Origin of the sequence: Nostoc sp., assembly GCF_036918015.1 — a bacterium.
In the GTDB taxonomy this organism is placed as follows: Bacteria; Cyanobacteriota; Cyanobacteriia; order Cyanobacteriales; family Nostocaceae; genus Nostoc.
The window spans coordinates 346,028-403,698 of the sequence record NZ_JBALEO010000098.1; the positions used below are offsets into that span (position 1 = coordinate 346,028).

The following is a 57,671-nucleotide window of genomic DNA, read 5'->3' on the forward strand; positions in this document are numbered from 1 at the left end:
ACATAAGATAGCTGTTTGTAATTTGATGAGATACAACAAGAAATGCGTTGCTTTGGTTTCCAAAGTCATCTTGTTATTAATAACGCACACAACTGTACGTCAATACAACATATTGCATCCAAACTAAAACCGCCATATATGATTTTTTATGATTTGTTAATTTGCGATTTATAGCCTTTTTTATCTATTTGAGACACAATCGACTGTAGGAACGTACATTTGTGTGTCCCTACCCTACGGTTGAATTACCTGAAAATTGCTAGAATTTTTGATTAAATTAGTTTCGATAATTTCAGATTTTACAGCTGACTTTTCACGTTATGTGGAAAAGCGCACGAAAAACCTAACCCCCTTCCCGACGCAGGAAGAGGGAAAATTCAAAGTCTCTCTCCTAAAAGGAGAGAGATTTAGAGAGAGGTTTTCCAGATACCGTGAAAAGTCAGATTTTACAACCACTCCCCACCTCGAAAACGCCAACGAGGGAAGATAATTCGCATCAGGCTTTGGGAACTAATAAAAACTGCTAGCCACACGATGCTATAGTGCAATAAAAAAGCTCCTGGCGAAAGTTCTTCTTTCGGTAAAGGTATTGGCAAGAAGCCAAATAGCTTAACTCCACAAAATATAAATATTAATTCCCATATACCAGCTAAGAGTTGATAAGCTGCGGGCCAATCTCTATCCCAACGGGATTTTTGTAGATAGTCATAAAGTACATCCCAACCTAAGCCAAAGATGGCGACATAAGCAAGTATCCAAAAATAAACCGAGTTAGCACCAGGGCCAATCCAACCCGTTGCAAATGGCAAAGATACGAGTACGCCGACAGTTGCCAGTAATAATAATCGAGTTTGCCAGCGACCAAATAAAGTTGGTGTCATAGGAGTGCTGAGTGCTGAGTTAGGAGTTAGGAGTTAGGAGTTAGGAGTTATGAATAATATAGAGAAATTAGAGTTTTTATAAATAGATTTTGAGTCGCTTCATTAAAAATTCAGGAAGATTTTGGTGCTTTTTGCGAGGATGGCAAATACGAGAATATCGGCTACCCTCAAAGCACCAACACATCTATATTATTAAGATGGTTTTAGGTGATAATCAAATTTAGAATGGTAAGCTGCATTGGCAAAGTCCATTGTTCGCGTAGCATCTGTCTGCGACACGCTGCGCGAACGTAGAGAAGGTATGGCATCCCAATTGATTACATCTTCTAACAAAGCTTGATAACCTAGTGTATTGGGATGGAGTCCATCTTCACTCAAGCGTTTTAGCCGCCAACTTTCACCGCGTTCCATCCATTGTTCAAAAATATCCAAATAGGGAATCTGCCGTTTACTGCAAGCAATTCGAGTTGCTTCTTTGTAGCGGTACTGGTCGGCATGATTATAGTAAAAACAATCTAAAAACGGCATCTTGGCTTCATTCACTGGCACCATACCCACGAATAACACAGGACAAAGTTGCTGTGCTAAATCTAGCAGAGACGCAATTTCCTTTTCAAACAATGTAAAATCTGTGTAACTTTTACCATCAGGGCGCGCCAACCGGGCTGAGTCATTCACGCCTACGGATAAAATAATCAAATCAGGAACACGATTTCGCAGTTCACCCCGGTGGCGAAATTCAACTTCCAGTCTTTGGGCTACTTGTTGCGTGCGATCGCCTCTCACCCCTAAATTATAAAGAATATGACCGGCACTATCCGGCAACATCCACCATCGCCGTAGTTGCTCAATCCAGCCTCCTTTTTCCGGGTCGCCGAATCCATAAATTAAGCTGTCCCCCAGTGCGACAATCTTCATAGGCTGAAAGTGATTTGGTGGTACAGACAGCTGCATTGAGGAAGAAGCGAGAAATGTGTGCATTTAACAACTATATTTTATATCTTTACAAGATTCTATACATTTCTATACCATAGTTGGCGATCTTTAGTATTCAAGTATCTATGGAGTTTTTGCTTGTTGATATAGTTGTAAGGTTAATATTGCGGCAGTTGAGCCTCTGTACGATGGGCTACCGTACTTTAACAATCAGTATGAGAATCGAACCGCTGAGGCGCATTCGCGCAGCGTCTCGTCAGAGAAGGACGCTGAAGAAGAGAAAAGAGGGAGATTCCCACAAAATCGCTGTCAGTCCTCATCTACAAACGGATAAATAGTGCAGGTACATCAATCGCTAAAAGTAATACCAATTTGAAAAATGATTGCGACAGATGGAAAACTGAAACACTTATCTAATGGATGTTTCACAATCCAAAATCTAAAATTTAAAATTCAAAATGGTATAAACACTCACTTATCAATTGGTTTGTCAAAAAAGTTGACACAAGTAATCAACTTGTAATACAGTATATTACAAGAGTAATGAGTTAAATTAAAAAGACTTCCTCGCCACTACAGTGGAAATACAATTACCATTTGTATGCAATTAGTTGATATTACGAGATAAAATTTTTCAAAACTTCCTACTTAACACAAAATAACTTAATTAACGCTGCATAACCGATAAATATGGTTTTTGACTATTTTAGAAGCAACGAAGGTACTCCTACAAATAATACTCGGCAAAGCTTAATTGCTTGCGGTTGGCGACCGTTTAATCGAGAGTTAGACTGGGGATTTTTATGGCAACTGTTGTATAGTGACTCCCGCGAATTAAGTCAAAAAAGTTTGAATTTAGCGAGTAATGTTGCTGATGTTTTAGGACGAAATAATTATGCTTGGTGGGCTAATTTATTAAGTGTTGTATCTGATAATACCCGTTACGAAGTTGAAAAGTTTTGGAATTACATCACACCAGATCCTCAATCACCAGATCATCGCTATAAAGATGTTTTGAGTACGGAAACGCCTATCGTCCAATTTGTCAGTCGTAGTAATATTCCTATTGATTATGTTCTTAATCGACTGCAAGAAATTACTGTAATGCGAGTTTTAGGTGTATTGGGTAATCCTGATATTATTACCCAGTATTTCTCAGAGAGAGATTTTTACTTTCCTATAGATAAATTCGTTAGTTGGGAACGTTTAGACGTTATTAATACTGTTTATGCTTACTGGTCTAAGTATGACGTTTGGTTGCAAATTGATCCCTACGATCGCGGGCGACGACAATATACTTTAATGGCACAAAATCTCGCGCCACTAATTAACAAAGCAACTTACGACTTAGCAGTGATGCTGAGTGGCTATCAAAGTCGTGTAGGCAAGGTTCATAGTCAATTTAACATTCGGACATTTCCCGCAGATATCCAAAACTTTACTGATTCTGTACAGCAAGCGATTCTCAATCAAAACCAGTTAGCGGTTGTTGTACATGGACAACCAGGTACTGGCAAAACAGTCTGGACACAGGCAGTAGCAAAAGAAATTCTTGTACCTTTAGGGTATGTAATTTTTATTTTAGATCATGATGCGATCGCTAATTTTGTCCCCCCGACTTACATAGAGCGTATTTGTATCGTTATTAACGAAGCTGATAATCTAGCGCAAAATCGTGCTTCGGAGGTAGCGCAATACAATAACAAAACAGAACACATTCTGAGTTTGCTGGATGGCACTTTGTATCAGAGTGTAATTGATGACTCTGGTATTCAGATGCAGCAACGGTTAGTTATCTTGATGACTTGTAACACTACTGAAAGATTAGATCCAGCCATGTTACGTAAAGGTAGGGTGGATTTAATATATGAGTTTACACAACTATTTGTTTGAAATCTACTTTCACCACAGTTTCACCTGTTTTTGCGATACAAGCTGATGCTCTCTGCGCCAAGCTTGGGGAGGTAAACCGTGATGTTGGCGAAACTGGCGGGAGAAGTGAGACACATCCTGATAGCCCAATGCTTTCGCTATCTTCTCGACTGTCTCATTATTATTTTGGAGTAAAAAACAAGCTTCTGCCATCCGGCGTTTGACAATCCAGCAGTTTACAGTCTCTCCACTTGTCTCCTTTACTCGGTTAGTTAAGTAAGCCGATGAGTAACCAACAGCAACAGCCACATCACACAAAGTAATTCCTTGATGATAATGAGCTTCAATAAAATCGAAAACTTCTTTTAATTGCGGAATGCAGGGAAAGATTGATTTAGGACGAATGTTGACTTCTTTATCAGAGGCGACGGCAACACCGGAAGCGATCGCTGTAGTATCATCTGTAAATGCTGATGATTTTGGAGCTTTCTCGAATTTCATCGCACACCAGTATTGGAGATTAGCCTGCTTTTCCAAGCGAATAGCGATCGCTTTGAGCAATTCATCTAATGTCGAGGGTTTGGTAAGATAATCATCTGCTCCCAATTCCATAGCTTTGCGAACATCTGCTTTAGTACTACTGCCAGTCAGAAAAATGAAAGGAATAATTGCTGTCAGAGGATCTTGGCGTAGGGTATTTAAAACGCTATAACCATCCATATCGGGCATGGTGATATCGCAAATAACTAAGTCGGGTACATCCTTTTGTGCTTGTTGGATACCAACACGACCGTTTTGAGCGCCTATCATATCAAACCCTTTAGCCTCAAGACCCTTTAAATAAAGATTACGGGTAACGCTATCATCTTCAATGACGAGAATTTTCTTTGACGATTCGTACATGATTTTCTATTACTATAAATGTGAGAGAAGCTACTTACTAGACTCTTTGGTGAGTATCTAAATAAGAATGAAATTTAATTAACTCGTTCCGAGAGTTATGATTGTTAAGTTTTTAGTTAACAACTATCTTCATCTCAATACTCATAACTCTGAACAGGTAAACTCTGATTTGATTAATGGCAGAATTACAGTAAACGTAGTGCCAACATCAACTTCACTTTCTACAGAAACTTGACCATGATGTAAATCTACAAGGGTTTTAAGAATCGATAGTCCTAGTCCAGTACCAGGTATATGATCGATATTACTACCACGGTAAAATGGCTCAAATATTCGTTGTTGATCTACTACTGAAATACCGATACCGTTATCTTTTACTTGAAAAATTAATTTTTCATTTTGGCAAGATAGTTCTAAATTAATTGCCAGATTCGAGGGAGAATACTTAATCGCGTTATCAAGCAAATTTTTCAAAATAGGCTCTAACAGTTTTTTATCTATATAGGCTGTTAGAGAGCTATCTTGACTCACAAAATTAATTGATTTTTGGCTAACAATCATCTGCATTTGTGCAACTAAATCCTGACAAAATTGAACTAACTCAAGTGGTTTTGGTTCAAAATTTAATTTGGCTGATTCTGCTTTAGAGAAGAACAAAATATCATCCAACATCAGACTCAGTTGTTCGGTGGCTTTTTGAATGTGATCGAGTAATGGTTGGATTTTCTTCTGTGTACGTTTGTCTACTTCTTCTTTAAGTAAACTATTAGAAAATGAAACAATATTCAATGGAGTTCGGAATTGATGGCAAACCATAGAAAGAAAACGCGCTCTAAGTTCGCTAAGTTGTTTGGCTTGTTCTAAAGCTTGGTTAAGACCTAATTCTGCATATTTGTAATCGGTAATATCGATACCTGCAATCAGTTCGACTGGGTTTCCCCCAAAATCCAGCCCTCCATCAAGCTTGGCAACTGCACAGGCTAGCCAGCGCTCCGTGCCGTTTTTTGTTAAAATATTCATTTCCTGATATTCAAAGTTAGCGGCTTCATTCGGGTTACGTATTTGCCTGCGTTTTTTGCTCTTAATCAGTCGGCGAAGATCAAAACCTGTTAGTAGTTCTTCTTTTGTATAGCCAGTGAGTTGTTCTACTGCCGGATTTACATAGCAAAGCCGTGTACCTTGAATCAGAAAAGTGCCTGCGTCTGTGGTTTCGGCTAAAGTCCGAAATCTAGTTGCGTTCAGACGTAATGCTTCTTCAGTCTGTTTCGATTCAGTAATGTCCCAAATACTCCACACTCTCCCAATAATTTTACCCTCAAGCAACTGAGGTTTAGAGTGATGTGCAAAAACTCTTCCATCTTTCAATTCCAGAATATCGTAGCTCTCGAAATCAGATTGGCTAGAAACTTCCCAAATCAGCCGACTAAAGGCTTGTGGATCTTTAAGTTGGTTCTCGAAAAATGCTTTGCATCGAGGACATTTTTTAGATAATATTAGGGATTCTGGGATCTGCCACATATCCACAAATTTCTGATTCAAGCTTAGAATATCTCCCTCAAAGTTAACTGCAACAATACCAATGGCAGTAGACTCAAGAGTAGAACGAAGTAAAGAAAGAGATGTTTCTAGTTCTACTTCTTTGGACTTGAGTTGATAAAATTCTTGTTGCAAATTGTCTTTGGCATCTTTTAATCCATCAGTCCATTTTTGCACGCTCAATTCTACTATTTCATCAGTTTTTTCACGAGCAAAGGCACAGCCAAATTCCATATCTTGGTGTTTTACATAGTTCATAGATATTTCTACCAGAAATATCCGACCTCCTTTTGTCCGATAGCGAGATTTAAAGGTAAGGGAACCCTGTGCGCTAATATCTGACCAATTATGCAGCGAAAAATCTACATCTATATCATGCAGCCTCATAGAAAGTAATTCCTCACGGGAATACCCAGTCATCAGACAAGTGGCATCGTTAACGTAAAGAAACTGCGCGTTTGCTCCTAAACAGAAGGCAGCATCTACAGCGTGATTTATTAGAAAGTGAGCAAACTTCATCTCTATTTCTGGTTGTAGTGCCCATTGATTGTTTGATCTAGCTAGTGTATATTCGCCAGAATTCATATTCATACTTCCTCCTGGTAATCAATCAGCACTATTCCCATTAATGAGTTAATAGTCATAACTTACTAAAATCTTTGGTGTACTGTTTGGCTGTGAAAAAATGTGAAAAATAAAATTTATTAGGATATTAAAAATATTACTAATTACCTTAACAAAACTTATCATACCAATAAAATGTAAATTATTGAATCAAATATTCCTAAAAAAACTAAATATTTTCAAAAATTCTTCTTGACTTAAACAGCTTTTTCTAGCAGCACAAGATTTAGGCAAATCAAATCTAGATTAGCCAATCAACCTTATTAGATAAGAGTTCAAAACTCTTAACCTATAAGTAGATAAGATATTTTCAATTTAAACTCGTTCTGCACCAGAACTAATTCATAGACATCTCCACAAATTAATTATGCGTTATCAAGAACTCTTGTAGAGACGTAGCAATACTACGTCTCTACAAGAGTTCATCAACCTAAAATTCCTGGGTTTCCACTGGGGAAAGGTTAAAGTATAAAAATTTTTATCCTTTAACATTTTCCCTACCAAGGACTTTGGCGAACTACTTGTGTAGAATCGTTTGATTTTCAACATAAATGAATTTGCAGTGCTGAACTTGGCTTAAATGAATAAACTTCAACTCATCAACTTATTTTCTTAATTTATCTTAACTTACTCTCTCAGGGATTTAACTATAGAAGAATATGCTTAGTCATCCGTCGCAAGAAGTACATTTGTATTAAAATAATACGTATATTTTGACGTATAGGATTGTGTTTGTTTTATCCTCAAAAAACACTGTATTCTTATACTAAGTATATATCTGCTGTGTATGTGTTATAAAACATACTTAAAAATATTTATATACTGAATACTTTGTCATCCCTCAAAAGAACTATAAAAAGTTGAAAAATGATGTCTTTATCGTTACAAATAATTGACTCAAAAAGTTTTTGCTGGCAATATAAAGACCGCTAAATCTCCTCATGCTTAAATTCGGATAAAAAATTGTGTAAGTTCTAAAGCGAAAGAATTGACACCTACATCAAAAGATTTCCTATTGTAAATTTATTAATGTACCGTTTGTGCAATTGCAGAATATCAATCTTTCAGGTGACTAAGTTGCAAATGTCACAATCATAATTAAAGCGAAAGAATTGACACCTACACCAAAAGATTTTTCATTGTAAATTAGGTTTTCATTGTAGTGGATAAGAACCTCATCAGGGGTTTATTAATTAGATCGGTGCTATTAAAGCTAGCTATATGAAGTTTTCTAAAGATTCTGAGACACCCTTAACTTCAGGTTAATTGCTAGTTTATATATCTTTACACCATTTAGTTTTTCCCCGCTAATCTACTTAAATACTGTAGTCACCACCATAGAAGCGAAAAATTTGACATCTCCATCAAAAGATTTTTGATTGTACAACAGTCTTCATCTCCTTTATTCTGGTCACAAGAAGCACAGCCTCAACTGTTGTATGCTTTCGGTAAAAATTTTTTGGTACTGCGCTCACAAGCATCAATCAGCAGCGATCAGCCATTTCTACTCTTGACCAAGCTAGATCATAGCTGTGAGAAACAACAGAGTTGTTTGTATTAAATATTTCTAGGGCTGTGATTGTAAACTAAAAAGCCTTTGTATAACTTTCTGTAATTAAGTGAAACTAATGAGTCAAAACTATACTGGTTCAAATCCTCTCATCACCACTGAGCCATACAAGGAACTTCCAGCAAACAGATATGTAGAATCTGTGTCTGACTCCCGTCAGCTTGATGAATTAGAGAAGAATGGGGGAATTCAGCCTTTTTTAAACGATGAAATCGCTCCAACGCTCTCAGTTGCGGATGCGATCGCTCAAATGTTGGAAAATTTGGGAGTAGGCTACGCTTTTGGTGTCGCTGGTGGTGCAATGGCCAGCCTTTGGGGTGCGCTATCCAATAGCAGTATAGAGGTGTTGAACTTCCGCCATGAAGCCGGAGCAGCATTTGCAGCCACCGAAGCTTACTTTGCGAATAATCGCCCCACTGTAGTTTTTACCACAGCAGGGCCGGGGATCACCAACGCCCTCACCGGATTGTTTGCGGCTCGTGGGGAAGGTGCAAAGGTGATTTTGTTGTCGGCTTGCACCTCAGCACCGCAGCGTGGACGTTGGGCAATTCAAGAAACCAGTACTTATACATTGCCAAGTGGAGGGATTTTTACCCCAGGAGCGCTATTCAACTATGCAATCACGATTGAATCTGCGGCTCAACTACCGCAGATTTTTCGTAAATTGGCTTTGGCTATGGCGCAACCAGGCGGATTTGTGGCCCATTTGAGCATTCCCACCGCTGTGCAGACAAGTTTAGTTGAGGATATAGCATTACCTCAGCTAGATATTTCTCCCTTTCCGATGACTGCTTCCAAAGAAGCGATCGCTAAATCTGTAGAGTTATTATCATCTGGCCCCTTTGCTATCTGGGTTGGTTTCGGTGCGCGTGATGCAGCAGCCGAAATCCTTGAACTCGCTGAAAAAACTGGAGCAGCCGTTATCTGCTCACCCCGTGGTAAAGGTATCTTCCCTGAAGATCATCCCCAGTTTGTAGGTGTCACAGGTTTAGGCGGTCATGCTTCCGTCTTAACTTATATGGAAGAACAACCTCCACTACGCACACTCGTATTAGGAACCCGTCTTGGCGAACCGACTTCCTTCTGGAGTTCGGCGCTAGTTCCAAAAGAAGGTTTTGTCCATGTAGATATTGACCCGGAAGTGCCAGGTGTAGCCTATCCCCACGTTGAAACTTTCGGAGTTCGGTCTGACATCAAAGCTTTTGTGAAAGAGTTGTTGCAGCAATTGCCGGATGCTCCTGATTCCACAATGCCGCTACCTCGTCCAGAACAAAAAGCAATTGAACCGGCATCAGACGTAGACTATCCAGTACGTCCAGAAGTATTGATGGCAGCAATTCAAAAGATCGTTGTTGAGGGTAGCGATGCTGTAGTGATGGCAGAGTGTGGTAACTCCTTTACTTGGTCAACTCATTTACTGCAATTTGCCGAAGCCAATCGTTACCGAGTCAGCACCGGAGTCGGAGCAATGGGTCACGCCGTCACCGGAGTGTTGGGTGCAGCGTTAGCGAACAATAGTAAGGCTGTGGGTATTGTCGGCGATGGAGCAATGCTGATGAATAACGAAATCAGTACAGCCGTGAAATACAAAATTCCGGCAATCTGGATTGTACTTAACGATGCGCGTTACAACATGTGCCATCAAGGGATGAAAATCTTGGGGTTAAAGGGCGCAGATGCAACACTTCCACCGACGAACTTTGCCATGATTGCTCGTGGGATGGGAGCAGAAGCGATCGTCGTTGTCAGAGAGTCGGATATTGAAGCTGCATTAGAACAAGCGATCGCATCAACCGTTCCCTTTTTAATCGATGTAGTGATTGATGCCGATCGGCCAGCACCTTCTGGTGGACGTAATAAGAGTTTGGCAGCACAAGGAGTTAAATCAAGTGCCGCTAAAAATGCAGTCAAGCAAGTTTCATTTCCAATGGTTTGATTTTCAAAGCTGGGAATCTTATTCGATTGTTATAAACATTACTCTCTTCCGGCTCGAAGATTTTTTTTAACGAACCGCAAAGGACGCAAAGTACGCAAAGGAAGAGATAAGTAATCTTATAGCGGGAAGAGAGTAAAACACGGGAGCATCCCAGTGCAAAAATCCTTTACAGCTTTCTTACCTTTGCGTTCTCTGCGCCCTTTGCGGTTCGTTTCCTCATTCTCTTATTCCAGCGAATAACTACATTCACGAAACTGGAATTTTAAATGTTTATTTGAATACAAAAGTCTCTCTTACTTCATCCAATCCTAATCTTCCAGAGGGTTTTTGTGTCTATCCATTTACATTTTGTAATGTTCATTACTTTCTCTAAGCAATCCCAAACAATATCGAGAGATCAAGATGCTGCTATTTGAAACTGTTAGAGAAATGGGTCACGAACAAGTTCTATTTTGTCATGGTAAAAATCCCGAAATTAAGGCAATTATTGCCATCCATGACACAACCTTGGGCCCGGCGATGGGAGCAACAAGACTCATGCCTTATATCAACGAAGAAGCTGCTTTAAAAGATGCACTTCGTCTGAGTCGTGGAATGACATATAAAGCTGCCTGTGCCAACATTCCGGCTGGTGGAGGAAAAGCAGTAATCATTGCTAATCCTGAAAATAAGACAGATGATTTGTTGAGAGCTTATGGACGTTTTGTTGATAGTTTGAATGGGCGTTTTATTACCGGACAAGATGTCAATATTACTCCTGATGATGTGCGGACAATTAGTCAAGAAACTAAATATGTTGTTGGGGTGTCAGAAAAATCTGGCGGGCCTGCTCCCATAACATCACTAGGAGTTTTTCTCGGAATTAAAGCCGCTGTAGAATCTCGTTGGCAGAGCAAAAGACTTGATGGCATGAAAGTTGCAGTTCAAGGCTTAGGAAATGTTGGGAAAAATCTCTGTCGGCACTTACATGAGCATGATGTCCAGCTTTTTGTTAGTGATGTAGATCCAGTAAAAGCAGAAGAGGTTAAACGGCTTTTTGGTGCAACTGTTGTAGAACCAACCGAAATTTATTCACTTGATGTAGATATTTTTGCTCCTTGCGCTTTAGGAGGAATTTTGAATAGTCATACAATTCCTTTCCTGCAAGCTTCGATTATTGCTGGTGCAGCTAATAATCAATTAGAGAATGAGCAACTACATAGTCAAATGCTTGCTAAAAAAGGGATTATTTATAGTCCAGATTATGTAATTAATGCTGGAGGACTAATCAATGTTTACAACGAAATGATTGGTTATGACGAAGAAAAAGCTTTCAAACAAGTGCATAACATTTATGACACGCTATTAGCAATTTTTGAGATTGCGAAAGAGCAAGGAGTTACTACTAACGATGCTGCTAGACGATTAGCAGAAGACCGGATCAACAATAGTAAGCGAACCAAGAATACAGCGATCGCAGCTTAATTATTATTATCTTTAGGAGTGAAAAATGGAAAAGAATACCTTTGCTACATCAGCATATATTGCTACTTCACCAGAAAGCGCCTTTGACTACCTTTGTAGTTTAAAAAATTTGGATGAATGGACGCTTTATAGCCGGATGAAAGAGCAAATTGACGAAGATACCTGGCTGGGAACTGCATCTGGTTATCACAAAAATCTCTATTATCATGTTAAAAAATTAGAAAATCCACTTTTCTACGGCATTGAGTGGCACTGTGGATTAGAGTATCAGAAATATTTTCAGGTTTATCCTGTCTTGCTATTTCCCACCGACTACATCGAGCCGGGAACAGATGAAAAAGGTGTGTATTTCCACTGGTTGAGCTTTGTCGATCCCAAACGACAGACTCAGATGATTATGCAGGGAATTCACACAGTACACACTTCTGAATGTCGTTCTCTCAAAGGTAATTTAGAACGCAAAGCTGGTCTGACCTCAGCAGCCAAAGGAAGCCACTTTATCGATACAGACACCATTTATGTTGATGCCCCAATTGAAATTGGCATTGAATACTTAAAAGACCTAAAAAACGTAGATGAGTGGGCGCATTTACTGCGACCCAATGGTGATATCACTGCTGAATCAGGTGAATTCAAAGATGAATATGACCAAAAAGTAAAAGTTTCTGTGCGAGTTCATTCTTTAAGTAAATACTACTTGCTTGAACAAGAACATTTTTATCCAGATTACGAATATTATCAGCGTTCTGTAGCGTTACTCATCCCAACCGCTTATGCTTTCGCCGATCCCGAGGCCTCTGGTTTCATTCTGCATCGAATCACATTCTGGAAAACAGATGGAACTGTAACCCACGGCAAACTTCAGATTGAAGACTATGGCGCTGAGAGCATGAACATCAAACGTTTACTCGAAGCCAAAGCTGGCAACCTCAAATCATTTGACCGAGGAATGAGCTATCTACCAAAAATTCAAGAACCTCTAGTTAATAGTCATTAGTCATTGGTCATTGGTCATTAGTCATTAGTCATTGGTGAATTAACAAAAGACAAAGAACAAATGACAAAGGACAAAGGACAAAGGACAAAATATGAAACAGAAGCAACTTACTATTACTTTCCTCGCCTTTTGTGTTGCCGCTTTTTCGGGAATGAAAGCTGCCTCAGCTGCATCCTTTTCAGTAATCGCCGACGGTCTATATAATGCCGGAGGACTAAGCTTTAGCCCTGATGGTAATCTCTATGTTACAGAGGCGGGAATCGGGGGAAGTGGCGGTTGTGTTCCACCAGCAAGCGGTCAAGGTGATTCTTTATGCTATGGCACAAGTGGGGCAGTTACCAAAATTGAGAATGGTAAAACCGAGCGCATACTTACAGGACTTTCTTCCATAGCGTTACCAGATGGTACTGGAGCCGGTGGCCCTCGTGATATCCAATTTGATGCTACAGGTAAACCTTATGTTCTGATTGGGTATGGGGCGAATCCAGCCTTTCGCGATCGCAATTTAGGTTACACTGACTTCGGTAAAATCATTGCTCCCGACTTTAATACCAATTCCTGGACGAGTGTTGCTGATATAGCTAACTATGAACTCGCCAATAATCCCGATGGTGGTGATGTCGGTAGCAATCCCTTGGGTTTTGTCATCGATGGTAATAAGTTAGTTGCAGTTGATGCAGGTGCAAACGACTTACTCAGTGTTAATACTGGTGGTATTAATTTGCAAGCTATTACCACCTTCCCCGAAGACATCTTGACGAATCCTGTCTTTCCACCTTCTGGCTCCCCATCCAATGAACCTGCGCAGGTTCCATCCCAAGGGGAAGTGGTGCGATCGCCTACGGCGGGGCTTGGCCCATCGCAGTTTGCAACTCAACCAGTACCTTCAGGGGTGGCAAAAGGGCCTGATGGTGCTTATTATGTCAGCCAATTTACTGGTTTTCCTTTCCCCGAAGGCGGTGCAAAAATCTATCGAGTCGGTGCTGATGGTAAATCATCAGTCTTCGCCGATGGTTTTACCCAACTCACAGACTTGGAATTCGATCCTGCGGGCAATTTGTATGCTTTGCAGTACGCCAATCAGTCAGCCTGGAAGGGTAATTTTGATGGTTCTGTAATCAAAATAGCTCCCAATGGCACACGCACAACTCTGCTGAGGGGCAATGGATTAGAGTCGCCTAGCGCTCTGACTATTGGTGCTGATGGTGCAGTATACGTCACCAACCGAGGCGATCGCCCAGGACTTGGACAAGTTCTCAGAATTGAAAATACCAAATCTGTTCCTGAACCTGATTCTAATTTAGGCGTATTAGCGATCGCTACCTTGGGCGTTGCTTGGTTGCACAAGAAAAGAATCCCCCAACCTCCCATAAATGAAATTGTGACGCTCAATTAAAAAGTTTCAAACCAATTCTGCGTTCCTCAAAGACTGGGATTCATTGTCTTCAAAACTATGAAGTTTTCCACTTATTTAACTCTCAATCTTTAAAGGTATGAAACTCAAATCATTTACTCTTACACTTTTGACTGTTTGTATTGCTGCCGTATCTGCACCAAAAGCAGCCGAAGCCGCCAGCCTAACAGTAGTTGCCGATGGTCTTAGTAATCCACGCGGAATCGGCTTTGATTCTAGTGGGAATCTTTTTGTGACAGAGAGTGGTTCTGGCGGTGATGGCAAAGATGGAAGATGTATTGCATCACCTAGCGCCGGGTATATTCCTTTATGTGCAGGTCAGAATGGCTCCCTGCTCAAAATTGCTAAGGACGGTACAAAAACAAATATAATTTCCAATCTGACTTCTTTAGCGTTATCTCCCTCTGGAGAACAAGCAGCCGGGCCTGCTGACATCAAATTTGATTCTCTAGGTAACGCTTATCTATTGACCGGTCTTGCAGGAGATCCCACTAACCGCGATACCGTTTTAAAATCGCCTGACCTCGGTAAATTATACAAAGTAGACTTAAACACTGGTGGGTTGACAACTCTTGCCGATTTTGCCGCATACGAAACTGCATTTAATCCTGATGGTACTGATTTGATTTCCAACCCTTATGCTTTTGCCATTAAAGATAAGACTGCTTACATAGTTGATGGGGGCGGAAACAGCATATATTCTGTAGGACTCGATGGCAGTGGTATTAAGAACGTAGCTGGAATCCCTCAGAAACTCATAGATAGAAATAAACTTGAATTTCCCGATCTTGGGCCAAGTGTAGATCCATCTGCGCTACCAATAACCCAACAATCAGTACCGACTGGAATTGCGATCGCTCCAGATGGCAGTTTAACAGTTAGCGAATACACTTATTTTCCTTATCCAGAGAAAGAAGCACGTATCTTTAGCGTTGACCCCAATACCTTGCAATCAAAAGTCATCGAAGATGGCTTTACGCAACTGACTGGCGTAGCTTATGACCCTGACGGCAATTTGTACGCTTTGCAACACATCAATAGTTCAGAATGGAAGGAAATTCAACAGGGCGGTATTATCACTGGTGATATTAGTGGTGCTTTGATCGAGATAGCCACCGATGGAACTCGTAAAACGATTTGGAGTGGTGATGGACTAGAAGCCGCTTCTGGTATCACTTATGGCCCTGATGGTAATTTATATATCGCCAACCGATCCAGACTTGCAGGAACAGGACAAGTTATCAAGATCGATCCGAGAGTTACCAAAGTCCCCGAACCCACCTCTGCAATTGGTCTGATCGCTGCTGGTGCTTTAGGTGCAACTTCAATGCTAAAGCGCAAACGCAGTAAAGAATTAGCCAAAGTAGAGACTGTCTAATTGCTGGTAAAGCTTACAGAATAGGCTGCTGCCTCAGAGAGAAAGTTGCATTTCCAACAAGAGGTAGCAGCCCAAATTTCAGAGTTCCCAAACTAGGACGGGGAACGAAATTAGTCTAGGAACGAGTATAACTCATACAACCAGGACTTAAAACTCATGGGATTAGTCAAAAATTTTTCACTTGCTATTCTCGGTGCTGGATTCACCGTGTTGGCAACATCTGTTGAAGCCAAAGCTGTAACATTAAGCTTCGATCGGACTATTGGTAGCCCTGGCTTTGCTCCTGGTCAGCTTTTTGTTCCCCAAGGGATAACGGTAGACGATTCAGGGAATACCCTCATAAGTAACGGTCGTGGTCTGAACCCGGACGGCACTTTTAACCCAAACATCGGTAACAAGGTTGAAGTATTTAACCCTCAAGGTAATTATATTGGAGCGATCGGTGAAGGCGGCAAAGGGCCTGGACAATTCGACGAGCCATCAGCTTTAGAAATCGATCCGCAGACTGGGAATTTGTATGTCGGTGATGTTTTCAACAACCGCGTTAATGTCTTCGATCGCCAGGGTAAGTTTATTAACTCATTTGGTGAGTTTGGCGGTCTAATACCAGGTAGAGCTTTCTTTGGCCCATCTGGGGTGACATTTGACAAAACGGGCAATGTGTATATTGGTGATTTTAGCGGCGACAAGATCAATAAATACACCAAGGATGGCAAACTAATTAGTAGTATTGGTACTTCTGGCACTCAACCTGGACAGTTTCAAGGCCCAGCAGGTTTAAGAATTTCCCCAGTTAGTGGCAATTTTTATGTGAGTGACCAGTTTAACAACCGCGTCCAAGTACTCGATCCAGAAGGTAATTCTCTGTTCACATTTGGCAAACAAGGCAGTGGAGATGGGGAATTTAATCAGCCCATTGGTTTAGAAGTGGACGAGTTTGAGAATATTTATGTGGCTGATTCTATCAATAGCCGCGTCCAAGTATTCGATAAAAACGGTAAGTTCCTGACAGCTTATGGTAAACCTGCCGCAGCAGCACCTCCCCAACTAGGTCAACCACCCTTTGGCGATCCCCTCGATCTTACACCAGGCACATTTAACTGGACGGGTGGCACAAGTTACAAAGATGGCAAACTTTATGTGGGCGATTTCTTCCAAGGTCGCGTCCAAGTGTTAAATGTAGAGGGCAGAAGGCAAGTACCGGAACCTAATTCAGCATTAGGTTTAGCATTGCTTGGACTTGGGGCTGCTACCGTCACATTGCGGAAACGCGGACAACTAGAGAAAGAATTGCAAAAACAGTGCTAGTAGTCAGGTAAGCAAGTTCGTAGTAAGGACTTTAGTCCTTATTTTTTAAGCACTAAAGTCCTTACTACAAACCTTCAGGACAAATAACTTTCTTTAAATGCAATGGCTATCCAACGAGATTTTCAACCCAAGATACACACAAATATTAGTCTTTAAAAAGCAAAGTTATGGTAGTTGACATCAAGCAAAAAAGTAGATTAATTAATCAACGTGTTTCGGTTACTTTTAACTACGAAGTTTACTTCACCCAAAATTTATTTGAGTTGAAAAATCCCACCTTAGCCCAAGTGATTGGTGCGGATGAAGAGGCAAAGCCGAAGAAATTAGTGGCAGTGATAGATGCAGGAATATTAAAGTATCAACCGGAATTGGTGAAGCAATTAGTTGCGTATACCAAGTTTTATGCAGAGGTACTAGCGATCGCAGCCGAACCAATGATAATTTCGGGAGGAGAAGCTGCTAAAAACGATCGCACTTTATTAGAGCAAATCCAGCAACAGATTGAAGCAGCAGGATTATGTCGCCACTCTTATGTGTTAGCGATCGGGGGTGGGGCGATGTTGGATTTGGTGGGATATGCAGCCGCAACTGCTCACCGAGGAATTCGTCTCATTCGGGTTCCAACAACGGTGTTAGCGCAAAATGATTCTGGGGTAGGTGTCAAAAATGGCATCAATGCTTTTGGTAAAAAGAACTTTCTCGGCACATTTGCACCACCTTATGCAGTTATAAATGATTCTGCCTTTTTGACAACTCTAGACGATCGCGATTGGCGTTCTGGAATTGCAGAAGCAGTGAAAGTGGCGCTGATTAAGGATGCTAGCTTTTTTGATTTTATCTACTCTCACACCGCAGCTTTGAGGCGGCGAGATATGGATACTATGCAACAGGTTATCTATCGTTGCGCTCAGTTGCATTTAGAACATATCGCCAATGGCGGCGATCCTTTTGAAATGGGTTCGTCTCGTCCCCTGGATTTTGGACATTGGGCGGCTCATAAGCTGGAGCATTTAACAAATTATCGCTTGCGTCATGGCGAAGCAGTTGCGATCGGTATTGCTTTGGATAGCACTTATTCTTATTTGGCAGGATTGCTGGATTGTTTGGAGTGGCAACGGATATTAAATACTTTATCGGCGTTGGGTTTCACGTTGTATGTGCCTGAACTGGCTGATAAGTTATCACAATTGGAAGATCCTCGTTGTTTGTTTCGGGGTTTGACTGAATTCCGCGAACATTTGGGGGGGGAATTGACTTTGACGCTGTTGAAAGGGATTGGAAAAAGAATTGAGGTTCATGAGGTGGATTTGTTTTTGTATGGGCAAGCAATATCGCTGTTGGGGGATGTGAGGGGGGAATTTTAAACGCAGAGGTACGCTGAGGGAAGCGCGGAGTAACGCTGAGGTTTTATGAGGTTATTTATTACTTTTGGGGGAGGTGGAGGTTTTAAATTGGTTGTTGGTAAATGTATTAGGAAAGCAGTGTAAAAAGCGAATAAATTGACACCTAATCGAAAAATTATTCAATGTATTATTTGCTTGATGTCTAGTATTATTAAATGAGAGGCGAAAAGTTTTTGATTACATCTTTTAAAAAGAATATGTTGGCTTGGATTGATAGAAAGTTATCTAAGTTTGTTCTAGGTTTGAAAATAATTACTAATAATGATTAATGATTGACTAACAAATATTTTAGAGAAATTACTCATGGTTTTTGATTCACGTTCTTACAATACTCTTGGCGGTGTAAGTGTTTCTCGCTCCATCACTGAAGTTAAGATGGACACTGCTCTCGATGATATTCTGTTCCATTTAAATTCTCAGCGCGGAGGGTTGCTAAGGAGTAGCTACGAATATCCAGGTAGATACAAAAGATGGGCAATCGGATTTGTCAATCCACCGTTAGAGTTGACTACACAGGGTAATGCTTTCACTTTGATAGCGTTGAATGAACGCGGTCAAGTACTTTTGCCATTCCTTTTAGAGAGACTATCTCAGTCAGAACAACTTGAGAATGTCACCCAAGAAAATAACATTGTTGTAGGCTTTATTAAGCCTTCAGAAAAACTATTTACTGAAGAAGAGCGTAGTAAACAGCCTTCATCATTTACCGTTGTTCGCGAAATTCTATATATTTTTTCTAGTCAAGAAGACGAGCATTTAGGCTTGTATGGTGCGTTTGGTTATGACTTAGTTTTTCAGTTTGAACCAATTACCCAACATCTAGAACGTCCTACAGATCAGCGCGATTTGGTGCTTTATTTGCCAGATGAATTGATTGTTGTTGACTATTATCAGCAACGTGCCTTTCGTCTACAATATGATTTTGAAACAGCGCACGGCAAGACGAAGAATCTTCCGAGAACAGGTGAGTCTGTAGATTATCGTGGCAAACATCTTTTACCAAATCAAACTGCTGACCATAAAGTAGGCGAATATGCGAAAAAAGTTGAGGTTGCACTCGATTATTTCCGCAGAGGCGATTTATTTGAAGTTGTTCCTAGTCAAAACTTTTTTGAAGGCTATGAAGATGAACCCAGCAAGCTATTTGAAACTTTAAAAGATATAAATCCTAGTCCTTATGGATTTATTTTTAATTTAGGTGGCGAATATCTGATTGGTGCATCTCCAGAAATGTTTGTGCGGGTTGAAGGTAGGCGGGTAGAAACTTGTCCTATTAGTGGCACTATTAGCCGGGGACAAGATGCTCTTGACGATGCGGTGCAAATTCGTCAGTTACTCAACTCTCACAAAGATGAAGCTGAGTTGACCATGTGTACTGATGTCGATCGCAATGACAAATCCCGAATCTGCGAACCTGGTTCAGTAAGAGTTATTGGTCGTCGCCAAATTGAATTATACAGCCACCTGATCCATACAGTAGATCATGTTGAGGGTACACTGCGATCGCAATTTGATGCTTTAGATGCCTTTCTTTCGCATACATGGGCGGTTACAGTCACCGGCGCACCCAAAAGGGCAGCAATAAATTTTATTGAACAGCACGAAAAGAGCGCCCGACGTTGGTATGGTGGAGCAGTCGGCTATTTAAATTTCAATGGGAATTTAAATACTGGCTTAATTCTGCGGACAATTCGATTAAAAGATTGCATTGCGGAAGTGCGAGTTGGCGCTACTGTCCTTTATGACTCCATACCCCAAGCAGAAGAACAAGAAACAATTACCAAAGCCGCCGCGTTATTTGAAACGATTCGGCGTGTGAAGCAAACGAGTCAGAAAATTGATGAGTCCAGTTCTCTAAAATTAACGAAACTCCTCCCAAGCGCGGCAGCTGGCAAACGTATCTTATTAATAGACTACGAAGACTCATTTGTTCATACCCTAGCCAATTACATTCGCCAAACTGGTGCAAACGTTACTACACTGCGTCATGGTTTCTCAGAATCGCTATTCGATACAGAACGCCCTGACTTAGTTGTATTATCTCCTGGCCCTGGTAGACCAAGTGATTTTGGGGTTTCCGAGACTGTCGGGGCCCTTCTGCATCGCCAAATTCCGATTTTCGGAGTTTGTCTAGGATTGCAAGGCATCGTTGAAGCTTTTGATGGCGAATTGGGAGTTCTCAACTATCCTCAACATGGTAAATCTTCACGGATTTTCGTCACTGATGCCAATTCTGTCACCTTCAAAAACTTACCAGAATCCTTTACAGTCGGTAGATATCACTCATTGTTTGCCCTACCGCAACGTTTGCCAAAAGAACTCAAAGTAACAGCGATTTCTGATGACGACGTAATTATGGGCATTGAACATCAGACACTTCCCATCGCCGCCGTTCAGTTTCATCCTGAATCAATCATGACTTTAGGTGGAGAAGTCGGTCTGAAAATAATTAAAAATGTGGTGCGTGCATATACGCAAGTCAAAGAGTCATTAGTCATTGGTCATTAGCCTCGTTCCCATGCTCTAGCCTCGTTCCCATGCTCTGCGTGGGAATGCCATCTTTGAGGCTCCGCCTCCCTCATAGCGAGATTAAAAGTGTTTTTAGTCGTATCAGGCAGGCAGAGCCTGTACAGAATGCATTCCCAGATTCCATCTGGGAACGAGAAACAAATCTGGGAACGAGAAACAAAAACGAGGAACAAACGAGAATAACAAGAATGCGAGAATAATTACTTATTTCCCCATTTCCACTACCTCTAGCAGATTATGACTAATCAAGTTGCTCCTTCCCGCCATATTCTTGACGAAATTGTGTCGCATAAAAGGCAAGAAGTTGCACAAATGCAGCAAGAATTGCCTTTAGCCTCCTTGCGACAACAGTTAAATACAGCCCCGACTGTGCGAAATTTCTTGACTGCTTTGCAAGAAAACCCCAACCAACCGAGTTTAATTGCCGAGGTAAAAAAAGCATCACCTAGCCGTGGGGTTATCCGTGCAGATTTTGACCCAGTAGCTGTTGCTCAAGCTTATGAACGAGGTGGTGCAGCTTGTTTATCAGTCTTGACTGACGAAAAGTTCTTTCAGGGCGGTTTTGATAATCTGCGAAGGGTGCGTCAACAAGTTGCATTACCTTTACTGTGCAAGGAGTTTATCATCAACTCCTATCAAATTTATTTAGCACGAACAGCAGGCGCAGATGCAGTATTGTTGATTGCGGCTATTTTATCAGATCGAGAACTCCAAGATTTTTTGCGAGTAATTCACGATTTGGGCATGATTGCACTGGTAGAAGTCCATACCTTAGCTGAACTGGATCGAGTGCTAAAACTGGATAATCTAAGTTTAGTAGGAATCAACAATCGCAATTTAGAAGATTTTACCCTTGATTTAGGAACAACACAGCAACTCTTGGCAGAGCGTCAACAACAATTACAAAGCTTAGATATCACCGTCGTCAGCGAATCTGGACTGTATACACCTGCTGATTTATCTCTTGTCGCTGAGGCTGGTGCGCGTGCAGTTTTGATTGGAGAGTCTTTAGTTAAACAAAGGGATGTAGAACAAGCTGTGCGTGAGATTTTGAGCCTTTCTTAGAATACAGACCTAACCCCCCAGCCCCTTCCCTGCAAGGGAAGGGGAGTAAGATTCAAAGCCTCTCTCCTTTTAGGAGAGAGGTTTGGAGAGAGGTCAAAGTGTATTGCATCCAAGCGAGAAGCGCTATATTACTTCAAAAAATGAAGCTCTGATACTCGACGACGGAGATAAAAGCCTCATTCACGAGTATCAAAGACTCGTTAACGGAGATAAAAGCCTCATTCACGAGTATCAAAGACTCGTTAACGGAGATAAAAGCCTCGTTCACGAGTATAAAAGCCTCGTTCACGAGTATCAAAGACTCGTTCACGAGTATAAAAGCCTCGTTCACGAGTATCAAAGACTCGTTCACGAGTATAAAAGCCTCGTTCACGAGTATAAAAGCCTCGTTCACGAGTATCAAAGACTCGTTAACAAAAAATTTAGCATGGGCATCGCTAATTGCTAAGTGTAAATTATTCTAAAACTATTAAACAATCATTAACTATTTTTCAGCATGACCTCTATCTCCGATTCCTTTCAAACTTTACGCGATCGCCAACAGTGTGCTTTAATCCCTTTTATCACAGCAGGCGATCCTAACTTAGAAACCACTGCCGAAGCCTTACGCATATTAGATCGTAACGGTGCTGACTTTATCGAGTTGGGCATTCCCTACTCCGATCCTCTCGCAGATGGGCCTGTGATTCAAGCAGCAGCAACCCGCGCTTTACAAAAAGGCACGAAATTAGAGCAAGTGCTAGAGATGTTACACGTAGTGATTCCTAGCCTAAAAGCGCCGATAATTTTATTTACTTACTACAATCCCATTTTACACCGGGGTATTAAGTCGTTTTTGGCGCAAATTGCCACTGCTGGAGTGCAAGGGTTGGTAGTACCAGACTTACCCTTAGAAGAAGCAGAAGAATTAATCCAAACTGCTGCCTCTTTCGGAATTGAAGTAATTTTACTCGTAGCTCCTACCAGTTCTCAAGATAGAATTGTTGCGATCGCTCGTCAATCTCAGGGTTTTATCTATTTAGTTAGTGTTACAGGCGTTACAGGTATCCGCACTCAAATCCAAAACCGCGTAGAGCATTTAATTACCGAGTTGCGAAGCGTCACCGATAAACCCATCGGCGTTGGTTTTGGCATCTCAGAAGCAAAACAAGCACATCAAGTCATGGAATGGGGTGCAGATGCAGTGATTGTTGGCAGCGCCTTTGTCAAACGTTTAGCTGAAGGTAGCCCTACAGAAGGATTGCAAGCCGTGGAAGAATTTTGTCGAGAACTTAAAACAGCCATTACAGAAAGTCGGCACGAAAGTCCATCTCTTCAAGAGGTGAGATAAATCCATCCGCAGACTTAGGGTGTGAATTACCCCCCTTAATCCCCCCTTGTAAAGGGGGGAAACAAGAAATCCAGTTCCCTCCCCTTTACAAGGGGAGGGTTAGGGTGGGGTAAAACCAGGTGAGTAAACTATTTCAGACTTGTGTATACACCGTAGCGCCCCTCTGCCCCTGTCCCCCTGCTTCGATAAAGATAATGAAATTCCTGCTGAAATCTTTCAAAATATTAATTTATAGCGTACTTTTAGTTATCACCTCTGCGCTTACAGTCTTTGCCCACGATCGCCTTGATAATAGACAATACAAATACCATTGGAATCATAATCTTCCAGGGCAATACGCTCACCTAGCTGTAAGAAAGAACGTAACTGACCTGACACCAGCAGAGAAAACAGCCTTCGTTAAGGCTATCAAAACCTTAAAAACTGTCATACCCGCAGGTAGCAAGGTCAGTATTTACGACCAATTCGTTGCCATACACATAGGGGCAACACGCTTGATTCATAACCACAAAGGACATTCCAATGGTTCCGTCCAAGAACTTGCTCATGAAAATGCCGCATTTTTCCCTTGGCATCGAGAATATATCCGCAGATTTGAACAAGCTTTGCAAGCAGTAGACCCAACTGTTACTCTGCCATACTGGGATTGGACAGATGCCAAAGCACTTGATGTAATTTTTAATGATGACTTTCTTGGTTCCAATGGTCAAGGAGTAACCATCAAAATTCCAAATCAGGGAAACTTTACGGGCGGCGCTGTGCTTGGGGCTTTTTCGGCTGCAAATGGCTGGGTTATGAATCCAGCATTAAATATTGACCCAGATACTCAAACCTCATTAGGTACATCACTTGTCCGCTTTCTCAGACTACCTCCTGCCATTGATTATCCAGTGCCCAAAAAAGATGTTGAGCGTGTTCTGAGTCTTAATAACTATTCTCTATTTCGCCCAGCTTTGGAAGGATTTATCTCTGTAGATGAGCAGGGTAAAGTCACCCCCGGAGGATTCATACACAATTACATTCATGGTTTAGTCGGTGGGGTACAGATAGACGCAAGCACAAGACCCGTAAAGTTTAAGGGTCTGGGTACTATGAGCAATATCCCAAGTTCGCCTTATGACCCAGTATTTTGGTTGCATCATGCAAACGCAGACCGCCTCTGGGCTGAATGGCAAGAAAACGGTCATCAAGGTAGCAATTTTTATCCTGCCAATGGTCAACCTTACGGGCACAATCTTAAAGACCTAATGTGGCCTTGGGATGGCGGGATGTCTACCCCCAAAGCTACTGCGTTAGGAGATTTACTATCCCTATTACCAAATTTTGACTCTGATGATTTGGTGCGCCCTATAGACGTTTTGAATCACAGAAATCTGGGCTATATCTACGAAACCCGCGAAAGGAAAACGCAAAGATGATTCACCTGGGACAGAAGAGGGCTATAGCGGTTCCCAATTGCATGGAATACAGACCTAACCCCCAGCCCCTTCCCTTCAAGGGAAGGGGAGTAAGATTCAAAGCCTCTCTCCTTTTAGGAGAGAGGTTTGGAGAGAGGTCAAAACTTTACTGCACCCAAGCGAGAACCGCTATAAAAAGTTAGAACGAGAGTAAAAAATATTTAAACATAAAAGGATTTTAACCAATGGTAAGTCTACAAGACATCAAGACTGCAACTCAACAACCAGATTCATTGGGTAGGTTTGGCAGATTTGGCGGTAAATACGTCCCAGAAACCTTAATGCCTGCATTAAGTGAATTAGAAGCAGCATTTCACCAATATCGCAACGAGCCAAGTTTCCAAGCAGAATTGCAAAACTTACTGCGAGATTATGTAGGACGACCCAGCCCATTATATTTTGCGGAACGTTTGACAACAAACTACGCTAGACCAGATGGCACAGGGCCACAAATCTATTTGAAGCGCGAAGATTTAAATCATACAGGCGCTCACAAAATTAATAATGCTTTAGCTCAGGTGTTACTCGCTAAACGCATGGGTAAGCAACGGGTGATTGCCGAGACAGGCGCAGGACAACACGGCGTAGCGACTGCAACTGTATGTGCGCGGTTTGGTTTGAAATGTGTGATTTACATGGGCGTTCACGATATGGAACGCCAAGCCCTGAATGTGTTCCGTATGAAGTTAATGGGTGCAGAAGTTCGTCCCGTAGAAGCAGGTACGGGAACTCTCAAAGATGCAACTTCGGAAGCAATTCGAGATTGGGTGACGAATGTGGAAACAACCCATTACATCCTCGGTTCCGTTGCCGGGCCTCATCCCTACCCAATGATTGTCCGTGACTTTCACGCGGTAATTGGTGTAGAAACTCGCGCTCAATCCCAAGAGAAATGGGGAGGATTACCAGATATTCTACTGGCTTGCGTGGGTGGAGGTTCCAATGCGATCGGCTTATTCAATGAGTTTGTCCATGAATCTTCGGTGCGCCTAATTGGAGTGGAAGCGGCGGGTGAAGGTGTAGATACAGAAAAACACGCTGCTACCTTGACAAAAGGAAAAATAGGTGTATTGCATGGTGCAATGAGCTATTTACTGCAAGATGATGATGGTCAAGTCATCGAAGCCCATTCAATTAGTGCAGGATTAGATTATCCCGGCGTTGGCCCTGAGCATAGTTATTTAAAGGATCTTGGTCGCGCCGAATATTACAGTGTTACCGATAAACAGGCGTTAGACGCATTTCAAAGGCTTTCGCAACTAGAAGGAATTATTCCAGCCTTAGAAACTGCTCATGCGATCGCATATCTCGAAACCCTTTGTCCTCAGTTAAAAGGCAGCCCCCGCATCGTCATTAATTGCTCCGGCAGAGGTGACAAAGATGTGCAAACTGTTGCCAAAGTCCTAATTCCTTAATTTTCTCTTCTTGTCGTCATTTGTCCTTTGTCCTTTGTCATTTGTCCTTCGTGAATGACCAATGAATATGATCGCTGTAACCCAAACTCCACCCGATAAAATCTCCATCCCTCCTGAGTTATACAACTGGCCAGCTTTATTGCAACAGTTGTTAAATCGGCAATCGTTGACGGTTCCCCAAGCTGCGGATTTGATGCAAGGTTGGCTTACAAATGCCATTCCCGATGTCCTCTCAGGAGCGATTTTAGCCGCAATTCAAGCCAAAGGCGTATCCGCCGAAGAATTAGTCGGGATGGCCACCGTCTTACAATCCCAATCCCCACCTCTTGTACAGACGCGATTAATCGCGTCTCCCCTAATTGACACTTGTGGAACTGGTGGCGATGGTGCTTCAACCTTTAATATTTCCACTGCTGTGGCCTTTGTGGCCGCTGCTGCTGGGGTAAAGGTTGCCAAACATGGCAATCGTTCGGCATCTAGCAAGGCTGGTTCGGCTGATGTGCTGGAAGCTTTGGGTATAAATCTCAACGCTACTCCTGAAAAAGTACAAGCCGCAGTGGATGAAATCGGAATCACCTTTTTGTTTGCTCCCGGCTGGCATCCTGCACTAAAGGCGATCGCAACTTTGCGAAAAACTTTGAAGGTGCGGACTGTTTTTAATTTGCTCGGCCCGCTAGTAAATCCCATGCGTCCAACGGGGCAAATTATTGGTGTCAACGATCCGCTTTTATTAGAGGAGATTGTGCAAGCTTTATCCCAACTGGGATGTCAGCAAGCGATCGCCCTCCACGGACGGGAACGTTTAGATGAAGCTGGTTTGGCAGATGTCACTGATTTGGCTGTACTCCAAGATAAAAAAGTCCGCTCTTTGACGCTCAATCCTCAAGAACTGGGTTTGAGTTTTGCACCCACTGCGGCGTTGTCCGGTGGAGATGTCCAAGAAAATGCCGAAATCTTGAAAGCAGTTTTGCAAGGTAAAGGCACTCAAGCGCAACAAGATGTAGTCGCTTTAAATACAGCCTTAGCCCTGCAAGTTGGTGAAGCCATTCATAGGGAAACTGATGTTTTAGCAGGTTGTGTTAAAGGTATTGCCCTTGCCAAAGAAATTCTCCAAAGCGGCGCGGCTTGGACAAAACTAGAACAACTTGCGGAATTTTTACACGATTCGCCAAGGTAAGGGCACAGCATTGCTCATTGGTGTCAACTTAAGCTGAAAGCTATATCAGGTAGGTGTTTTACACATCACCTCACGCCCTCATCCCCTAACCTCTTCTCCCAAGGGAGAAGGGGAATTAAATCTCAGGCTCCCCTCTCCCTGGGGAGAGGGGCTGGGGGTGAGGGTAAAACGTTATCACCAAGAGGGTTTCACAGTTTACACCAACGAGCATTACTGTGCCCGTAAAAACGGAATGTATTACACCCAAAAACTATACGGAAGGAAAAACAGATGATTATCATACTTAAGAGCGGTACACCTGTTGAGGAAATTACTCGCATTAGCCAAGAACTGAGTGAAACTTGGGGAGTCACGGTAGAAAAAAGCGTTGGCACTCATAAAGTTGTGTTGGGGCTAATTGGTGATACCACTAGCATTGATAAATTACAGGTTCAGGAATTCAGCCCTTGGATTGAGCAAGTATTACGAGTGCAACAACCTTTCAAGCGGGTAAGTCGAGAATTCCGACATGGAGAAGCCAGCGAGGTTGTTGTACCTACACCTAATGGTCATGTCTATTTCGGCGAACATCATCCGATTGTAGTGGTAGCCGGGCCTTGTTCTGTTGAAAATGAAGCGATGATTGTCGAAACGGCAAAGCGCGTGAAGGCAGCTGGGGCACAGTTTTTACGTGGCGGAGCCTACAAACCCCGGACTTCACCCTATGCGTTTCAAGGTTATGGTGAAAGCGCTTTAGATTTATTAGCAGCAGCGCGGGAAGCTACTGGTTTGGGTATCGTCACAGAACTCATGGATGCTGCCGATTTATCCGCAGTGGCGAGAGTAGCTGACATCATCCAAATCGGAGCGCGAAATATGCATAACTTTTCGTTGCTGAAAAAGGTAGGCGCTCAAGATAAACCTGTGCTGTTGAAGCGGGGTATGTCTGCCACAATTGACGAGTGGCTGATGGCGGCAGAATATATTATGGCATCTGGAAATCCCAATGTGATTCTTTGCGAGCGGGGAATTAGAACCTTTGATGGTAAATATGCCCGCAACACTTTAGATTTATCAGTGCTGCCGGTGTTGCGATCGCTGACCCATTTACCAATTATGATCGATCCCAGTCATGGTACTGGTAGGTCTGAATATGTGCCATCGATGGCAATGGCTGCGATCGCAGCTGGTACAGATGCCTTAATGATTGAAGTTCACCCCAATCCCGCAAAAGCTTTATCCGATGGCCCCCAATCTCTCACCCCTGAGAAATTTGATCGCTTGGTTCAAGAAATGTCAATTCTGGGCAAACTAGTCGATCGCTGGTCTACACCTGTATTCGATCGTATTGGTGGGCGTTGAATTCAGAATCAAGATACTCTGGTGCGATCGCTTAAGGGTACGCGGACTCGCAATCAGTGAAGGATACCCTGCGGGATCTTGCTACAGACCCGCCAATAAAACCCCTATCCAATCATGATTGGATAGGGGTTTTAAACCTTGTTGTTCATTCGCTTTTTCGTACAAAATTCGTTCTGATACCATTTCTTTATGAGGCTGCGCCAAACCCTTTTGACTTCTTTCTTTCTTCCTTTGTGTCCTTTGCGTCCTTTGCGGTTCGTTTTTCTTTCTTCTTTCTTGTACTTAAATATGGTTTAGCGCATCTTCATACAGAATTGGTATGAATTCTGACTCCTGAATTCTGACTCCTGAATTCTGTTTAGATAAAACTTCTACACATAAATTTGGCCGATTTTGGAAAGCTTTTATATAAATTTATTTTTTATTAACTAACCTCAATTAAATAAAGCATTACCCAAACTTAATCACAATCAAATATTTTTTCTTCAGCATTATCTTAAGTAACCAAATCATCCCCATGACACTCTCAAGACGTAAATTCTTTGCAGTAGCAGGTACTACTGCTGTCGGCACTTTGATGGTGTCTCCTGTAGAAGGTCTTCTTGCCAGAAAAGCCTTTGGTAAAAAACTTGGTAGAGGATATGGCCCACTTTTACCAGATCCCAATCGCTTGTTAGATTTACCAAGCGGATTTAAGTATCAAGTCATCTCTCGCACAGGAACACTGATGAGCGATGGCAATCTAGAGCCTAGTAATCATGATGGTATGGCAGCCTTTCCTGGCCCCAAAAACACAACCATTCTGGTTCGCAATCACGAACTTAGCATCAATTCTGATACACGAGTACAAGTACCAAATCCCTACGATCCCATTTGCAGAGGTGGCACTACGACTTTGGTTGTTGGACGCGATCGCCAGTTGATCAAACAGTTCAGCTCTCTCGGCGGAACCATTCGTAACTGTGCTGGTGGTTTAACTCCTTGGGGTTCATGGATTAGCTGTGAAGAAGATACAACTATACCAAGTGCAACTAATGGAGTCACAAAGTTACACGGTTACAACTTTGAGGTTCCAGCTAGCGCCACCTCTCCTGTAACTCCAGTGCCTCTAGTTGCGATGGGACGGTTTAATCATGAGGCTGTAGCTGTAGATCCCAAAACTGGATATGTCTATCAAACTGAAGATAAAGGAGATAGCCTCTTCTACCGTTTTATCCCAAAAGTTCCTGGTCGGTTAAAAGAAGGAGGTATTCTTCAAGCTTTGAGGATTATAGGTAGACCAGGAGTCAATACCAAGACCGGTTTCGTAGTAGGACAGAAGTTGTCTGTAGATTGGGTGAATATTCCTGACCCCAACCCAACAACTACAGATAATGTCAGAGTGCAAGGTCGCAACTTAGGTGCAGCCCAGTTTAGCCGTGGGGAAGGCATCTGGTATGAGGACAACAAGGATAAGAAGGATAAAAAAGGCAACAATTGCAAAGGAGAATTTTACTTCACTGCTACAGATGGTGGCCCTGTAGGCGGTGGTCAGGTCTGGCGCTACATTCCAGGTGAAGAGACAATTGAATTGTTTGTCGAGTCTCAATCTAAAGATGAACTCGATATGCCCGATAACATAGTCGTAGCACCTTTTGGCGATCTTATCCTCTGCGAGGACGGAGACGATGACAATTTCTTAATCGGTATTACTCCCAGTGGTGAAATCTACAAATTTGCACGTAATGCCCTCCAAACAGGTGAGTTTGCTGGAGCCTGTTTCTCACCTGATGGTCGTACTTTGTTCGTCAACATTCAAAGCCCTGGTATTACTTTAGCTATCTGGGGCCCTTGGAAGAAGTAATGGAGGCTAAAATTCCTAAAGCGAAGTCTTAGCTGATTTTTGGCAAATGCTTAAACCCGAACAAGAAATTATTTCGTCTAAAAAATCCATTGTTCGGGTCTTCTTGAAAAGAGTATAAAATCTCAAACTACCTCTTTTTTTGAAGTTCGTGCATACTTCTAACAACCTTTGTGACTAAATTTCTGGGCGTAAATCTGACGCTTTCAGTTAATATCTTATTTCTCATCCCAGGAATAACAACAGTTTTGTTTTTCATTAAGCCGCGATAACCAATTCTAGCAACGGTTTCCGTATCCATCATTCTGTTAACGTTAGCAATCTTTGAATCTTCCATTGCAGCATTTTGTTGGAATTCCGATGCTGTTGGACCTGGACAAAGAACAGTCACACTGACACCTGTGCCCTCTAATTCATTCGCGATCGCTTCTGAAAATGATAATACATAGGCTTTAGTAGCAAAATAAACTGCCATTAAAGGCCCCGGTTGAAAAGCAGCCGCTGAGGCCACATTTAATATTTTTCCATAGTTTTGCTCGACCATATCTTTGAGGAACAACTTCGTTAAATGAGTCAGGCTGACCATATTTACCTGAAGCATTTTCAATTCAGTGCTGAGGTCTGTTTCGCTAAATGCTCCATAAGTACCAAAGCCAGCATTGTTAACTAGCACATCAATCTTGATGGATGCTTGCTGTAATTCTGTGAAAATTTCTTCTGGGGATGTGGGGATAGATAAATCCTTAACAAAAATTTTGACAAAAATGCCGAATTTTTGGGGAAAATCATCTACAATTTCAGTAAGTTTTTGTTCATTCTTATCTACTAACACAAGATTATAACCATGACGAGCAAAAATCTGGGTTAATTGATAGCCTATCCCACTAGCTGCTCCTGTAATTAAAGCAGTTTTTTTTTGCCGACTTACGGATGTTTTATTCATGCTAAAAAAATGGTGAATCTGAGTTAATTAATTTAAGTTTTATAAAAATCGCTACAGCAATATATAATATTTGCTCTAGCGATTTTTATGCAAACAATAAATGATGCTAACCACCTGAAACCACTATGCTTCAATCCAGGATATTAGACGTAAATATAAAAATCTGTATCTATATAAACAAGAGCAATAATATTTAAGATTGTCATCAATGCCACAACATAATTCCGTTGCTATAACTGACGTGCAAGCAGCACAAAAGCGAATTTTGGGGATTGCCCACCGCACGCCTGTACTAACATCTAGAATCGTTAACGATCGCACCAATAGCCAAGTGTTTTTTAAGTGCGAAAACTTTCAACGCACGGGGGCATTTAAATTTAGAGGCGCATACAACGCCCTAGCCCAATTATCGGCAGCAGAAAAACAAACAGGCGTTCTCACCTATTCATCGGGAAATCATGCCCAAGCGATCGCTTTGGCTGGACAATTACTGAATATTCCCACCACCATTGTCATGCCTGATGATGCACCTGCTGTTAAGCAAACTGCTACTCGTGGCTATGGTGCAGAGATAATTTTGTACAATCGCCAAGAAACAAACCGAGAAGAATTAGCCCAAAATTTAGCAGATGAGCGCTCTTTGACACTCATTCCCCCTTACGATCATCCTCATGTAGTCGCCGGACAGGGGACAACTGCTTTAGAATTAATCCAAGAAGTTGGTGAGTTGGACTTACTATTAGTTTGTTGTGGCGGTGGCGGATTACTTTCAGGGTGTGCGATCGCAGCCAAGTCACTTTTACCCAATTGTAAAGTAATCGGGGTAGAACCAGCCCTTGCCGATGATGCTACCCGCTCCTTTCACACCAAAACTCTGCAAACAGTCAAAAATCCTAATACCATCGCCGATGGTGCGCGGACTCCTAGCCTTGGTCAAATTACTTTCCCCTTGGTGCTGCATTACGTCGATGATATGGTGACGGTATCGGAAGAAGCGATTCTTCGCACCATGTTTTTCTTGTGGGAACGTCTGAAAATTGTCGTTGAACCCACTGGGGTATTAGCTGCTGCTGCTTTACTCGAAGGTGTGGTGACAGCACCAGAGGCGAGAATTGGTGTCATCATCAGCGGTGGAAATGTAGATTTGGGGCAAGTTGGTAAATTGTTTTCTGTGGGATTGGATTGAAAAGTTAAATTTCCAATTGACAAACTGCGATGCCTACGGGCTGCGCCTACGCACTTTTGATGATGGGGCTGATACGATCGCCTTCAATATCGAGCGATGTCTGGCGACAAGCAGCTTTGCGTATACACACTTCTGGCGACTAACTGTGTCAAATAAGCGATCGCACTTCTGATGATGGGATTGATGTGGGCGATGTCTACGACGGGCTATTCGGCGTCGCACTCTGAAAAATTGTGTCAAATCAGTGATGTCTGGCGACAAGAAGCAAAGTTTCTACGCAGTAGCTTAGTGGCATGAGGATGAACAGTAAACCTAAGAATACTGACCTGCCCAAATCAACCTGTCCCGTTCTTCTAACCGCTCTGATTGATTAAATTGGAGAATTACAACAGTTACGCGCCCAACTGCTGTCAATGGTGCAATCTCTGCTCCATTCAGCTGAAAGTGATCGCTCCATTTTTGAGTCCTTGGATTGAAAAAGGGTGTTAGTTTCCCCGTTTCAGGATCGAGTGACCCTAAATCAGTACCCTTTGCACGATTACAATATGGACAGGCAAGAGCTAGATTTTCTGCTTCAGTAGTGCCACGATGTTTTTCGGCAATAATATGTTCCATCTCAAAGCTAAATAGTGCCGCACTCTGAGGAAATAAGCAGTACTCACACCTTTGCTTCGCTCTTTCAATTACGAGTTTCCGTAATTGGGCTGATACATAAGTCATGGGTTTTGGCGCAATTGCTCGAAGGTATGAGCTTTTGCCATACGGACAAGATGTTCTATGGTCAGATAGCGTTCTAGTTCCGCTTCACCTTTAGCTGAAAGTGTTCCTGCTTTACTTTGTGCTAGCAAATCACTGACACGAGCCTGGAATTCTGGTGAGGGTCGGATTGCTAGAATTTGTTCTGGTGTAGGCTGACTGGACAACAACCCAATAATCTGTTTCTCATCGAGAAAATTGCTAGACTGTTCGCTCAATAACTCTTTTAAACCGCGTTCCACTATCTCTTGTAATCGGTCTTGGAACTGCTGTAATTGCTGTCCTAGCTCCTCAGATACCTCAACAGTGATTTGCATCATCTAGCCCTGTTATTTTTTAAATCTATCTATTAGTTATAAGTCTAGCTATAAATCAATCTATTAGTTTAATTTTATCGGTATCTGGTATAACTAGTTACTGCAATCGCACTTTTGATGATGGGGTTGATATGGGCGATGCTCTGGTTTGTTTACGAAAGCCTTAAGTTGAAATTAACTTGCCAAAGTTGCCTTGTGTCAGTAAGGGAAAGTACGCAAACTGTATTTAGCTAACAACTACAGCGTACAAACAAATACTTGTCTGTATAATCTAGTACGCTAAAAATGAACTTACAGAAATTAAGCGATCGCGAGTTGGAAGTATTGATGCAGTTATTTTTGATAATAAGGCAAAACTAAGTATCTGTAAACGTAAATTTTATCCCTGGTGAAACTGAGGCATCTGATATTTAGTAAAACTGTAGTATGGCTTTTTAACCCACTTTCATTTCTCTCTTCCACAGAGGTAGAGGCTTTGAAACCCAGTTTTAGTTTTTCTCTGCTTGGATGAAAACACACCATCATTTACTTGGAGAGAAAGCTTACTTGGTGGGGTAGATTTCTGAGGTTTTAATATTAGCAATAATACTTTTCAAACGTCTTTTTAAACAAGCTTTCATTTATTTAAACTACATCTGTATACAGGGAAAATGTTTTTTCCTGCGTGGTCTAGTTAATTAATAAAGTGCTACAAATGACATTTATAATCCAAAAATTGTGTTGATAATGAAGTAGCGATCGCTTATTTACCAGAAAAATCTGCTTGAAAAACCTAGAAAATCAGGGTTTTTACGAACAAAATTTACCTATGTTAATATTGTTTGGTTTAGGTACGGATATTCAGTATGGTTCTCATAAAGACCGTTCTAAAAAATTCAGAGCAAGTTACTGGCTTGTTTTCCCATCTCGAATTTGATGGCAAAAAACTCAATCATCAACCGGGTAGTGTATTGGGGAGTACTGCATTGATTGCAGGAACCACTGTTGGGGCTGGGATTCTCGCTCTACCAGCCGTTACCCTGCCATCGGGTATTGTGCCATCCACATCTGGACTAATTGCTGTTTGGCTCTACGCTTTAGTGTCAGGGTTATTGGTTGCAGAAGTTACCTTAAACACGATGCGAACAGAAGGGCTTTCAAGTATAGGTTTTTTAGGAGTTGTTGAGAAGATCCTTGGTAAGGTGGGAGCGCGAATTGCTGGCGGTGCATATTTATTCATGCATTATGCTCTGTTGGTGGCATACATCACCGAAGGCGGAGAGATTTTAGGAGTGGCGGCAGCAAAAATCTGGGGTATACAGATATTGCCTACATGGGTGGGCACAATGGCTTTCACGCTCTTATTTGGTGGCATTATGTATCTTGGGCGAGAAAAGTTTATTGAGAAATTAAACAGCGCCTTTGTCGGAATTGTCATCGTTTCCTTCTTAGGACTATTATTTCTAGGAGGAAGGCATATTCAGAGTGCCCAACTATTATTTCAAAACTGGAGTGCGCTCGGCAGTGCCATTTCAGTGATGTCTGTGGCGCTGTTTTTCCAAAACGTTGTGCCGCTAGTTGTGACGCAACTCGAAGGGGATGCCCGCAAAATTCGTCAGTCCATCTTAATTGGTTCTGTGATTCCTCTGATTATGTTCTTGGCGTGGAATGCCGTAATTTTAGGAAGCGTCAGTCCCGATATGCTACATAGTACATCTGACGGTACAAGTGTTTTTGATCCACTACAAATTCTCCGAGGAGGTAGTGCAGGGCAATGGTTAGGAGTGCTAGTATCCATTTTTTCAGAGTTTGCGATCATCACATCATTCATTGGATTTGTGTACGGGTTGCTGGATTTGTTCAAAGATATTTTCCTACCTGCACAGTGGCAACTTTCTAGCCGCCTACCCCTCTATTCACTGGTTCTTTTCCCGCCGATGACTCTCGGAACGCTTAACCCCAGCATCTTTTTTACTGCCCTAGATTACACTGGAACATTTAGTATTTCAGTTCTAGGTGGAATTATTCCGGCGTTAATGAGTTGGAAGCAACGTCAAGAACAAGAAAACTCAGATAGCACAAATCAACCACTCGTTCCTGGCGGCAAGGTGACACTCATTGCGATCGTTGGAGTGGCATTAGCGATGATGGGAAGACAAATTCTGTCAATTTACACCAAATAAAACCATCAATAAAAATTATGTCCTACAAAAAACTATCATTGTAGTATAAATATATTAACCACAATCAAACTGCAACATGAGAGTTAAATGACTAATGACTAATGACTAATAACCAATGACAAATGACAAATGACAAATGACAAATGACAAATGACAAATGACAAATGACAAATGACAACTTAATCAAATGAGTGATTCTCGACTCGTCAAAATCAGCAAATATCTCAGCAAATATCTGCGACATACACCGGATGCCATTGGCATTAAACTTGCTCCTGATGGTTGGGTTGCTGTTGATGACTTACTTGCCGCTTGTACTCAAAATAAGTTTCCGATTACCCGCCAGGAATTACAGGTGGTAGTTGAATTTAACGAGAAGCAACGCTTTTCTTTTGATTCTACAGGTAATCTTATTCGTGCAAACCAAGGACATAGTGTAAAAGTCGATTTACAATTAGAAACTGTTGTTCCTCCAGATCGGCTTTATCATGGCACGGGACGCAAATCTGTAGAGTTAATTCTGCAAACAGGACTCTGCAAAATGTCGCGACATCATGTACATTTATCAAAGGATATAGAAACAGCACAAACTGTTGGTGCTAGGCATGGAAAACCAGTAGTTTTTGCTGTAAATACTGCGGCAATGCATCAGGCAGGTTACATCTTCTATTGTTCGGCTAATGGTGTTTGGTTAGTCGATTGTGTGCCACCTGAGTATCTACAAAAAATTTGAATTTTAACAAAATAGAATATTAGACCTTTTGCATAAATCAAAAATAAGAAAGAACCCCGCCCCGCCAAAGCTACGCTTTGTCTCCCTGCCCTAATCCCCAGAGAGGGCCCCGAGTTCCCCGCAAGCGGCTACGGTGTACACACATCTCTAAAAATCCTACCCACCCAATATTTCTGTTCAAGTGAAAATCGCACACTGAGCAAATATTACGCCCAGAACTAAAGTTCCGGGCTGATAGCTAAAGTCCACTAAGCGTGGACTGAACTAAGGGACTTCCAAATAAAAAAATATTCCAAAACTGACGCAAAAATCCTCTTAATCTCTCCTCTCTCTGTGTTCTCTGCGTCTCTGTGGTTCGTTTTTTGGGATAATTTATTCCTTGGAAATCCCTAAATTTCTTGTTTAGTCCTCTAAAAGATGACTTTCGCTATGAGACTCGGAATTTATTCCGAGGCGTGATAGATACACTGCACTAACACTTGTGTGTACACCGTAGCCGCTCTTCGGGAGGGGTTGGGGGTGGGGTGTTAGCGACTTTTGCAAGAGGTCTATTGAACAGGTATTTGCAAAGAAGTTAGATAATGCGGAAGTTGCAACAATTACTGCATATTTGAATTCAACTCAGATCAATAGACTTCTTGCACAAATACAAAATTTGCCCTTATCCCCCAACCCCTTCTTCCATTTTTGGGAGAAGGGGAGCCAATTTAAAAGTCCCTCTCCCATTTTTGGGAGAGGGATTTAGGGTGAAAGCTCATTGATTCATACAAGAAGTCTAATGTACCCATAGCGCTTGTACTCCTAATACTGTATTCTCTGATAGATTAGCGTTTGCAAAACCAGGAATTAGCAATAATTCCATTCCGGTTTACACCAGAAAAGGTAACTTTGTAGATTTGTCTATAAAATTACAAACTCTCAATAGTAAAAATACTATCAATCTCTTAGCCTACTCACCCAATGTAGGTTAAAAATCTCACCAAACAAGCATTTTAGACCTATCCAAACCCCAAGATGCCTTCTAAGCGAATCTTGTTTATCAGTAACGGCCACGGAGAGGACAACCACACCTCTCATGTTATTCAAACCCTGCGCCAATTGTGTCCTTCGATTGAGATGGCGGCAATGCCAATTGTGGGTGAAGGAAAAGCTTACCGCAGCTTGGACATTCCCATTATTGGGCCTACACAAATAATGCCCTCTGGCGGATTCTTTTACATGAAGCGCCTCTATTTGCTCAAAGATTTTCAATCGGGATTGATTGGGTTAACGTGGCAACAATTACAAGCGGTGTTGCAGTATGCTCCTAACTGCGATTTAATTATGTCTACTGGAGATTTTGTCTCCCAGACATTTGCTTACTTAACCAAGCGTCCCTTCGTTTCGTTTATCTCTTGTCTTTCTGCCCTCTATGAAGGGCGATTGCGTATCAATCCACTGCTGTGGCACGACCTTAATTCTTCTCGATGTCTGACAGTTTTTACCAGAGATTCCTATACGGCTTTCGATCTTCAACGGCAAGGTATAGCTAAGGCTCAGTTTGGTGGGATTCCAGCTTTAGATCGCCTTGTCCCCATTGGCAAAGACTTGTACCTGAAACCGGACGTTCCTGCGATCGCACTTTTACCAGGATCGCGGATGCCGGAAGCCGCGCGAAATTTCAGTTTGCAGTTGCAACTGGTAGTAGAAATCGCCAAGGTGATGCCTGAGCCAGGATTCCAGTTTCGTGCCGCCTTATTACCAAATTTGATGGCGCAATTAGACGACATTGCTAAAAGTCAAGGTTGGCAACTGAATCAAGGTATACTCACCTATTCTCCTCCAGGAAGTTCTGCTGAGGAATCACCACTTGTAGAAGTGAGATGTTACTCAGATGCTTTCAGTGATATCGTATATTACTCTAACCTCGTCATTGGTATGGCAGGGTTGGCAGTGGATTTAGCTGTAGCGATCGGCAAACCTATTATCCAGATTCCCGGAGAAGGCCCTCAATTTACCTATCAATTTGCAGAAGCGCAAACGCGGTTGTTGGGCATTTCTGCCCAAACCATCGGCACTAAGCCAGCAACCCCTGAGATTCTCAAGCAAGCAGCGAAACGAGTAGTTGAAACTTTACAAGATTCAGACTACCTCGCTAAGTGCAAAGAAAATGGCCCTGAGCGATTTGGCCCACCCGGCGCATCTGAGAGAATTGCCCGCTTTCTACTAAACTCTCTAGGAGAAACTGAGTAGAATATTGCGTCAGAATTCAGGAGTCGGCACGGTTCGGTAACATGATGTGGTAGGCTAACGCCGTAATGCATCTCAATTCTGAATCCTGACTCCTGACTCCTGAATCCTGACTCCTGAATTCTTACTTACTTATGAAAGTCCGCTCTAGTTACTGGCAACTGTTGCCTTATCTTTGGCCCCAATGGCCGCTGTTAATCCGGGGATTGGCTTGTATCTTAGGATTTGTGTTATTCACCCTAGCAGTGCCCTATTTAGCAGGTCAGGTCGCTTTTTATCTTGGCCAGGGAAATGTAAACAAAATTGCCTACTGGCTCGGACTAGCCACTTTAGTTTTTTTGGTTCGAGGGCTTTGTCAATACGGGCAGAATGTCTTTATGATCGCTGCTGCCCTGAACATGGTTTTAAACTTGCGTAAGCGGGTTTATGCTCACCTGCACAAACTTGGATTAGACTACTTTGAAACCACACAGACAGGAGACTTGACTTATCGCCTGACTGAAGATATCGATCGCGTCGGCGAGATTGTGGACAAGTTATCCCATCAGTTTCTTTCCAATTTGTTGCAGTTAATTGCGATTCCCATTTACATGCTCTACCTGAATTGGCCGCTCACTCTTGCGGGTTTGGTTTTGGCTCCTTTAATGGCTTGGTTAATCGGGCAATTTGGTCAGCGATTACTCGTGCTATCTCGCCAGAGCCAAAATCAAGTTTCCAATTTGTCGGCGATGCTAACTGAAGTATTTAGTGGGATTCGCGTCGTTCAAGCTTTTGCAGCCCAAGAATATGAGGTGAAGCGATTCAATAAAGAAGCAGAAATCAATCGCCAAGCTAAGTATCGCGCTCTACAACTCAAATCCATTCAGTTTCCCGTTGTTGGTTTTTTGGAAGCAGTTAGTATTATGCTGCTGTTTTTATTGGGAGGATGGCAGATTTCTCAGGGGCAACTGACATCTCAAGGGTTTATCAGTTTCTTGGCTGCTGTGGCTTTACTGATTCAGCCAATCGATATGCTGATTAGCAATTACAACGAGTACAAACAGACCGAAGCTTCTGTTGAACGCATCTTTGAACTGATGGCAAAGGAGCCTAGTATCAGCGAAAAATCGAATGCTCAGGCAATGCCACGAGTTATGGGCAAGGTAGAGTATCGTCATGTCGATTTCGCCTACAATCCCGACCAGCCAGTGCTAAAGGATCTCTGCCTAGACGCTTCTCCTGGTGATGTCATTGCCTTGGTTGGTTCTTCTGGAGCCGGTAAATCGACGTTAATCAACCTTTTACTTCGCTTCTATGACCCTCAAAGGGGTCAAATTCTGGTTGACGATCTTGATATCCGTGATGTCACACTCACCAGCTTGCGCCATCAAATTGGCATTGTTCCCCAGGATGTTACTCTTTTTTCGGGAACGATCGCTGAAAATATCGGTTACGGTCAAGAAGAATTAGATTTAGCAGCGATTCAGGAAGCAGCCAAGATTGCCAACGCTCACTCCTTTATCACCCAGTTTTCTCAAGGTTATCAGACTTGGGTGGGAGAGCGGGGAGTTAACCTATCGGGAGGACAACGCCAAAGATTAGCGATCGCCAGAGCAGTTGCCAACGATCCTCGAATTCTCATCCTGGATGAGGCCACCTCTGCCCTAGATTCGGAATCAGAAGCACTAGTTCAAGAAGCGCTAGAACGAGTGATGCAAAATCGTACCGTGTTTATTATCGCCCATCGCTTGAGCAGCGTTCGTCGGGCTGATTGCATTCTCGTAATCGAACAAGGAGAGGTGGTTGAAGCTGGTACTCACACCTCCCTCCTGTCTCAAGAAGGACGGTATGCCCGTTTTTACGCCCAACAGTTCTACTCTACAGATGAGTAGTAGTCTGTCAATAAATAATTGATGGATAAATTCCCTGTAGAGACGGCGATTTATCGCGTCTCTCTAACTTTTTCAAATCAACACCCCAGCAATACAAGCGGTGATAAAACCCGCTAACAATCCGCCAATCATTGACCTTACACCCATACGAGCTAAGTCATGTTGGCGATTAGGTGCTATCCCCGCAATGCCGCCAATGGTAATACCAATTGAACCGATATTTGCAAAATTACATAATGCGTAAGTTGTAATAATTACTGCCCGTTGAGAAATTTTTCCACTTTCAATTAGTGCCTTCAAATCCAAAAAAGCAATAAACTCATTCAAAATTGTTTTTGTACCCAACAAAGCCCCAACTTGCCGACAATCAGCCCAAGGTACGCCCATTAACCACGCCATGGGAGCCATGATAAAAGACAAAATCCACTGTAGTGAGAGTTGTTGTAAGCCCACAAATGCACCCAACCATCCCAAAAGGGCATTCAGGGCGGCTAATAATCCTAAAAAGGCGATAATCATCACCCCAACATTAACTGCTAGCTTCACGCCGTCAATTGCTCCGGTGGTAGCAGCATCAATTACATTTACATAATTGGTTTCTACATACGCTTTTGCCTTACCAGCCGTCTCTGATACTTCTGTTTCTGGATAAAGTAATTTTGATACCACCAACGAAGTGGGAGCAGTCATAAAGAAAGCAGCAATTAGGTGTTCTGCTGGGATGCCAAAAGAAAGATATGCTCCTAGTACTCCCGCCGCAATTGTGGCAAAACCACCCGTCATCACGGCATGGAGTTCCGATTGCGTCATATTCGCTATGTAAGGTTTAACCATCAGCGCCGACTCTGTTGGCCCCAAAAAGATGTTACCTGCACAAGATAAAGATTCAGAACCCGATGTTTTCATCGTTTTCATCATTACCCACGCCATCACATTTACGATTCGCTGTAAAATGCCGTAGTAATACAAGACGCTGATGAAGGCAGAGAAAAAGATAATTGTCGGCAGCACTTGGAAAGCAAAGAAATGATCCTTAAAATTTTCTCCAAAGACAAATTTTGCACCAACATCAGAAAATGCTAAAAATTGCCCGACAATATCTCCCAGAGATTTAAACACATTTAAACCCCAAGGAGTTTTAAGAATTACTAATGCAAACACAAATTCCAATCCCAAACCCCACGCCACTATTCGCCAACGCACCGCACGACGATTAACAGAGAAGGCGTAGGATATACTGAGAAAAACTAAAATTCCCAACGCAGAGATGGCGCGTTCCATGTTTACTCCTGAAAAGGTATTGTTAAGGCACTTAGTCACAGAGCATACACAAAATCTGCCTTTTTTTGGGGTTTTTTAGTTAATTACTAGAATTTTGATCCTGTAAATAAGGATAACTGGTGGTAGATAATATTTCGATACGATATTTCATCAATCAGTTGGCAGATTATACTTGCGGCGCTGTTCTTGGGCAAACTCATGAAAAGACCGGAACCGTCCTGTCTCAAAATCATCTAATCCTTGTTGAATCCCCTTTATTGCCTCCTCTGATTCTTGTACTTCCCACTCTAGGACACTGGTAAGCAACTCAGACGCTACAAGACTAACATCTTGACCTTGCCGAGCAGCTTTGTCGCGTAGTAATGCTTCTAATTCTGGGCTAAGGGTAATGACAATTGGCATAGAGCTACTTCCTTTGGCATTCAGCTTGTGCGCGATATTTTAGCAAATACAGCAATTTTTGTTGATGCAAGAAGAATTTGTTTTTCGGCGAATACAATTTTTAGGGAACTCGGCTGAAGGATCATCTAATACTTTTTTGTATATGCAAAGTAAATTTTCTAGATGATCTCCGCTTAATTGGTTAAAGGGTTCAGGAAATTTTTCTACAGGTACAATACGTCTATTTTTTATATTCAAACGTAGAGCGCAAAATCCCTCCCTAGTACCTCTATGAAGATAGACTTCGTGAACTTCAATACCTAGATATTGACTAATACGAAGCGCCACATCATAATTGGCTAATTCACCAAAGCCTTCTACTTTATTTCTAACACCCTGAACAAATTCATAAATACTATTAAAATTGTCAAAATCACTAATACACTGAGTATCAAAATGTTCTAAAGCAATCTTAGCCGCTAAACATAGACACTTGGGAATACCATAACGGGCTTGATGGTCTTCAACTTCTCCCTTTTCGTTTCTACTAAGAAAAGCTTTTTTGACAGCATATCTTAAATTGTCAGCTTGTTTATACCAAGAATATTCCTTCTCTGCACAGGGATAAACATTCTTACGATAGTGGTTATATATGTCGGTGTAGGATTTCATATCTAAAAACTCATCACTCAAGTTCTACTGTAATGTTTGAGACTATAGTCGTCAACCTTAGTAAGTATATCTTTCCCATTTTTTAACTGAAGATTAAACACCAAAGCCCGAATTTTTTGCCGCAGTTCTGTATTTTTTTGTCTTTTACAACCCCATAACCGTCCGATAATGAGCCTCGATTTGCGCGACGGTTTCAGACTTGCGCTTTGTCTCCCATTGACTACGGTTAAATAATTCTTGTCGCAATTCATCAACATTAATTGTGGTAACTTTGCCATCAGCAATAATTTGCTTACCATTCACCCAAGCGCTATCTACAACATTACTAGGACGACCTAAAACTAATAAGCCAATGGGATCTGTACGGGGTAATAATGATAAATTGGTGAGGTTATAAAGTACTAAATCTGCTTGTTTACCTACAGTTAAAGAACCAAGTTTGTCTGCTATATTCAGACCCTTTGCGCCTCCCAATGATGCCATTTCCACTGCTTGTCTGGGTGTAATCCAGTGCTGATAATCTGAGTCTGTAATATTATGTAAAATACAACCAATTTTGATGGCTTCTAGCAAATCTTGAGAGTCATTACTAGAAGCACCATCACAACCAAAAGTTACATTTATTCCAGCTTGGCGATATTTTAAAATAGGGGCAATGCCACTGCCTAAACGCAGATTACTTAAGGGATTATGAACAACTGTAGATTGAGTTTCGGCGAGGATGGCGATATCAGCATCATTTAACCAGATGCAATGGGCAAGAGAAGTTTTATTGCTCAAAAACCCGATTTTTTTCAAATGTTCCACAGCAGTACAACCGTACTTTTCTTCGGCGAGTTTTTCCTGTGCCCTGGTTTCCAGTAAATGGGAGTGACGACAAAGATTGTAGCGATCGCTTAACTCAGTACACCCTTCAAATAAAGCATCAGTACATAATTGAATCCCCGTTGGTGCAACTAAAATATTTACACCCTCATCTGGACGATGAAATTGTCTTACCGCCTCTTCAATGATTTCCAATGTTACCGCAGCTGAACGAAAATAAGGCTCATGAGTTTGGGTTGATTCCCCGGATGGCATACCTGCGGTGAGGGATTCATCTTGAATTAAGGGGGCGATAAAGGCGCGAATTCCCACTTCTTTGTAAGCGCGAGTGGCAATGGCGATCGTTTCTAACTCAAGTCCGGGAATTAACACCAGGTGATCTACTACACTCGTCCCGCCGGAAAGTAAGGTTTCTACCGCCGTTCCCAAGGCGCTGAGATAAACCTGTTCGGGAACGAGGGGGGCAAAATCATACAGTTCCGCCAACCATAATTCTAAAGGGAACATTGACATAATTCCTCGCTGCCACATCTCTGATGAGTGGGTGTGGGCGTTGAAAAAGCCAGGTAGCAATAGCTTATTTTTGCCATCTATGGCAGTGCCGATTACTTGTAGATTGGGGGCAATGGCGGCAATTTTATCATCTACAACCTGTAAATCTACCGTTGCATAATCATCACTGACGGCAATCAAAACATTCTGGATAGTGAAATTTACCATATTTAACCTTAATTAAGTAATTGTATTTTGACTTGAATTTCAAGTTACAAAATAGAAAATGGTGTTGGGTACTGGAATTTTATGAATTTACCATTACGGACATTGGGAGTTGCCCCAAATGCGTGGATAGTGAATGATGCGATCGCAGATATCACTCGTCCTCAAAAGACCCTACAACCCGTTATCTTATCAACAGAAACTAAAACCCTGCGCCTAGATTTGGCAAAGACTGCTATCCTCGTCATTGATATGCAAAACGACTTCTGTCACCCTGATGGCTGGTTAGCGCATATCGGCGTGGACGTAACTCCGGCGCGTCAGCCTATTGAACCTTTGAACAACTTACTTCCAGAACTGCGTGAGGTTGGTGTTCCAGTCATTTGGGTAAATTGGGGAAATCGTCCCGACTTGCTCAATATTAGTGCTAGTTCGCGCCACGTCTATAATCCCACAGGGGAAGGTGTGGGATTGGGCGATCCACTACCAAGCAATGGTGCTAGAGTACTTATGGCAGGTAGTTGGGCTGCGGCAATCGTAGACGAGCTAGAACAGATACCCGAAGATATTCGTGTGGATAAATACCGCATGAGTGGGTTTTGGGATACACCATTAGATAGTATCTTGCGGAATTTGGGAAGGACAACATTATTTTTTGCTGGTGTTAATGCCGATCAATGTGTACTAACCACGTTATGTGATGCCAACTTCTTAGGATATGACTGCGTGTTGCTTAAAGATTGCACCGCTACCACTTCTCCTGAATATTGTTGGCAGGCGACATTGTATAACGTTAAACAATGCTTCGGTTTTGTCACTGACTCGCAAGGAATTTTAACAGCGCTGCAAAATGGTGAGGAGTGAATCAATTTTGGATTTTGGACTTTCCTGCGGAACGCTACGCGTAGCTTGCTTCTCCGAAGGAGTACGACTTCGCTCAGTCAACGATTTTAGATTTTAGATTGATCCCATGCATTAATGCTCTTTATTCGCTCAATAATTTTAGATTTTTTCTGGCGTTTAAATTCGCTTTCTCTCAGACAATTTTGAATTTTGAATTATTCAATCGAAAATCCAAAATTTAAAATCTAAAATTCTGTGATTCATAACTCGGATTTTAGGAATTTTCATACCCATCGATAACTTCAGAGGGGATAAATAAATGTACGCTACTCGTTGTGTAATTCCGGTGATCAAATCTAGCAAAGATTACCAAGTATATCGCATCAGTCCCGACGCCTCGAATCGATTAGCAATTATCTTCGATTCCACAAATGCTAATACTTCTTTGACTTGCTGCATAGAAATTTTTGATGTTGGTGGACAAACACCCCCAAATCGCCATCAATGGGCGGTGGAAATGTTTTTCGTCCTCAAAGGGGAAGCGATCGCTATATGTGACGGCAAGAGTGCCACGATCAAAGCTGGAGATAGTTTATTAGTGCCTCCCACTGGTACTCATTTGATTAAAAATACTGGTTCTACTCGCTTGTACACGTTGACTGTGATGATTCCCAATGAAGACTTTTCGGAATTGATTCGCAGTGGGATTCCGGCGGAGTTAGATGAAGAAGATATGGCAGTACTGGGGAGATTTGATGCTTTGATGCCCTGTTAAAATAATTTTTATAGCAGTTCTCAGTTGAGGGAGGTTCAATTATTGTTGTGCGATCTACCAGGCTTGTTGATGTTGGCGATTCTCTCTCTCATGGGAGTGATGAAAAAGCGCTAAATTAGTGGATAAAGCTAAGTCTCCCGTAACCTAAAATGTCTCTTACCGTAGCAACTGATCCTATACCTCTATCACCTGATTCTGATGGCGTTGTGCGTGTTAGTAATACTCGCGTAACTCTTGATACTGTAGTTGCCGCCTTCTTGGAGGGTGTTACAGCAGAAGAGATTGTCGAACAATATCCATCTCTTCAGCTTGCAGATGTGTACTCGGTGATTGGCTACTACCTTCGACGGAAAACTGAAGTTGATGCTTATCTAAAAATTCGACAAGAGCGTGGCATCCAAGTTCGTCAAGAAAATGAGCGTCGTTTCAATCCAATTGGGATACGCGATCGCCTCATGGCAAGACTTACCCACCAAGGGCAGAGTTGAAATGCTGCGCCTTTTAGCAGACGAGAACTTTAACAACCAAATTGTTAGAGGAATTCTTCGACGAAAACCTGAGATTGATATTGTTAGAGTTCAGGATGTAGGTTTGTCCAAAACTGATGATCGAGTCATTCTGGAATGGGCGGCGCAACAGGGCCGGGTTCTATTAACTCATGATGTAGAAACAATAACTCTATATGCTTACGAGCGTGTACAGGCAGGGTTAGAAATGCCAGAGGTATTTGAGATTAGTCGCAGCGTCTCAGTGGGATTGGCGATCGAAGATATCTTGTTGATCGCACAGGGAAGTTTTGAGGGCGAATGGGAAGGACAAGTGCAATATCTGCCTCTTCGTTAAAGTCCCAGCGCGGTTTAACAACTCAAAGATTTCCCAGGTTTGTTGATGTGGCGATCGCCATCTATAATAACACCAAGAGATATAGGGAAAATTCGTAACTGCCTAGCTAGTAGTATTAGTTGTGGTGCATTTCGAGGCGATCGTTAATATTCCAAACAAGTCTAATTACTGTCTTTTGGAAATAATTTGTTTAACAACGCCAACAAAGCGTTCCATGTCAGCTTGGGTAATGGCTCCCATTGTCGAGACTCGAAAGATTGATTGAGCTAAATTTCCCTGTCCAGAATAAATTATATAGTCTTGTGCTTTCAGTTGGTCGTGAAATTCTTCATAGCTGAAACCATCTGGTAAGTAGTAGGCATTCAAGACAACGGATGAACTGCCAAGAGGAAGTAAGGGTTTAATTCCGATTGAGGCTAACCCATCTCTGACTAAGCTGGCAAGTTGGTTGTAATGTTTGTGTCTGGCACGCCAACCTCCTGCTTCTGTCATTTCTTGTAAAGCTTCTGTTAAAGCATAAAATGTCTGTACTGATTGCGTAAAAGGTGTGCCACCTCGGTCTTGCTGCTGGTAATAGGTTGCTAAATCTAAATATAAGGTGCGGGGAATTGTGTCTACTGACGGCAGTGCATCCCGTTGCAGGATGACAAAGGATACTCCGGGAACACCATGCAGACATTTATTCGCTGTCGCAGCGCAAGCGGTGATTCCCCAATCTGCAAAATTTAATTCCTCAGCACCAAAGCTGCTGACTGCATCTACTAACAGTTTGATGCGGCGTTCTTGGCAAATTGGGGCAAGTTCCAGTAAATTATTTAGGCGACCGGTAGTAGTTTCGTGATGGACGACAGCAAGGTGGGTGATGTCGGTGTTTTCATCCAGGAGTTTGACTAAAGCCTTGATATCTATTTCGGCATCCCAAGGATGGGAAAGTGTGATGTAATCAATGCCGTGAATTTTGGCGATTTTGGATAGTCGTTCGCCGTATACACCGTTTTCGATTACCAGCAATTTCCCGTCTGCGGGTACTAAACTGCTGATCATCGCTTCCATCGCGGCGGTACCAGAACCCGTGAGGAGAACTGCTACCCAGCGATCGCTTCCAAGACCATAAACTTGAAGTAATTGTTCGCGGATTCCGCTTTGAAGTTGGGAAAATTCCACCTCACGGTGACACAAATCGGGACGCAACAGGGCATTTCTGACGCGATCGCTTAAATTAACAGGGCCGGGATTTAGTAAAATCATTTTGTCATTTGTTATTTGTCATTGGTCATTTGTCATTGGTCATTTGTCATTGGCATTAATAAATTAAGAGTTTGTACTTGGAATTTATTAATTACGAATTACGAATTACGAATTAAGAATTACCAATGTGTTTCATAAAGCGTTGTAAAACGGCTTCCGGGGTGAGGTTGGGTCTGGGTAGCTTTTCTAAAGTTCCGGGACGGATTTTTAAATGAGCGAATTTAGGTCTAGTGTTAGCATCTGCGGTAAATAAGGCATCTAAAAGGGCGGGGTCATCTCCGGCTAATGTCACGCCGTAACCGCACGCTTCGGCAATTTTGGCAAAGGAGATACCCGCAGAGACGGTGGCTTGTGCGCCTGTGGAATCGTGGACTTCATTATCTAAAAGAATATGGATCAAGTTAGCACCGCCATAAGTGCCGATGGTAGCAAAATTACCCATTCGCATTAATGCTGCCCCATCGCCATCAATTACTACTACCTTGAGGTCTGGACGTGCTAAGGATAATCCCAATCCCAGTGAGGAAGCGCAACCCATCGAGCCGACCATGTAAAGATGATTGGCGCTGTCTTTACTGGCAAAGAGTTCGCGTCCCGTGTATCCGGTGGTGGCAATTACTACAGTATTTTTAGCATCAATCAGTTCTACAATCCTAGCTAATGCTTCGCTGCGAGAAATGCGTTGTTCTTTGCGATCGCGAAAAAAGCTTTGCTGAATATAAGCGCTAGCACTATTTTCTCGTTCTGGGAAAGAAGAACGGGTGAGTGCATGGGGGGCAATTGTTCCCTTACGCATAATTAGAGCATAAGGTCGGCGTTCTTGCTGCATATAAGCTGTTGCTCTTTGCAAAACTGGTTCTATTTCTGCTGCATCTGTGGGAAAAAATTCCCAAGGTACAGACATTGTTTCCAGCAATTTATCTGTGATTTGTCCCATTAATTCATGTTGCGGCTCATCTTGCAATAGGCGTAGGCGTAGCCCGTCGTAGACATCGCCTCGCAGGGTACAAATCAGCAGCAGTGGAATCCGAAAGATATAAGTGAGGGAGGTTAGCGGGTTAACTGCATTTCCCAAACCAGAGTTTTGCATCATTACTACAGCTGGTTTACCAGCAATTGCGGCTCCAGCAGCGATCGCTACAGCATCTCCCTCATTGGCTGCGGAGATATATTTAAGTTGAACGTCATTGATGACGTAGTTAATAAAAGGCGTGAGAAAAGAACAAGGTACGCCAGTGTACCACCCAAAGCCAAGATTAAGCGCAGCTTCTACAAATTTTTCTGCCTGAATCATAATTAAAAATTTACAGCAATTTTCAGGGATTTAAACGATTGAGATGGGGAGTGGGAAGTTGGGAGTAGGAAGAAAAGATTATTACTTCGACTTCAGAAAGCCAAACTTGAGCATCAGAACTCAAAACTTTAACCTCAAAGCTTCGTTAATGAACCTCAGAGGTTGTTTGAAAAGTAGTTAGCTGTGATTTTAGGTGCTTGTTGATCCCCCCTAACCCCCCTTAAAAAGGGGGGAACCGGAATTAAAGTCCCCCTTTTTAAGGGGGATTTAGGGGGATCTAGAACGTTTTGCTACCAACAAGAGGACTTTTCAAACATCTTCTCAGAGCTTCGTTGATGAACCTCAGAGTTCAAAATTTTATTTCCACCTCCACACTCCCCAATCCCTATTGCTTCAATTGAAAAGCAAGGTCAAGATCATCTAAAGAATTAACATCTAACCAGTTACCGCGAATATAAAGCACCTTGATCGGTTTACCTTGCTCGATTAAATAATTGCATAATTCTGGCAAACCCAAACTGTTAAATTCCGGTCGTTTTTGTAATTCATTGAGTGCTTCACTAACCCACTGTCTACCTTGACTCCGCAAGCGCAACATCCCAATCCAGCGGCCGCTAGACTTTCCTAATGGCGTTTGTGTCGTTTTAGAAATGTTCAACAGGTTGACATCCTGTCCAAACAGAGAAAGATCGTCTGGAATTGAGCAATAGGCGTAATCAGGTGAACCGCTAACAGATTTGCTGTTGGCTACAGAATCAACTACAGCTACAATTTCTCCAGGACATTCTAATAAATCTCGCAGGATGTAGCTTCTAAATAGTAAATCGCCGTAAAGCACCAGCATTTCTTCGCCAAAACTAGCTTGAGCGCAAGCTAAGGATGCTAATTCTCCCGTTGTTTCATAATCTGGGTTGCGAATGACTTTAGTCCCCGGAACATTGATGGTTTCTGCTTTGTAACCGGCAACAACGGTAATATCATTGATAGCAAGTTTCTTGAATTTGTCTACCAACAACCTGAGTAAAGGTTTACCTCCAAGAGGTAACATCACTTTTGGCTTATCTTGCGTCAATCCGGCTAACTCTTTTCCTCTGCTAGCAGCCAGAACGATCGCTTGGGTATTTTGTCGTCCGTTGTTAAAGTAGCGTTTTTCAGCTTCTATGAGTTCATCCGCCCCTTGTAGCCGGAAAATTTCTTTTACGGGAGCAATATCATCTTCAATGTTGATTAAAGTTTCGCTGGCTTTCACTTCACGCGCGATCGCTTGCATACTAGCAACAGCCGCTCGAATCAGATGGTTTGCCCAAATGACCAAATTAACTTCAGCTTTGCGAAAAACATCAGTAGGCGTGCTGTAATATTTAGTCGGTATAAACACTAATGGGGAACGACCCGCCCATTCTTTAGCAAAGGCTAACACTTGATCGGCGCGCGATGATTTACTGTGAATCAGGATGGCGGTTGCTCCGGCGGCGTGGTAAGCTTCAGCCCGGCGCAATGCCTCCGAGAGATCCCAGCCGGCGATCAAAGCTTCGAGTCGGGCGACGATGCAAAAATCTGGATCTGTCTGACTATCCTTACCCGCCTTAATTTTGCCGCAGAATTCATCAATATCAGCCAAAGGTTGGCGACTCCCGTTAATAAAGCTATTGGTTTTGGGAAAAAGCTTATCTTCAATACAGACTCCAGCAATACCTCGCTGTTCTAACTTCTTAACTAGGCGACGCATATTATTAAAGTTGCCATAGCCAGTATCACCATCTAATAAAATCGGGATGCTGGTGACATCAGACATAAACTCCAGCATTTCTACAACTTGAGTCCAACTGGCTTCATTATTATCTCGAACGCCATATTGAGCCGAAAGAGCTAATCCACTCGCCCAAATTCCTTTAAATCCAGCCTCTTCCACAATCCGGGCGCTAATCCCATTGTGAGCTTCCATGATGAAGTCGAGTTGAGGCGATTCTAGTAATAACCGCAATTGGGCACACTTATTTAATTTTACAGAGGTATCATTGGGTGCAAATATTTGATGCATTTATTCTGCTTTTCTCAACCTATATAAATAATATGGCTAGCGATTTTCAATTGCATGGAATACAGACCTAACCCCCAGCCCCTTCCCTACAAGGGAAGGGGGGTAAGATTCAAAGCCTCTCTCCTTTTAGGAGAGAGGTTTGGAGAGAGGTCAAACTGTAATGTATCCAAACCAAAACCGCTATAAATAAAGATATTTTCAGACATTTTCTGCGACTTCTATCTGAGGTAAAATATCGCTTTGAGCGCGTTGAATATCTTGGGGAAAATCGATTTCAAGCCAAGGTAATCCAGTGATGTCTTCGTAGCCAAATGTTTCTGGAGTTTCTAAGAGCAGATCCCGAATTACTTCTTCATAAGGTTCATTATCCCGTCCCTCTGCAACATACTGTTCTGTGCGAGTAGCAAGACGGCGAGCAACAGCACTTTCAAAACGAAAGAATCCCACTGACTCACCGACAAAATCGTAAGCTAAACCAGGAGTTACTTGTTTACGAAATTCCACTAAATAATTATCTTTAACACAAAGCTTCACGGGTTCATCTCCCGGTTCAAAATCCCGATCTAGTAAAAAGCTGTTGGGGATATTTGTCTTTACCAATCGTTCGATGATGCGGCGATCGCACAATACATCTGCATCCATTAATAATATGTCATCGCCAGCAACTAAATGCTGACGTACAGTCCAAAGGCTGATTACACTGCCTTTGGTGTAGTCAGGATTATAAATTGTACTGACCCAACTTTCGGCTCCTAATGCTTTGATTTCATCCTGAATTCTTTCTGCTTGATAACCCACAGCAATCACTACTTCATCAATTTGGTAATGACGGAGATTGTTAAAATGGCGCTCTAGTAGAGATTTGCCGTTAAATTTCAGTAAGCATTTGGGTTGGATTTGCCCGTCTTTACCTAAGCGTCGTCCAACGCCAGCAGCTAAGATAATTGCCTTCATCGTCAAGTCACCAACAGTAGCTTAGACACCAGTAAATCTGGAAATTTTCCCAGTATTTTATAATGACTGTTTTTTGCTCAAGATAATATTTGTTAATTAATTCTTAACATTGAAGAAACAGTAACTCTGTGGTAAAGTTTGTCACCATTGAATAATACTAGAGTACCAGGAGTTAAGGAGAGCGATCGCATTTCCATCTCCCGTTCTGGAATATCTTTGTAGAGTTCATCTAGCTTCAAAAGTTTTATTAAAACGCTTGTTGTAGTTGTTCAGATGTCAGCGATTTAATCAAAGTTAACGGTAGTGGTTGCTGACTAATTGTATTAACATAATCTGTACTCAAATAGGGAAGGTAACTTGGCTGTTGAGCAACATAGTTTTCAAAAAAGGGAACACTCAAAGCTTTAACATAATGACGTGCCAAAGCCGGACTTGAACCGATTACCCGTGTAGGAACAGGTATGGTTGCATTTGGTGATTCTGCAATAGTAGAAAAGTGTGTACCGCCCTTGATAAGTGCTAAAAATTTATTTGGAGTTGTTAACCAAGTGAAAGGCTGAATTTGTTCTAGTAAGGCCGGAGCAACCGTATCAGAACTGCCAGATACAATCATCACGGGAATTTTTATTTGGCTGAGGCTAGCTTGACCAAAAATACTGCTATCAACTGGATTCATTGCAATTGCTGCTTTTATCCTTACATCAGATAAGTTGTATTTATCCTTTGGTAATTTTACTGCTAAACACTGAAGTAAAAGCGAAATATTTAACGTATCTTCCAAAGCTGGACAGTCAACTTCCAATTGCTCAAAATTAATCTTTGCACCTGCTAATGCTAATGCTGTATACCCACCAAATGATTGTCCGATTATACCAATTTTCTCTAAATTTAAACGCCCCTGAAATGCTGTATTAGACTTTGATAAACTAGTTAATTCGTCTAATAAGAATTTAATATCTAAAGGTCTGTCAATAAGTTCTCTAGGATTGGTCACTCTATCTGCTGTACCTGATAATAATGCTTGCAGTTGTTTTGAATCACTGCCAGGATGTTCTGGAACAGCAACTACAAAACCATAAGAAGCCAGATGTTCGGCTAGATAAGCAAAACTTGTTCTGTCAGAACCCAGTCCGTGCGAAATGACAATTATCGGACGAGGAGTTTGAACGATTGGAAGGTAAATATCGACTGGAAAAATTCGATTACGCGAGAGGTCTTTAAGTGTGATAGTTTGCTTTAAGAAACGAGAAGTTCCGGTTTTTCCTAAATCTATCAATGGAACGATATTAAGTGTAGAAGCAGTAGTTGTCTTTTGTTGGGATTGTTGGTTAATAAGTGCTACTGATTTTTGAGTTTGATTGACTAAATTCTGCAATGTTTCTGCAATTGCCAAACTCTGGTCTAAATTAATTGAAATTGCGCTCACAGGAAACTTGTGTAATACATTTAAAAGCGTAAAATCTTTTTGATCTGCGGCTGACAAAATCAGTGCTGCACGAATTGCATAAAAGCCTGACAATCTAGATTCTGTCTGAATAACTTTTCCCAATTTTTTTAATAATTCTTCACCAATTGGTGTATAAAGAAACTGCGAAATTTCTACTTCATTTAAAGGAATAGGAGTTAGTAAAACTTTTCGCAGTTGAGTTAGTTCTTTTTTACTTACATACTGAGTATATCCAGCCAAATCATCGTCTATTTTGCCTGTTCTAGCATAAGTTTCGAGCGAACTAATTGGAATAGACCTTTCTAAAAGACCGTAATTAAATCTTAGGCGCTCTGCACCTAAAGCGGGGTAAGCAGTTAGTGTAGGCAGCAACCCGATACTAAAAATTCTCAAAGCCAATTTCAGCAAAACAGTTTGGGGAGCAAGAAAATAAGGATGGCTGCGAACTTTAGATAGCATGGCTAAACTAATATCAATAGCGAAGGGAATAATTACAGCGAAACACTTGGCGAAAACCAAAATAGGCGATCGCATCTTTCATATTCGAGACAAAACGTTTTAAGATACCCATGCGGGTGTCGGTGACGTACTCCAGAGTTAAGACAATACGCTGTTCATTGTTACCCAAAGGCGTAACTCTGTGGTAAAGTTTGTCACCATTGAATAATACTAGAGTACCAGGAATTAAGGAGAGCGATCGCATTTCCGTCTCCCGTTCTGGAATATCTTTGTAGAGTTGATATTCCAACTTACTGGATGAATTATCAACCAAACCAAGCAATACTGTATAGCGTTTACCGTGATAGTAAGAAGTATCGTAATGATACTGGATATGATCTCCAGGCTCAGTGTAATAGTACAGCGCGTAAGTATGGGGATCGGTATCAGGACAGGGAAGGAGTTTTTCTGCTGTAATTTGGTTGAGGAACTCGAAAAAGGCACTGAGTTGATAAAACTCTCCGAAAATCGGAGCAAGGCTATCTAAGCTATAGCGGCTGATACTACCGCCCTTTTTATGATTGGGAATATAGTTGCGGTTGATAGCAGGTTGCAAAGATGGCAACAGCGCCAAGAACTGCTCGATGATGCAGCTAGGGAGAAAGTTCTCCACTACCAAAAATTCATTTTGAGCTTGAAACTCAGCTTGAAGTTTCTGGTAATCAACGGCTGCCATAGCTTTATCAATTTCAGTTTGAAGCTCCATTGATGCCCATTGATAATTATTTATTCTCTCACTGCTTCCTTATCTAGTTTGATTCCGGCTGCGGGAGTGTCCAAAATTGCCAAATTACCCATATAGCAAAGGTTGGCGCTCCAATTGTCGCTGCCATTAATAACGGCTCTAGTCCATTCAGCAAGGGAACTATGGGAAACAAATACAGCACGTCTTCAATGTCAAAGCCGGCGAAATTTGGTTGACGGCTGGCGTCTTTACCTAAACGTTGTTCCATTTGGTTTCGCAAATGAAAGATGCAAGCAACAGACACGCCAGATACTATCCCCATCACCAACGCCCACCAACCAAATTTTCCCTCCCTCAGACCATATCCAATACACACAAACAATAGAATATGGATGATGGCGTCACTAACAAGGTCATATTGATGTCCCCATTTGCTGCTTTTCCCACTCAAACGAGCTAATTCACCGTCTGTATGATCGAGAAAGTTAGATAAAGCAAATAGCCATGCCCCAATGTTAACCCAAATGGTATTACCAACTGCGAGGGCGATCGCAGCCGCCAACCCTGTCAAAAGTCGCACTGTAGTAAGATGATTGGGATTTACCCAACTGTCTTTTAGAGGTTTAATTAGCCAGTAAGCAAGTTGAGCATCCCAAGGCTTTGCGATCATAGATGAAGTTAAATTTGATCTGGTCTTGGAATATATATATAGCGGTTCTCGTTTGGATGCAAGACGCGCTAGGTGCGAACTGCTATCCTACGTGTCAACTTAAGCCGAAAACTATATCAGACAGGCGTTTTGCAAATCCCTCACGCCCTCATCCCCTAACCCCTTCTCCCAAAGAAGAAGGGGAATTGAATGTCTAGCTCCCCTCTCTCTTGGGCTACGGTGTATACACAAGTCTGAAATATCTGATGAATCTGGGTTTTACCCCACCCTAACCCTCCCCTTATAAAGGGGAGGGAACTGGATTTCCGGTTTCCCCCCTTTATAAGGGGGGATTAAGGGGGGTAATTCGAGTTGTGTATACACCGTAGCTTTCTTGGGAGAGGGGCTGGGGGTGAGGGCAAAACGTTTTCACCAAGCCGGTTTAGCTATGCGCCCCTTTTTTATTTGGAAGTCCCTTAGTGAAAAATGTTTTTTAATCGAACCGCAGAGGCGCAGAGGACACGGAGAGTTTGGAAATAGAGATTTTCACGAATGATTTAGGACTGTTATATATCAATAAAATTGTTTACTGATAAGTTTAATTTATCTTTGTTTTGCTTTTTCGCAAAATGTCATCTTGACAGTTAACTACGGACTTTGGTGAGAATTTTTTGGGAATAAAACGAAGCTGATTCTTCATTTTTGGCGCAATCTTGGGCAAACTTAATTAGATGGTGTCCCACAAGTCCAACGTGAATTAAGTTTTCGATATTACCTGCTTTTAGTGCTGGCTTGGCCATTTTCCAGAAAGTCTGGCGATAGTTACTAAATAAGCCTATCCGCAGCAAAATATTACCTAAATAAGTTAAACCTTTGCGAATATTAGCCGCAGAAGCGCGAGATGGGCTGTTAGGAATTTTGATGCGATTTGGATAGGTGTGTTCCATGTTGTAGGCAAACCGCTCATATAAAAATTCCGGCTCATAAGCAGTTGTAATGCAGCGCCGCCACATCTCAATAACTTGTTCGTAGGGCATCAAAAATTCAACATTTGATTCGCGGTTTTCATCATAAACAAGTCGTCCTTCTGCTTCTAATCTCCGCCATAATGGAGTTCTAGGCAAAGCATGAAGTAGGTTAATTGTCAACATGGGAATTTGCGATGCCCGAATAAATTCGATAATTCGGTCTGCTGTTTCTGGTGTATCTGTATCTAACCCAATGATAATTCCTGAAACTACTTCCATGCCATAGCTATTTAAAACCTGAATGGCTTTTAAGATTGGCATACTCAGATTTTGGTCTTTGGAAATCGCATGGAGGGCATTTGGTTCTGGTGTTTCGATACCACAAAAGATTGTGCAGAAATAAGCTTCGCGCATCATTTCCAGCAGCTTTGGACTTTGAGCTAGATTGAGCGTTGCTTCACAGGCAAATTGGATGGGGTAGCCATTGCGTTTTTGCCAGTCAATCAGGTGAGGAAGTAACTTCATGGCGGCGCGGCGATCGCCAACAAAGTTATCATCGACAAAATACACTGCCCCTAAATTGCCAGATTGTCGCATTGCATCTAACTCCGCGACTACTTGCTCTGGCGTTTTCATCCGGGGGCTGTTGCCATAGAGTTCGGGAATATCGCAAAACTCGCAGTGATAAGGGCAGCCACTAGAAAACTGCACATTTGCCAAGAAATAATCATTGATATTCAGCAAATGATAAGCTGGGGTGGGGAAGTCTGTTAAGGGTAGACGTTCCTTGGTTTCAAAGCGAATTTGCTGTTGGGGACGTTGAGAGTTTTGGTCTAGATATTCGATCATGCGATCGCTTCCATCTCCCAATTCACCCAAATTTAAAATGTCAAATTCAGGATAATATTCTGGACACCCAGATACCGAGGGTCCGCCCACAACGGTAATTTTGCCGGCTCGATGGGCAAGTTCGTTAA

47 protein-coding genes (1 of these 47 cut by a window edge) are annotated in these 57,671 nt (G+C 42.1%); 27 read left to right on the forward strand and 20 right to left on the reverse strand.

Going from position 1 to position 57,671, the window contains the following annotated elements; all coding sequences use genetic code 11:
• Positions 1 to 446 precede the first annotated feature (446 nt).
• Together V7K61_RS32185 and V7K61_RS32190 are read right to left on the reverse strand one after the other, a co-directional pair.
• Positions 447 to 881 carry a hypothetical protein gene (locus V7K61_RS32185; protein ID WP_335059950.1) on the reverse strand — a complete coding sequence of 145 codons (435 nt, stop codon included), beginning with the start codon at positions 879 to 881 and terminating at the stop codon, positions 447 to 449.
• A gap of 192 nt (positions 882 to 1,073) precedes the next feature.
• Positions 1,074 to 1,862 carry a GDSL-type esterase/lipase family protein gene (locus tag V7K61_RS32190; RefSeq protein ID WP_335059952.1) on the reverse strand — a complete coding sequence of 263 codons (789 nt, stop codon included), beginning with the start codon at positions 1,860 to 1,862 and terminating at the stop codon, positions 1,074 to 1,076.
• A 645-nt stretch (positions 1,863 to 2,507) separates the two neighbouring features.
• Between V7K61_RS32190 and V7K61_RS32195 the strand changes: the two genes are divergently transcribed.
• A complete protein-coding gene (locus V7K61_RS32195; RefSeq protein WP_335059954.1) occupies positions 2,508 to 3,710 on the forward strand; it encodes an AAA family ATPase in 1,203 nt (400 codons plus the stop codon).
• A gap of 9 nt (positions 3,711 to 3,719) precedes the next feature.
• Here V7K61_RS32195 and V7K61_RS32200 read toward each other — a convergent pair whose 3' ends face one another.
• Together V7K61_RS32200 and V7K61_RS32205 are read right to left on the reverse strand one after the other, a co-directional pair.
• Positions 3,720 to 4,592, reverse strand: a complete 873-nt coding sequence (locus V7K61_RS32200) for a response regulator transcription factor (protein WP_335059956.1) — start codon at positions 4,590 to 4,592, stop codon at positions 3,720 to 3,722.
• A 141-nt stretch (positions 4,593 to 4,733) separates the two neighbouring features.
• The gene (locus V7K61_RS32205) at positions 4,734 to 6,713 is read right to left on the reverse strand and encodes a scytonemin biosynthesis sensor histidine kinase (protein ID WP_335060120.1); all 1,980 of its coding nucleotides are present in this window, start codon (positions 6,711 to 6,713) and stop codon (positions 4,734 to 4,736) included.
• 1,667 nt (positions 6,714 to 8,380) lie between these two features.
• On the opposite strand from V7K61_RS32205, the gene scyA reads away from it, so the two are divergent.
• From scyA to V7K61_RS32285, 16 genes are all read left to right on the forward strand, one after another.
• Positions 8,381 to 10,258 carry a scytonemin biosynthesis protein ScyA gene (gene scyA / locus V7K61_RS32210; protein ID WP_335059958.1) on the forward strand — a complete coding sequence of 626 codons (1,878 nt, stop codon included), beginning with the start codon at positions 8,381 to 8,383 and terminating at the stop codon, positions 10,256 to 10,258.
• 402 nt (positions 10,259 to 10,660) lie between these two features.
• On the forward strand, positions 10,661 to 11,722 hold the full coding sequence (gene scyB, locus V7K61_RS32215; protein ID WP_335059961.1) for a tryptophan dehydrogenase ScyB: 1,062 nt from the start codon (positions 10,661 to 10,663) through the stop codon (positions 11,720 to 11,722).
• Between the two features lie 25 nt (positions 11,723 to 11,747).
• A complete protein-coding gene (gene scyC / locus V7K61_RS32220) occupies positions 11,748 to 12,719 on the forward strand; it encodes a scytonemin biosynthesis cyclase/decarboxylase ScyC (protein ID WP_335059963.1) in 972 nt (323 codons plus the stop codon).
• Between the two features lie 91 nt (positions 12,720 to 12,810).
• Positions 12,811 to 14,115, forward strand: coding sequence for a ScyD/ScyE family protein (locus V7K61_RS32225; RefSeq protein WP_335059965.1), 1,305 nt, complete (start codon positions 12,811 to 12,813; stop codon positions 14,113 to 14,115).
• Between the two features lie 97 nt (positions 14,116 to 14,212).
• Positions 14,213 to 15,511 carry a ScyD/ScyE family protein gene (locus tag V7K61_RS32230; protein WP_335059967.1) on the forward strand — a complete coding sequence of 433 codons (1,299 nt, stop codon included), beginning with the start codon at positions 14,213 to 14,215 and terminating at the stop codon, positions 15,509 to 15,511.
• Between the two features lie 156 nt (positions 15,512 to 15,667).
• Complete coding sequence (scyF, locus tag V7K61_RS32235; RefSeq protein WP_335059968.1) at positions 15,668 to 16,819, forward strand: scytonemin biosynthesis PEP-CTERM protein ScyF; 1,152 nt, start codon at positions 15,668 to 15,670, stop codon at positions 16,817 to 16,819.
• A 167-nt stretch (positions 16,820 to 16,986) separates the two neighbouring features.
• Complete coding sequence (locus V7K61_RS32240) at positions 16,987 to 18,183, forward strand: 3-dehydroquinate synthase (RefSeq protein ID WP_335059970.1); 1,197 nt, start codon at positions 16,987 to 16,989, stop codon at positions 18,181 to 18,183.
• Between the two features lie 342 nt (positions 18,184 to 18,525).
• Complete coding sequence (locus V7K61_RS32245; protein ID WP_335059972.1) at positions 18,526 to 20,730, forward strand: anthranilate synthase; 2,205 nt, start codon at positions 18,526 to 18,528, stop codon at positions 20,728 to 20,730.
• A gap of 258 nt (positions 20,731 to 20,988) precedes the next feature.
• Complete coding sequence (trpC, locus tag V7K61_RS32250) at positions 20,989 to 21,816, forward strand: indole-3-glycerol phosphate synthase TrpC (RefSeq protein WP_335059974.1); 828 nt, start codon at positions 20,989 to 20,991, stop codon at positions 21,814 to 21,816.
• A gap of 82 nt (positions 21,817 to 21,898) precedes the next feature.
• Complete coding sequence (locus V7K61_RS32255) at positions 21,899 to 22,264, forward strand: hypothetical protein (RefSeq protein ID WP_335059976.1); 366 nt, start codon at positions 21,899 to 21,901, stop codon at positions 22,262 to 22,264.
• A gap of 48 nt (positions 22,265 to 22,312) precedes the next feature.
• On the forward strand, positions 22,313 to 23,146 hold the full coding sequence (trpA, locus tag V7K61_RS32260; protein ID WP_335059978.1) for a tryptophan synthase subunit alpha: 834 nt from the start codon (positions 22,313 to 22,315) through the stop codon (positions 23,144 to 23,146).
• 194 nt (positions 23,147 to 23,340) lie between these two features.
• Positions 23,341 to 24,564, forward strand: coding sequence for a tyrosinase family protein (locus V7K61_RS32265; RefSeq protein ID WP_335059980.1), 1,224 nt, complete (start codon positions 23,341 to 23,343; stop codon positions 24,562 to 24,564).
• A 224-nt stretch (positions 24,565 to 24,788) separates the two neighbouring features.
• The gene (gene trpB, locus V7K61_RS32270) at positions 24,789 to 26,018 is read left to right on the forward strand and encodes a tryptophan synthase subunit beta (RefSeq protein WP_335059982.1); all 1,230 of its coding nucleotides are present in this window, start codon (positions 24,789 to 24,791) and stop codon (positions 26,016 to 26,018) included.
• Positions 26,019 to 26,085: 67 nt separating this feature from the next.
• Positions 26,086 to 27,195, forward strand: coding sequence for an anthranilate phosphoribosyltransferase (gene trpD, locus V7K61_RS32275; RefSeq protein WP_335060122.1), 1,110 nt, complete (start codon positions 26,086 to 26,088; stop codon positions 27,193 to 27,195).
• Positions 27,196 to 27,465: 270 nt separating this feature from the next.
• The gene (gene aroF / locus V7K61_RS32280; RefSeq protein ID WP_335059984.1) at positions 27,466 to 28,536 is read left to right on the forward strand and encodes a 3-deoxy-7-phosphoheptulonate synthase; all 1,071 of its coding nucleotides are present in this window, start codon (positions 27,466 to 27,468) and stop codon (positions 28,534 to 28,536) included.
• 517 nt (positions 28,537 to 29,053) lie between these two features.
• Complete coding sequence (locus V7K61_RS32285) at positions 29,054 to 30,379, forward strand: alkaline phosphatase PhoX (protein ID WP_335059986.1); 1,326 nt, start codon at positions 29,054 to 29,056, stop codon at positions 30,377 to 30,379.
• A gap of 127 nt (positions 30,380 to 30,506) precedes the next feature.
• On the opposite strand, the gene V7K61_RS32290 is transcribed toward V7K61_RS32285, so the two are convergent.
• Positions 30,507 to 31,319 carry an SDR family NAD(P)-dependent oxidoreductase gene (locus V7K61_RS32290; RefSeq protein ID WP_335059988.1) on the reverse strand — a complete coding sequence of 271 codons (813 nt, stop codon included), beginning with the start codon at positions 31,317 to 31,319 and terminating at the stop codon, positions 30,507 to 30,509.
• A 208-nt stretch (positions 31,320 to 31,527) separates the two neighbouring features.
• Between V7K61_RS32290 and V7K61_RS32295 the strand changes: the two genes are divergently transcribed.
• Both V7K61_RS32295 and V7K61_RS32300 read left to right on the forward strand, forming a co-directional pair.
• On the forward strand, positions 31,528 to 32,505 hold the full coding sequence (locus tag V7K61_RS32295) for a threo-3-hydroxy-L-aspartate ammonia-lyase (RefSeq protein ID WP_335059990.1): 978 nt from the start codon (positions 31,528 to 31,530) through the stop codon (positions 32,503 to 32,505).
• A gap of 16 nt (positions 32,506 to 32,521) precedes the next feature.
• Complete coding sequence (locus V7K61_RS32300; protein ID WP_335059992.1) at positions 32,522 to 32,677, forward strand: hypothetical protein; 156 nt, start codon at positions 32,522 to 32,524, stop codon at positions 32,675 to 32,677.
• Positions 32,678 to 32,817: 140 nt separating this feature from the next.
• On the opposite strand, the gene V7K61_RS32305 is transcribed toward V7K61_RS32300, so the two are convergent.
• Both V7K61_RS32305 and V7K61_RS32310 read right to left on the reverse strand, forming a co-directional pair.
• Positions 32,818 to 33,225 carry an HNH endonuclease gene (locus V7K61_RS32305; protein ID WP_335059994.1) on the reverse strand — a complete coding sequence of 136 codons (408 nt, stop codon included), beginning with the start codon at positions 33,223 to 33,225 and terminating at the stop codon, positions 32,818 to 32,820.
• Entirely contained in the window at positions 33,222 to 33,581 is a 360-nt protein-coding gene (locus V7K61_RS32310) for a hypothetical protein (RefSeq protein WP_335059996.1), read from the reverse strand. Before V7K61_RS32310 ends, V7K61_RS32305 begins: the two co-directional genes overlap by 4 nt.
• Before the next feature lie 842 nt (positions 33,582 to 34,423).
• Between V7K61_RS32310 and V7K61_RS32315 the strand changes: the two genes are divergently transcribed.
• The 4 genes from V7K61_RS32315 (at position 34,424) to V7K61_RS32330 (ending at position 40,573) form a co-directional block, all read left to right on the forward strand.
• Positions 34,424 to 35,740: an amino acid permease gene (locus V7K61_RS32315; protein ID WP_335059998.1), complete on the forward strand. Its 1,317-nt coding sequence runs from the start codon at positions 34,424 to 34,426 to the stop codon at positions 35,738 to 35,740.
• A gap of 187 nt (positions 35,741 to 35,927) precedes the next feature.
• Positions 35,928 to 36,473, forward strand: coding sequence for an RNA 2'-phosphotransferase (locus tag V7K61_RS32320; RefSeq protein WP_335060000.1), 546 nt, complete (start codon positions 35,928 to 35,930; stop codon positions 36,471 to 36,473).
• 1,014 nt (positions 36,474 to 37,487) lie between these two features.
• Positions 37,488 to 38,705 (forward strand): lipid-A-disaccharide synthase-related protein, encoded by a 1,218-nt coding sequence (locus V7K61_RS32325; protein WP_335060002.1) that lies wholly within the window; start codon positions 37,488 to 37,490, stop codon positions 38,703 to 38,705.
• A gap of 131 nt (positions 38,706 to 38,836) precedes the next feature.
• Positions 38,837 to 40,573 carry an ABC transporter ATP-binding protein gene (locus tag V7K61_RS32330; protein WP_335060004.1) on the forward strand — a complete coding sequence of 579 codons (1,737 nt, stop codon included), beginning with the start codon at positions 38,837 to 38,839 and terminating at the stop codon, positions 40,571 to 40,573.
• Positions 40,574 to 40,645: 72 nt separating this feature from the next.
• Here V7K61_RS32330 and V7K61_RS32335 read toward each other — a convergent pair whose 3' ends face one another.
• The 4 genes from V7K61_RS32335 to V7K61_RS32350 form a co-directional block, all read right to left on the reverse strand.
• Positions 40,646 to 41,854 carry a NupC/NupG family nucleoside CNT transporter gene (locus V7K61_RS32335; protein ID WP_335060006.1) on the reverse strand — a complete coding sequence of 403 codons (1,209 nt, stop codon included), beginning with the start codon at positions 41,852 to 41,854 and terminating at the stop codon, positions 40,646 to 40,648.
• A 150-nt stretch (positions 41,855 to 42,004) separates the two neighbouring features.
• Positions 42,005 to 42,256 (reverse strand): hypothetical protein, encoded by a 252-nt coding sequence (locus tag V7K61_RS32340; protein ID WP_335060008.1) that lies wholly within the window; start codon positions 42,254 to 42,256, stop codon positions 42,005 to 42,007.
• Between the two features lie 39 nt (positions 42,257 to 42,295).
• Complete coding sequence (locus tag V7K61_RS32345) at positions 42,296 to 42,907, reverse strand: hypothetical protein (protein WP_335060010.1); 612 nt, start codon at positions 42,905 to 42,907, stop codon at positions 42,296 to 42,298.
• Between the two features lie 144 nt (positions 42,908 to 43,051).
• Positions 43,052 to 44,452: an amidohydrolase gene (locus V7K61_RS32350; protein WP_335060012.1), complete on the reverse strand. Its 1,401-nt coding sequence runs from the start codon at positions 44,450 to 44,452 to the stop codon at positions 43,052 to 43,054.
• Between the two features lie 81 nt (positions 44,453 to 44,533).
• On the opposite strand from V7K61_RS32350, the gene V7K61_RS32355 reads away from it, so the two are divergent.
• The 4 genes from V7K61_RS32355 (at position 44,534) to V7K61_RS32370 (ending at position 46,910) form a co-directional block, all read left to right on the forward strand.
• Positions 44,534 to 45,313: a cysteine hydrolase family protein gene (locus V7K61_RS32355; RefSeq protein ID WP_335060014.1), complete on the forward strand. Its 780-nt coding sequence runs from the start codon at positions 44,534 to 44,536 to the stop codon at positions 45,311 to 45,313.
• A gap of 298 nt (positions 45,314 to 45,611) precedes the next feature.
• Positions 45,612 to 46,067 (forward strand): cupin domain-containing protein, encoded by a 456-nt coding sequence (locus tag V7K61_RS32360; protein ID WP_094348972.1) that lies wholly within the window; start codon positions 45,612 to 45,614, stop codon positions 46,065 to 46,067.
• Between the two features lie 149 nt (positions 46,068 to 46,216).
• Complete coding sequence (locus V7K61_RS32365) at positions 46,217 to 46,555, forward strand: DUF433 domain-containing protein (protein WP_335060016.1); 339 nt, start codon at positions 46,217 to 46,219, stop codon at positions 46,553 to 46,555.
• A complete protein-coding gene (locus tag V7K61_RS32370; RefSeq protein WP_335060018.1) occupies positions 46,482 to 46,910 on the forward strand; it encodes a DUF5615 family PIN-like protein in 429 nt (142 codons plus the stop codon). Before V7K61_RS32365 ends, V7K61_RS32370 begins: the two co-directional genes overlap by 74 nt.
• Before the next feature lie 165 nt (positions 46,911 to 47,075).
• Here V7K61_RS32370 and V7K61_RS32375 read toward each other — a convergent pair whose 3' ends face one another.
• The 9 genes from V7K61_RS32375 to V7K61_RS32415 all read right to left on the reverse strand — a co-directional run.
• A complete protein-coding gene (locus V7K61_RS32375; protein ID WP_335060020.1) occupies positions 47,076 to 48,158 on the reverse strand; it encodes a 2-aminoethylphosphonate aminotransferase in 1,083 nt (360 codons plus the stop codon).
• A 112-nt stretch (positions 48,159 to 48,270) separates the two neighbouring features.
• Entirely contained in the window at positions 48,271 to 49,452 is a 1,182-nt protein-coding gene (gene aepY, locus V7K61_RS32380; protein ID WP_335060022.1) for a phosphonopyruvate decarboxylase, read from the reverse strand.
• A 385-nt stretch (positions 49,453 to 49,837) separates the two neighbouring features.
• Positions 49,838 to 51,493 (reverse strand): phosphoenolpyruvate mutase, encoded by a 1,656-nt coding sequence (gene aepX / locus V7K61_RS32385; protein ID WP_335060024.1) that lies wholly within the window; start codon positions 51,491 to 51,493, stop codon positions 49,838 to 49,840.
• A gap of 198 nt (positions 51,494 to 51,691) precedes the next feature.
• Complete coding sequence (locus tag V7K61_RS32390) at positions 51,692 to 52,447, reverse strand: phosphocholine cytidylyltransferase family protein (RefSeq protein ID WP_335060026.1); 756 nt, start codon at positions 52,445 to 52,447, stop codon at positions 51,692 to 51,694.
• Between the two features lie 92 nt (positions 52,448 to 52,539).
• Positions 52,540 to 52,686 (reverse strand): hypothetical protein, encoded by a 147-nt coding sequence (locus tag V7K61_RS32395; RefSeq protein WP_335060028.1) that lies wholly within the window; start codon positions 52,684 to 52,686, stop codon positions 52,540 to 52,542.
• An 8-nt stretch (positions 52,687 to 52,694) separates the two neighbouring features.
• Positions 52,695 to 54,353 carry an alpha/beta hydrolase gene (locus tag V7K61_RS32400; protein WP_442936396.1) on the reverse strand — a complete coding sequence of 553 codons (1,659 nt, stop codon included), beginning with the start codon at positions 54,351 to 54,353 and terminating at the stop codon, positions 52,695 to 52,697.
• Between the two features lie 13 nt (positions 54,354 to 54,366).
• On the reverse strand, positions 54,367 to 55,098 hold the full coding sequence (locus V7K61_RS32405) for a 2OG-Fe(II) oxygenase (protein WP_335060032.1): 732 nt from the start codon (positions 55,096 to 55,098) through the stop codon (positions 54,367 to 54,369).
• Positions 55,099 to 55,141: 43 nt separating this feature from the next.
• Complete coding sequence (locus tag V7K61_RS32410) at positions 55,142 to 55,747, reverse strand: CDP-alcohol phosphatidyltransferase family protein (protein WP_335060033.1); 606 nt, start codon at positions 55,745 to 55,747, stop codon at positions 55,142 to 55,144.
• A 623-nt stretch (positions 55,748 to 56,370) separates the two neighbouring features.
• Positions 56,371 to 57,671: the 3' portion of a B12-binding domain-containing radical SAM protein gene (locus tag V7K61_RS32415; protein ID WP_335060035.1), read on the reverse strand. It continues 349 nt past the right edge of the window; the window shows 1,301 of its 1,650 coding nt (coding positions 350-1,650); its start codon lies off the right edge, out of view — the gene reads right to left on this strand; it ends in the stop codon at positions 56,371 to 56,373.

Excerpts from the sequence above, each read along its gene's own strand:
- V7K61_RS32185 (WP_335059950.1), bottom strand. The coding sequence starts at position 881 with ATGACACCAACTTTATTTGGTCGCTGGCAAACTCGATTATTATTACTG.
- V7K61_RS32190 (WP_335059952.1), bottom strand. The coding sequence starts at position 1,862 with ATGCACACATTTCTCGCTTCTTCCTCAATGCAGCTGTCTGTACCACCA.
- V7K61_RS32195 (WP_335059954.1), top strand. The coding sequence starts at position 2,508 with ATGGTTTTTGACTATTTTAGAAGCAACGAAGGTACTCCTACAAATAAT.
- V7K61_RS32200 (WP_335059956.1), bottom strand. The coding sequence starts at position 4,592 with ATGTACGAATCGTCAAAGAAAATTCTCGTCATTGAAGATGATAGCGTT.
- V7K61_RS32205 (WP_335060120.1), bottom strand. The coding sequence starts at position 6,713 with ATGAATTCTGGCGAATATACACTAGCTAGATCAAACAATCAATGGGCA.
- scyA (WP_335059958.1), top strand. The coding sequence starts at position 8,381 with ATGAGTCAAAACTATACTGGTTCAAATCCTCTCATCACCACTGAGCCA.
- scyB (WP_335059961.1), top strand. The coding sequence starts at position 10,661 with ATGCTGCTATTTGAAACTGTTAGAGAAATGGGTCACGAACAAGTTCTA.
- scyC (WP_335059963.1), top strand. The coding sequence starts at position 11,748 with ATGGAAAAGAATACCTTTGCTACATCAGCATATATTGCTACTTCACCA.
- V7K61_RS32225 (WP_335059965.1), top strand. The coding sequence starts at position 12,811 with ATGAAACAGAAGCAACTTACTATTACTTTCCTCGCCTTTTGTGTTGCC.
- V7K61_RS32230 (WP_335059967.1), top strand. The coding sequence starts at position 14,213 with ATGAAACTCAAATCATTTACTCTTACACTTTTGACTGTTTGTATTGCT.
- scyF (WP_335059968.1), top strand. The coding sequence starts at position 15,668 with ATGGGATTAGTCAAAAATTTTTCACTTGCTATTCTCGGTGCTGGATTC.
- V7K61_RS32240 (WP_335059970.1), top strand. The coding sequence starts at position 16,987 with ATGGTAGTTGACATCAAGCAAAAAAGTAGATTAATTAATCAACGTGTT.
- V7K61_RS32245 (WP_335059972.1), top strand. The coding sequence starts at position 18,526 with ATGGTTTTTGATTCACGTTCTTACAATACTCTTGGCGGTGTAAGTGTT.
- trpC (WP_335059974.1), top strand. The coding sequence starts at position 20,989 with ATGACTAATCAAGTTGCTCCTTCCCGCCATATTCTTGACGAAATTGTG.
- trpA (WP_335059978.1), top strand. The coding sequence starts at position 22,313 with ATGACCTCTATCTCCGATTCCTTTCAAACTTTACGCGATCGCCAACAG.
- V7K61_RS32265 (WP_335059980.1), top strand. The coding sequence starts at position 23,341 with ATGAAATTCCTGCTGAAATCTTTCAAAATATTAATTTATAGCGTACTT.
- trpB (WP_335059982.1), top strand. The coding sequence starts at position 24,789 with ATGGTAAGTCTACAAGACATCAAGACTGCAACTCAACAACCAGATTCA.
- trpD (WP_335060122.1), top strand. The coding sequence starts at position 26,086 with ATGATCGCTGTAACCCAAACTCCACCCGATAAAATCTCCATCCCTCCT.
- aroF (WP_335059984.1), top strand. The coding sequence starts at position 27,466 with ATGATTATCATACTTAAGAGCGGTACACCTGTTGAGGAAATTACTCGC.
- V7K61_RS32285 (WP_335059986.1), top strand. The coding sequence starts at position 29,054 with ATGACACTCTCAAGACGTAAATTCTTTGCAGTAGCAGGTACTACTGCT.
- V7K61_RS32290 (WP_335059988.1), bottom strand. The coding sequence starts at position 31,319 with ATGAATAAAACATCCGTAAGTCGGCAAAAAAAAACTGCTTTAATTACA.
- V7K61_RS32295 (WP_335059990.1), top strand. The coding sequence starts at position 31,528 with ATGCCACAACATAATTCCGTTGCTATAACTGACGTGCAAGCAGCACAA.
- V7K61_RS32305 (WP_335059994.1), bottom strand. The coding sequence starts at position 33,225 with ATGACTTATGTATCAGCCCAATTACGGAAACTCGTAATTGAAAGAGCG.
- V7K61_RS32310 (WP_335059996.1), bottom strand. The coding sequence starts at position 33,581 with ATGATGCAAATCACTGTTGAGGTATCTGAGGAGCTAGGACAGCAATTA.
- V7K61_RS32315 (WP_335059998.1), top strand. The coding sequence starts at position 34,424 with ATGGTTCTCATAAAGACCGTTCTAAAAAATTCAGAGCAAGTTACTGGC.
- V7K61_RS32320 (WP_335060000.1), top strand. The coding sequence starts at position 35,928 with ATGAGTGATTCTCGACTCGTCAAAATCAGCAAATATCTCAGCAAATAT.
- V7K61_RS32325 (WP_335060002.1), top strand. The coding sequence starts at position 37,488 with ATGCCTTCTAAGCGAATCTTGTTTATCAGTAACGGCCACGGAGAGGAC.
- V7K61_RS32330 (WP_335060004.1), top strand. The coding sequence starts at position 38,837 with ATGAAAGTCCGCTCTAGTTACTGGCAACTGTTGCCTTATCTTTGGCCC.
- V7K61_RS32335 (WP_335060006.1), bottom strand. The coding sequence starts at position 41,854 with ATGGAACGCGCCATCTCTGCGTTGGGAATTTTAGTTTTTCTCAGTATA.
- V7K61_RS32340 (WP_335060008.1), bottom strand. The coding sequence starts at position 42,256 with ATGCCAATTGTCATTACCCTTAGCCCAGAATTAGAAGCATTACTACGC.
- V7K61_RS32345 (WP_335060010.1), bottom strand. The coding sequence starts at position 42,907 with ATGAAATCCTACACCGACATATATAACCACTATCGTAAGAATGTTTAT.
- V7K61_RS32350 (WP_335060012.1), bottom strand. The coding sequence starts at position 44,452 with ATGGTAAATTTCACTATCCAGAATGTTTTGATTGCCGTCAGTGATGAT.
- V7K61_RS32355 (WP_335060014.1), top strand. The coding sequence starts at position 44,534 with ATGAATTTACCATTACGGACATTGGGAGTTGCCCCAAATGCGTGGATA.
- V7K61_RS32360 (WP_094348972.1), top strand. The coding sequence starts at position 45,612 with ATGTACGCTACTCGTTGTGTAATTCCGGTGATCAAATCTAGCAAAGAT.
- V7K61_RS32365 (WP_335060016.1), top strand. The coding sequence starts at position 46,217 with ATGTCTCTTACCGTAGCAACTGATCCTATACCTCTATCACCTGATTCT.
- V7K61_RS32370 (WP_335060018.1), top strand. The coding sequence starts at position 46,482 with ATGAGCGTCGTTTCAATCCAATTGGGATACGCGATCGCCTCATGGCAA.
- V7K61_RS32375 (WP_335060020.1), bottom strand. The coding sequence starts at position 48,158 with ATGATTTTACTAAATCCCGGCCCTGTTAATTTAAGCGATCGCGTCAGA.
- aepY (WP_335060022.1), bottom strand. The coding sequence starts at position 49,452 with ATGATTCAGGCAGAAAAATTTGTAGAAGCTGCGCTTAATCTTGGCTTT.
- aepX (WP_335060024.1), bottom strand. The coding sequence starts at position 51,493 with ATGCATCAAATATTTGCACCCAATGATACCTCTGTAAAATTAAATAAG.
- V7K61_RS32390 (WP_335060026.1), bottom strand. The coding sequence starts at position 52,447 with ATGAAGGCAATTATCTTAGCTGCTGGCGTTGGACGACGCTTAGGTAAA.
- V7K61_RS32400 (WP_442936396.1), bottom strand. The coding sequence starts at position 54,353 with ATGCTATCTAAAGTTCGCAGCCATCCTTATTTTCTTGCTCCCCAAACT.
- V7K61_RS32405 (WP_335060032.1), bottom strand. The coding sequence starts at position 55,098 with ATGGAGCTTCAAACTGAAATTGATAAAGCTATGGCAGCCGTTGATTAC.
- V7K61_RS32410 (WP_335060033.1), bottom strand. The coding sequence starts at position 55,747 with ATGATCGCAAAGCCTTGGGATGCTCAACTTGCTTACTGGCTAATTAAA.